The organism is Halomonas colorata, from assembly GCF_014897985.1.
In the GTDB taxonomy this organism is placed as follows: Bacteria; Pseudomonadota; Gammaproteobacteria; order Pseudomonadales; family Halomonadaceae; genus Vreelandella; species Vreelandella colorata.
On record NZ_JABUZA010000024.1, the window covers coordinates 1 to 57,671 of the forward strand.

Consider the following 57,671-nt stretch of genomic DNA (forward strand, 5'->3'; position numbering starts at 1 on the left):
GTGGCGGGGAAGAACTCAGCCACGCTGTCCCAGACGAAGTCCTCCATGGCCAGCGTCAGCACCGTATCGTCGATGGTTTCAATCGAGATGGGCTCGGCATTTGCCATCAGCGCCTTGGCGTCGCGCAGGGCTGCCATAAAGCTTGGGTAGCGCACGTTGACCAGCGTGGCGTACTTGGGAATCGGCAGTACGTTGAGGACGGCTTCATTCAGAAGCCCCAGCGAGCCTTCCGAACCGCACAGCAGGCTATTGAGATTAAGCTGGCCGGCGGCGTCGCGTAAGTGGGCCAGGTCGTAGCCGGTCAGGCAGCGGTTCAGCGGCGGGAAGGTCGCCTCAATCAGCGCGCGCTGTTGGTCAATAATGGCCGTGGCCGTCTGGTGAACACGACCGACGATGCCCGCCTGCTGGCAGGCGTGTTGCTCATCCTCGGCACTCAGCGCGCGGCTATGTAGATGCTGGCCACCGAGCAGCACCGTGTCGAGTTCCAGCACGTGATTGCGGGTTTTACCATAGGCACAGCTGCCCTGGCCGCTGGCATCGGTGGAGATCATGCCGCCGAGGGTGGCGCGGTTGGAGGTGGAGAGCTCGGGGGCAAAGAACAGGCCATGGGGTTTTAGCGCGGCGTTCAGCTGGTCTTTCACGACCCCGGCCTGTACCCGCACCCGGCGGGCCGCCACATCAATCTCCAGTACCTGATTCATATGCCGGGAAACATCCACCACGATACCGTCGGTCAGCGATTGGCCGTTGGTGCCGGTGCCGCCGCCGCGTGGGGTAAGTACTACTTCGCGGTAAGGCATCTCGGCCGCCAGCTTGGCAAGACGCTCCAGGTCCTCAGCATGACGAGGAAAGACCACCGCCTGGGGCAAGCGCTGGTAAATCGAATTATCCGTTGCCAGTACCGTGCGCTGGGCGTAATCAGGGGCAATCTCGCCGTCAAAGCCGCGGGTCTTTAGGGCTTCCAGAAAGCGCAGGTAATGGGTGCCTAAGCGTTTAAACGGGGCGGTACGAGAGTCCAGAGATGCAATCATAATCGTTCAAGCCGTCAGTGCCAGGGCATAAAAAAGAAAGAGCGCTACTTTACCGCAGCGTTTGTTTAGCTGCACTCTTGTGAGAGGTGCTTAGCTTAAGGCCTCTTTGACCAGCGCGGCAGAGCTAGCCGACATGGGCAGGCCAAGCGCTAGTTCATGTGCTTGCGGAGACATTTTGCGCCAGGTTTTTTGAATAATCCGCAGCATGTGGTCGTGCTCGACCTTGCGTGAAAAGTCGGCAAAGTAGTTCTCTAAAAATACCAGGCAGGCACAGTCTTCAAGAGCCTGTACGTCTGGATCACGGCCTAACCCTTTCTTGTTGATAATAGTAGCAACCCGCGCGGCATCTTCGGCAGAGTAGCCTGCTTCACTCATCAGCAGTGCGGTAGTCTCGCCAGCACGTATACCCTGGTCACGTCGCCAGGTTAAATACCCCACGCGGCCTTCAGGGTACTCTTCGCGCGTTACTTGCCAGCGTTGTAAGTGTTGGGCTCGCACAGAGATTTGCAGGCACTCCCCAGGGGATTGGGTAAGCGTGGTAAGCCATGCGCTCATGCGCTGTGCATAAAGCAGTTCGGCCGCCACCGACTCGCCATCAACGTTAACCGCTTGCGGGTCTTCGCTGTGGAGTTGATCCAACGCGTTTATTACCTGTTCAAGGCGATTAGTCATTGTGCGTTCCTTGGGCTAGTGAGTTTCTGCAACCTGGGCAGGTTGCAGAAACTCTTGGCTTGCTTTGTCGTGGTCTAGGTCTTGGCTACGCCAGTTACGCTTTATTATCGGCGTTATAGATATCAAGGTTCAATTCACCCTCGCTTTTGCCTACCAGGGTCGTGACCATAATGTCGCCCGCCACGTTCACACTGGTACGCGCCATATCGAGGATCCGATCAATACCCGCTACCACAGCAATCGCTTCAAGCGGCAGACCGATTTGCGCCATTACAATCGATAGCATAATCAGGCCCGCGCCGGGTACGCCGGCCGTGCCGATAGAGGCGAGGGTGCCGGTTGCCACAATCATGCCGTAGTCGACCAGGCTTAGCTCAATACCTAACATCTGGGCAATAAACAGGACGACGACGCCCTGATAAAGCGCCGTGCCGTCCATATTGATAGTCGCCCCGACGGGAAGTACAAAGCCGGAGACACCTTCAGAAACACCCAGGTTCTGTTGTGCGCAGCGAATCGATACGGGCAGCGAGCCTGCTGATGAGGCCGAGGAGAATGCCACCATCATGGCATCCAGGCTACCTTGAAGATAACGAGCCGGATTAAGCCTTCCCAACAGGCTGATAAAGCCTGAATAAACCACCAGAACATGCAGCGCACTGGCGAGGTACACCACGCCAATTAGCTTGGCGAGGGGCAGAAGGATTTCTAACCCGTATTGGCCGGACACATGGGCGATAAGGCCAAAGACGCCAAAAGGCGCAAACGCCATAACAATACCGGTGAGTTTGTACATCGCTTCGGCAAAGCTATCGAACACAACGACCAGCGGCTCACCTTTCTTACCAATCAGTGTGAGCGAAATACCCAGGCCGATGGCAAACACGATAATCTGCAGAATATTGCCATTGGCCAGCGCATCAATAGGATTACGGGGAACCAGATCAATTAAAATAGACGCGAGTGTCGGCGCCTCGCTTGCATCGACACTACCATCAAAACTTATATTAACGCCCGCGCCGGGCTGAAGCAGAGTAGAAAGTAACAGGCCGATGCTGATCGCAAACGCCGTAGTGAGAAGATAAAGCCCAATAGTGCGCGCGCCGATGCGCCCCATTTTTTGCGGGTCGCGCATTGAGGTTATGCCCACGATCAGCGTGGAAAACACCAGGGGCACGATCAACATCATTATCGCATTGATGAAAATATCGCCCAGTGGTTTAAAGAGGCTGGCATTTTCACCCAGTAACGCGCCAGCCAATATCCCCAGTGCTAGGCCTGCGAGAATTTTTTTCCATAGGGCAATGCCTCGCCACCATCCGAATGCGCCTTGTGATGTGCTCACGGGCATATCCTCCTTGCTGTGCTTTAAAAGTTGATCGAAAAAGAAGCGCTGGATAACGATTCGGCGCGCACTTTACCACTTTTCACGCGAGGGGCGGGGATGTCGGTAGGCGGCGCTATAAGCAAAACGGATCGCAAAAGGGCTGAGATGCTCAAGCTTGAGCGCGAGGTAGGAAACCCCCATAGCCCCATGCCACGCTTTTGCCTACAATAGGTGGCTTTGATGCAGGCGTTTGGCGTCGTGTTTAACTGAATTCAGGCTAAGGGATAACTTATGCTCGATCCGAAACTGCTGCGCGGTGATCTGGACGCGGCTGCGCAACAACTAGCTCGTCGCGGCTTCATGCTGGATAAAGAGGGACTGCAGTCGCTGGAGTCGCGCCGCCGTGAATTGCAAACCCAGACCGAGCAGTTGCAGAGCGAGCGCAACACGCGTTCCAAAGCCATTGGCAAGGCCAAAGCGAATGGGGAAGATATCCAGCCGCTGTTAGATAGCGTGAGCGACCTGGGCGAACGTTTGGATAGCGCAAAACGCGAGCTTGCTGAGGTGCAGGCCGAGTGGGACGATGCCGTCAGCGGAATTCCTAACCTGCCCCATGAAAGCGTGCCGGAAGGCAAAAACGAAGATGATAACGTAGAGCTACACCGCTGGGGCACGCCCCGCGCGTTTGATTTTGAAGTGCTCGACCACGTTGATCTGGGCAAGAAATCCGGGTACCTGGATTTTGAGTTGGCGGCTAAGCTAACCGGTGCGCGATTCGCCGTAATGCGTGGGCCGATTGCCCGGCTGCACCGTGCACTGGCTCAGTTTATGTTGGACACCCAAACCGAGCAGCACGGTTATGAAGAGTGCTACGTGCCGTATATGGTCAACAGCGACTCGCTGATGGCAACTGGTCAGTTGCCTAAGTTTGGCGAAGATCTGTTTAAGCTTGATGATGAGCGCGAGTACTACCTGATTCCCACGTCAGAAGTGCCGCTCACCAATTTTGTACGCGATGAAATTGTCGATCAGGCGGCGTTACCGATGAAGCTCACCGCGCACACACCATGTTTTCGCAGCGAAGCCGGTTCGCACGGACGCGATACTCGCGGCATGATTCGCCAGCATCAGTTTGATAAAGTGGAAATGGTGCAAATCGTTGAACCTGAGAAGAGCTACGCGGCCCTTGAAGAAATGCGTGGTCACGCTGAGGCGATTTTGCAGGCTTTGGAGCTTCCGTATCGGGTCGTTACCCTATGCACCGGTGATATGGGCTTTGGCGCAGCGAAAACCTACGATCTGGAAGTTTGGCTGCCTAGCCAGGAAACCTATCGGGAAATTTCATCGGTTTCTAACTGCGAGGACTTTCAGGCGCGGCGCATGCAGGCGCGTTTTCGCGATCCGGAGTTGAAAAAGCCTCGGCTTCTGCATACGTTGAATGGTTCAGGCTTGGCTGTAGGCCGCTGCCTGCTGGCGGTTCTTGAAAACCACCAGCAGGCGGATGGCTCGGTGATTATTCCTGAGCCGCTACGTCCGTATCTGCGTGGTCAGGAGCGTCTGGCCCTTTAAGGGTCCACTCCACGTTTACCCCGGCATCAATACGAATGGTGCCGGGGCTGTAGTCGCTTTGCGCACCGCTACTGGCGGCGTCGCTTTCAGCACGCATCGCCATCATGCGGGGCTGAAAAATCGGCGACTGTGTCTCTTCAATACGCTGAACATGACCCAGCTCGGCTTCCAGAGTACTCGCCATCAGGTCAGCTTTGTGGCGGGCCTTATCAAGCGCTTTTACCAGGGCTTCATCGGTCGCTGCGTCTCTATCCTGCAAATCGAACTGCACGCCGTCTAACGCGTTAACGCCTACTCCGATAAGCGCGTTGAGGACTTCACCCAGTTGATCAAGGTCGGTTAGCTCTACGCTGAACGGACGCTCAAGACGCGTGCGCTGGAGCATTTCCTGATCACCGTTTTCGCTGCGCGGTGCCGCCACATGGTCAGGGTAAACATTTAAAGAACCCGCATTAATCGCACGCCGCTCAATACCTAATGCTTCGATGGCAGAGATCAGTTCACTGGCACGGCTTTCAAGGCGCTCACGAGCTTCACCTAGCGCTTCGCTGTCAGTATCTTCCATTGACGAGACGGCGGGCGTGTTTTCCCACAGTCTGGCGGTGAGCGTAGCTTGGTCTGGTTCAACTTCGACCCAGGACTGGGCCTGGACGCTCAGGCTTGGTGGAGTGGGTGGCGCGGCAAAGGCAAGCGGTGTGCTGAGTAACGCCAACAGCGCGCCACTTAATAGGCCATAGCGAAAACGCGGTAAACGTGCCGGTGTTGGGTTCATGGAATTTCCTTAATGAATAGCAAAGTAGAGTGGTGTCATCACAGTGTAGACGTTGCTTGGAATAGTAGGAGAAGCGAAAGTTCCTGTTTAAAGAGGTGACGTAAAACAGTTGCTTATTACTTGCACGGTTTGTGCAATGTCCTGATTGCAGCCATTATGTACGGATAACTAGCTAAGGATGAAGCTATGCCACAATTGTCGGATGAGGATTACCGAAGTATTCCCTTGCATGCCACATTGGCGCTCGCCGCGCTGGTGATCATTATTGCGGGAATGAAAATGGGCGCTGATCTTTTAGTGCCTTTACTGCTGGCGGTGTTTATCGCCGTGGTGTGCACCTCTCCCGTGCAGTGGCTGCATCGTTGGGGCCTGAGCATGCGGATGTCAGCCTTTTTAACCCTACTGGTTTTATTGGTCTTTCTATCGCTGATTGGCGTGCTGGTGGTGAATAGCTTCAGCACCTTTGTGGCAGCGCTGCCTGATATAGAAGAGCGGCTATACGAACACTATTGGGATTTGCTCAACACCCTGGCAATGCATGGCTTTGCGGTTGACCCTGATCAGCTTAGCGCCGTTTTTCAAATGGACGAAGAAGGCTCGTGGATCGCTACCCTGCTGGGCGAACTGGGCAACTTGATCATGCAAAGCATCATTGTAGGGCTGCTGGTCATTTTCATGTTGTTTGAGACGCTTAATTTTCGCCAAAAAGTTTCCCGGGCCCTTGAGAACCCGGCGCCCAGCTTAAAACGTTTTAGCGAGTTTAGTTTAACGCTAAAGCGTTACCTGGCGGTAAAGACGGTCATCAGCCTGGCGACCGGGGTGTTGGTATGGCTCTCCTGCCTTATCGTCGGGGTTGATTTCCCTTTGCTGTGGGGTGTGTTGGCATTTGGACTTAACTTCATTCCCAATATCGGCTCGGCACTGGCGGCGATTCCACCGGTTCTGCTCTTGCTGGTTGCCCAAGATGGCGGGGTATTTCAGGCGCTGTTGCTGGCCTCCGCCTATTTGGTCATTAATTTTGTATTGGGAAATCTGATTGAGCCTCGCGTCATGGGTCAAGCGCTGGGGCTTTCAACGTTTGTGGCGTTTCTGTCACTGGTGGTATGGGGGTGGATTTTTGGTGCGGCGGGGATGCTGCTTTCGGTGGTATTGACCATGACGCTCAAGATTGCCCTGGATAGCCATCCGCAGACACGCTGGATTGCGCACTTTCTAGGTCCAGGAAAGCATCGTACCGGCCGCTATCTGAGCCAGCGGGATGCAGGTCGTGCGCCTTGGAAACGTAAAAATAATGATCAGCACGAAGAACATCTGAAAGAAGGGGAGAGCTAGATAAAGGCGGGCAGCTAATTCAAGAAAGTAAGCCTGGTCAAGCAAGGCTCGTGCATAGCCACCGCCGGTGATAACGGCGGTGGCTAATTTCATCAAGCGTTTTGGTCGATGAATTGCGTTAGTTGAGACTTGGATTGAGCGCCAACCAGCGAAGCGACTTTAGTGCCAGACTTGAACAGCATAACGGTGGGAACACCGCGCACGCCTTGCTCAGCGGCAATTTCCGGCGCATCGTCAACGTTGACACTGACAACCTTTAAGTTGTCGCCACGCTCAGCAGCTACTTCATCTACAACCGGTGCCATAACTTTACATGGGCCACACCAGGGCGCCCAGAATTTAAGCAGGACAGGCTGTTCGGCATTGAGGACTTCTTGCTCAAAGTTGGCATTGGTGACATCAACATTATTAGCCATTTGCTTCTCCCGTTTGCGTTGCTCTTTCAGTTTCGTTGCCTCAAATGGAGCAACGGTCATTACGCGATAACCTGCTCACTTTTATCGCGCCAAGTCGGCAAATGGTAGCGGGCGTGGCGATTGCTGGCAAATATACTCGACTGATTTGTTAGTAATGTAAGAAATTAATAGATGCTAATAGACGCTTTCTTTTATAATATAAGTGAATTATAAGATTTTTTTTTATTCTAAATAGTGCTTTATGGCGAGCGGGAGAGGCGGTATCTGCGTAAGAAAACCTGCCTGCGATCGGTATAGAAAATGAGGTGACGATATGAAGCTACAACAACTTCGTTATATTTGGGAAGTTAACCGACATAATTTAAATGTTTCGGCCACCGCACAAAGCTTGTTTACCTCGCAGCCCGGTATTTCAAAGCAGATACGGTTGCTAGAGGATGAGCTCGGTGTGGAGATTTTTGCGCGTAGCGGAAAGCACTTAACCCGTGTAACGCCCGCGGGCCAATCGATCATTGATCTGGCGGGGCAGGTGCTTAAGCTCGCTGAAAATATTAAGCAGGTAGCCCAGGAGCATAGTGATGAGCGCCGCGGCAGTTTATCAATTGCCACGACCCATACTCAGGCACGCTATGCGTTACCGCCTATTATCAGTGAATTTACGCTGAAGTACCCGGAAGTTGCCTTGCATATGCAGCAGGGTACACCCAAGCAGATTGCCCAGATGGTGAGTGAGGGGCAGGCGGATTTCGCAATTGCCACCGAATCCTTGGAGCTATTTACGGATCTGGTGCTCTTGCCTTGCTACCGCTGGAACCGCTGCGCCCTGGTACCTAAAGATCATCCGCTCGCCTCTCTGAACGGACCTTTAACTCTGGAAGCATTGGCCGCGCATCCGCTAGTGACGTACGTGTTTGGTTTTACCGGTCGCTCGCAGCTTGATGATGCCTTCAAAGCGCAAGGGCTAACGCCCAACGTGGTGCTTACCGCCGCCGACGCCGACGTGATTAAAACCTACGTACGCCTCGGGATGGGCGTGGGCATCGTGGCGCATATGGCCGTCGACGATACGCTGGACGAGGATCTGGTTGCCTTGGACGCCAGTCATCTGTTTGCCAGCTCTACAACCAAGATCGGCATTCGACGGGGCACCTTTATGCGCGGCTATATGTACGACTTCCTAGCGCGATTTGCACCGCACCTTACCCGTGATCGGGTCGATGAAGCGTTAATCGCTGGGCCGCGTTTTGAGCAGTCACTGTTTGAAGGGATCGACCTCCCTGAGCACTGATTTATTGAATAAGCCCGATGAGTTAAAAGCTCACTTAGCCAGCGGCGCTTGCGTCTGCTCAATGGCCACAGACAGCCGATAGCTAAGTGAGCGGCTTATTCAGTGCTTAAATTAGCCGCTATAGCCTAGTGCTGAAGATTCGTAATGCAAATCAGTACTGCAACTTAGTATTAAAGCTCAGCATGAAGATTAGTGCTGTAAATGCAGCCCGCACTCGCGCTTCTCTTCCACTTTGGTGGGGTCAAAGTAATCAAAGTTATTGGGAAGATCGTGGGCTTGCAGGTATTGGTACATCTCTTTGGCCGACCAGTGAAGCAGCGGGGCCACCTTCACCAGACCATCGCTATTGCGGCTAATCGGTTGCATCTTGGCGCGCTCGGGCGTGTCTTCTGCACGTAGTGCCGTAAACCATATATCGGGGCGCATTTCACTCAACGCACGCTCAAACGGTTCGATTTTAACCTCTTGAGTAAAGGCCGCGTGGCGCGGGTCATCAATGCCAGGCATAGGGCCTTCCAACGCTTCGCGGTGGGCCCGAGTGCGTTTGGGCAGAAAATTCACCATGTTCAGGTTCAGGCGCTTAATTACTGCGTCGGCAAACTGATACGTAGCTTCGGTGTTATAGCCACTGTCCATCCACACAATCGGCATATCTGGGCGCACTTGAGTCACCATATGCAGAATAACCGCTTCAAACGGACGAAAGTTGGTCGTGCAAATGGGGCGTTCACCTTGGGCCAGCGCCCACTCAATAAGGGCTTGTGGATTGTTGCCGAAGTCGCGGTTGATCGCTTCAAGCGATGAAGTCATGTCGCCTCCTTGTCATGTTGATGAACCATGCTGTTAGGCTATCAAACTGCAAGCATATTCCCCCAATACCGTTTGGTTTGGCTTTTATATTCCTTTTTGATTTAAAAAAAACCTATGGCTTAGGTTAATGACTTTATAAGGTGGCGGATTTTATCTAGTGTCTCGACATACTCTTCATCCAGTGTTGAGTCAGCCACCAGGCCGCCGCCGCCCCACACGTGTAGTGTTCCGGCATCAGCCACTAAGGTGCGAATGGTAATAGAGGTGTCCATGCTGCCACGTATATCAACGTATCCCATGCTTCCGCAGTACACGCTGCGCTGACACGGCTCAAGCTCGGCGATAATTTGCATGGCGCGCACTTTCGGCGCGCCGGTAATCGAACCGCCGGGAAAAGCCGCCGCCAGTAAGGCAAGCGGTGAGGCGCCGGGCGCTAGCTGCCCACGCACTACGCTCACCAGATGATGTACATTAGGGTAGCTTTCTAACTTGCACAGCTGGGGAACATTAATGCTGCCCGGCATGCATACGCGGCCTAGATCATTGCGCAGTAAATCAACGATCATCACATTTTCAGCGCGATCTTTAAGGCTGCTCGTTAGCGCATTTGCCAGGGCAAGATCCTCATCGACCGTTGCGCCGCGCGGCCGGGTTCCTTTTATAGGACGAGCTTCGACCGCTCCATTTTTACTTTGAATAAAGCGTTCAGGTGAAAGGGAAAGGACGGCCTGTTGGCCCCAAGCCATGAAGCCCGAGAACGGTGTGGGCGTGGCTTTGCGTAAACGCAAATAGGCCTGCCATTCATCGCCCTGATAAGTGGCAGAAAATCGCTGGGCAAGATTAATCTGATAGCAGTCGCCCGCCAGAATGTAGCGCTGAACGGCTTTAAAGCGCTCAGCGTAATCGCTGTAGCTCAACCCTGCTTGAAAGGGGGCAGTTAAGGTAAATGGAGCCCGTTTGGGCGGTTCCTGGCTTAACCACTCTACTACCTGATCTCGGCGCTGCGGGGTGGCTATTAGCCAAGCCTGCTGAGCCACGTGATCAAGAGTAATGCACCAATCATAAAGGCCCAGACGCGCCTGAGGAAGGTCGGTAATCCTGGGTTGGTAGTGGGTTGCCTGTGAACGCCCCAAGTCATAGCCCCAGTAGCCGATCAGTCCGCCCATAAAGGGCAGCTCGTTGTGTATAGCGCTTTGATTCGCCTGAGTGGCCTGGGAGGGTAACTTGTTTAACAGCCACTGCTGGTGGGTAAAGCAATCGCCGGAGGGCAGGTTCGTTATATCAAGCTGATCGCTCGCCAGTACCGACTTTCCCCTAGCGTCTATTTCTAGTGTCGCTAAGGGGTCGCTACTCAGAATATCGTAGCGGCCCTGAGCAACGGGGCGACCACTATCCAAAAGTACCGCACCTGGACGCTGGCGAAGCGCATCAAACAGCGCTAGCGGGTCAGAAGAGTAGGGCAGCGTAAAAATCGACAATGCCGTGGTCATGTAGCAAGCGCCTCGCCGGTAAAAGGCTGCTTATATTAAAGGGCGTTGAACACCGACACCAGAGGTGTGATTGGCAAACTTCTTACGGCTACCGCTAGATTGTTGACACTGATGGATGCAATAGACTTTTTGCGTACAACCAAAGATGCATTAAATCGCCAGTATTCTATGGTTGACGCTAGTCAGGCGCACAGCTAAAGTTTGGATACTTTTTCTAATTGTCGACAATTACCCATGAGCTCACCCATTAGTGCCCCTTATTCTGTTGATTCGCCGCTTGAAATGGCACCGCCTGAAGTGCGAACGCTAGCCGAACGGGTATTTCATCAGTTGCAGAGCGATATTGTGCGTGGCGTTTTGGCGCCGGGGAGCAAAATTACCGAACCGGGGCTTTCGAAAACCTACGGTATTTCTCGCGGCCCGCTACGTGAAGCGATGCGACGTTTAGAGTCCCACCGGCTAATTGAGCGTGTACCGCACGTTGGCGCGCGCGTAGTTAAGCTATCAATGAAAGAGTTAATTGAGCTGTTTGACGTCCGTGAAGCGTTGGAAAGCATGGCGGCAAGGTTGGCCGCGGAACATATGTCTGCAGAAGAAATACAGGGCCTGCGCGATGTGCTGGCCCTGCATGAAGGTCAGGCCGATTTAAAACGCGGCGAGGCTTACTATCAGCGTGAAGGCGATCTCGATTTTCATTATCGCATTGTGCAAGGCAGCCATAACAAGATGTTGATGAGTCTGCTGTGTAACGACCTTTATTATCTAGTCCGCCTTTACCGCACGCAGTTTAGTGCCAGCGGTACGCGCCCCCAGCGCGCCTTTGTTGAGCACCATCGGATCGTGGATGCGATTGAAGCGGGTGATGCCGAGCTTGCCGAGCTATTGATGCGTCGCCACGTCAGTGCTTCGCGTGCCAACGTTGCTGACCGCTATGCCGCGATTCTCAAACAGCAATCTTCGGAATCATCAGATTTATCATCAGAGCCTGCTGAGTCATCCGGCATGCCATCCACTACCTGTCAGGAGTAAACGCTAATGTCGACCCGCACCCCCGGCGCCCGTTTTAAAGCCGCCCTGGAAGCTAATCGTCCGCTTGCCATACTGGGTACTATCAATGCTTACACAGCAATGATGGCAGAACGTGTGGGCCACCAGGCGATCTATCTTTCCGGCGGCGGGGTCGCAAATGCCTCCTTCGGCCTACCTGATCTAGGCATGACCACCATGAACGATGTGGTGGAGGATGCGCACCGGATTTGTGGTGCCACCGACTTGCCGCTGCTGGTGGATATCGATACTGGATGGGGTGGGGCGTTTAATATTTCGCGTGCTGTCAAAGAGATGCAGCGTGCTGGTGTTGCAGCCGTTCATCTAGAAGACCAGGTTGCGCAAAAGCGCTGCGGCCACCGGCCCAATAAAGCGATCGTTTCCCAAGGCGAGATGGTTGATCGTATCAAAGCCGCCGCAGATGCTCGCTTGGATCCTGACTTTTACCTGATTGCCCGCACCGATGCGTTTCAGAAAGAGGGGCTTGATGCCGCTATTGAGCGCGCCAATGCATGTGTCGACGCGGGGGCTGATGCCATCTTTGCCGAGGCCGTGCATACCCTTGCAGATTATCAGGCGTTTTGTGATCGAGTCGATGCGCCCATTTTGGCCAATATTACCGAGTTTGGCGCAACGCCACTGTTCACTCAGGCAGAGCTTGGCGATGTCGGCTGCCGCATGGTGCTTTACCCGCTCTCCGCGTTTAGGGCCATGAATGCAGCAGCGCTAAACGTTTACCAGAGCATACTGGATAACGGTCATCAAAAAGACGTAGTCAGTACCATGCAAACACGCGATGAACTTTACGATTTTCTTAACTACCACGATTTCGAGCAGAAGCTGGACGCTTTGTTTGCCGAGCGAGGCAGCGACCAGTAACCAAACTGCTATTTGATTACAGACGTTAATACATACTTAAAATAAAAGTAGCGACAGGAGACACACCATGGCTGATAAACCCGTGACAGGTGCAGGACTGCGTGGCCAAAGCGCCGGTACCACCGCGCTATGTACAGTAGGTAAAACCGGTTCAGGTTTGACTTACCGTGGATTTGATATCAAAGAGCTTGCCGAAAAGGCTAAATTTGAAGAAGTCGCCTACCTGCTCTTAAAAGGAAAGCTGCCCAATCAGTCAGAGCTGGATCATTACATCCGCAAGCTAAAAAGCCTGCGTGGGCTGCCTGAGGCACTCAAAACTGTGCTGGAGCAGATCCCTAAAGACGCCCACCCGATGGATGTCATGCGGACTGGCACGTCCATGCTGGGCAATCTTGAAACCGAAGAGAGTTTTGACGAGCAGCAGGACGTTGCCGATCGTCTTTTGGCCGTCTTGCCGTCGATTATCTGCTACTGGTACCGTTTCTCTCACGACGGCGTGCGTATCGATACTCAAACCGACGATAACTCGGTAGGTGGTCATTTCCTTAACATGCTGCGCGGCGAGCCGGCCTCCGAACTGCATGCACGGGTCATGAACGTTTCGCTTATTCTGTATGCCGAGCATGAGTTTAACGCCTCTACCTTTACCGCCCGGGTGTGTGCCTCCACGCTTTCGGATATGCATTCGTGCGTTACCGGGGCTATCGGCTCTTTGCGCGGGCCATTGCATGGTGGCGCGAACGAAGCGGCAATGGCGATGATCGAGGATTGGCAATCGCCTGAAGAAGCCGAGAGCAAGATCATGGGTATGCTTGAGCGCAAAGACAAAATCATGGGCTTTGGCCACGCGATCTATCGCGAGTCTGATCCGCGTAATGAGATTATCAAGCACTGGTCTAAAAAGCTGGCCGACGATGTAGGCGATACGGTGCTTTATCCCGTATCTGAAAAGGTCGAAGAAGTGATGTGGCGCGAGAAAAAGCTGTTCTGCAACGCAGACTTTTTCCATGCCAGCGCCTATTACTTTATGGATATCCCCACCAAGCTGTTCACGCCGATTTTCGTAATGTCTCGGCTCACCGGGTGGGCTGCCCATGTGTTTGAGCAGCGGGCCAATAATCGGATTATCCGTCCCAGCGCCGACTACATCGGTCCTGAAAAAAGCGAATGGGTCCCCATTGAGGCGCGTGATTAATCAGCGTGCAGCCCGGCAGCTTGCGTGCCGGGCGTTTTTTTAGCTCCCTTTTCATGAGTTTGCTTGCTATGAATAGCCAATATCGTCAACCACTGCCAGGCACCGAGCTTGATTACTTTAATGCGCGCCAAGCCGTTGAGGATATTCAGCCAGGGGCCTACGCCACACTCCCTTACACGTCACGCGTGCTGGCAGAGCAATTGGTACGCCGCTGTGATCCTGCGCTGCTGACGGACGCGCTTAAGCAGCTTATCGAGCGCCGGCGCGATCTTGATTTTCCGTGGTACCCGGCACGCGTGGTATGCCACGATATTCTAGGCCAGACGGCACTGGTTGATTTGGCCGGGCTGCGCGATGCCATCGCCGAAAAGGGCGGTGACCCGGCCAAGGTTAACCCCGTTGTGCCCACTCAGCTGATTGTCGATCATTCGTTGGCAGTAGAGCATCCGGGCTTTGAAGAGGGGGCCTTTGAGAAAAACCGCGCCATTGAAGACCGGCGCAATGATGACCGCTTCCACTTTATTAACTGGACCAAAACGGCTTTTGAAAACGTTGATGTTATCCCGCCTGGCAATGGCATCATGCACCAGATCAATCTGGAGAAAATGTCGCCGGTAGTGCAGAACCGGGACGGCATTGCTTATCCTGATACCTGCGTGGGCACCGATAGCCATACCCCCATGGTGGACGCGCTCGGGGTTATTTCAGTCGGCGTGGGTGGCCTGGAGGCTGAGAGCGTCATGCTTGGGCGCGCTTCCATGATGCGCTTGCCGGATATCGTCGGTGTAGAGCTGACCGGCAAGCTGCAGCCGGGTATCACGGGTACCGATATGGTGCTGGCGATCACCGAGTTTCTGCGTAAAGAGCGCGTGGTCGGTGCCTATCTGGAATTTTATGGCGAAGGCGCCGATGCGCTGACGGTCGGCGACCGTGCCACGATTTCAAACATGACGCCCGAGTACGGTGCCACGGCGGCGATGTTCTATATCGACAGTCAAACCATCGATTACCTGAAGCTTACCGGTCGTGAAGATGAGCAGGTGGCGCTGGTCGAAACCTATGCCAAGCACACCGGCCTTTGGGCGGACAGCCTGACGCAGGTTGAGTATGAGCGGGTGCTGAGCTTTGATCTTTCATCGGTTGCGCGGACGTTGGCAGGGCCTTCCAACCCACATGCGCACCTGCCGACCTCCGAGCTGGCTCAGCGCGGTATTGCGGTAGGGCTTGAGGCTGCTCGCGAAGAAGAGAAAGCCGGTAAAATGCCTGATGGTGCGGTTATTATCGCCGCCATCACGAGCTGCACCAATACCTCTAACCCGCGTAATATGGTGGCGGCTGGGTTAATCGCGCGCAACGCCAACCGGCTCGGCCTGTTGCGTAAACCCTGGGTAAAGTCATCCCTGGCGCCCGGTTCGAAAACGGTCAAGATGTACCTGGAAGAAGCCGGCTTGATGAATGAGCTGGAGAACCTGGGATTTGGCGTAGTGGCCTATGCCTGCACCACCTGTAACGGCATGTCTGGCGCGCTGGACCCTGTTATTCAGCAGGAAATCATTGACCGAGACCTTTACGCCACGGCGGTGCTTTCCGGTAACCGCAACTTTGACGGGCGGATTCACCCCTATGCCCAGCAGGCCTTTTTGGCTTCGCCGCCTTTAGTGGTTGCTTACGCCATTGCAGGCACTATCCGCTTTGATATTGAAAAAGACGTGCTGGGCATCGACCAGGCGGGAAATCCCGTTACCTTGAAAGATATCTGGCCAGCGGATGAAGAGATCGACGCCATTGTAAAAGCATCGGTGAAGCCCGAGCAGTTCCGCCAGACCTATATCCCCATGTTCGATATTGATAAAAGCGCGCGTGCTCAGGTTAATCCGCTATACGACTGGCGCCCCCAGAGTACCTACATTCGTCGCCCACCTTACTGGGAGGGCAATATGGCGAAAGAGCGTACCTTGAAAGGCATGCGGCCGCTGGCAATCTTGCCGGACAATATCACCACCGATCACCTATCGCCTTCCAACGCCATTCAGCTTAATAGCGCGGCGGGTGAGTACCTGGCGAAAATGGGCCTGCCGGAGGAGGACTTCAACTCCTACGCGACTCACCGCGGGGACCATCTCACCGCTCAGCGCGCGACCTTCGCCAATCCCAAGCTGTTTAACGAAATGGTTCGCGATGCCGATGGCAATGTAAAACAGGGGTCTCTGGCACGGGTCGAGCCTGAAGGTGAAGTGACCCGCATGTGGGAAGCTATCGAAACCTACATGGCGCGTAAGCAGCCGCTAATCATTATTGCTGGCGCCGATTATGGTCAGGGGTCCTCGCGGGACTGGGCTGCCAAAGGCGTGGCGCTTGCTGGTGTGGAAGCCATTGCGGCGGAAGGTTTTGAGCGCATTCATCGCACTAACTTGATTGGCATGGGCGTAATGCCGCTGGAGTTTGAGCCGGGAACCACGCGCACGACACTAGGCTTGGATGGCACCGAAACCTTTGATGTTGAGGGGGCTGTCTCGCCGGGCGCGATGCTGACGCTGGTGATCCATCGCCAAAGCGGGGGCAGTGAGCGCGTAGCGGTCAAGTGCCGCCTGGATACCGCTGAGGAAGTATCAATTTACGCCGCCGGTGGTGTGCTGCAGCGCTTTGCTCAGGACTTTCTCGAGTCAACGGCTGCCTAAGTGCCGGGTTATTTTTTGGAGTAAACAGGATGACCGATGTAGTCAACGTACGCCATGTGCCGCAAATAAAAATTCCCGCTACCTATATGCGTGGCGGCACCAGCAAAGGCGTGTTTTTTAAATTAAGCGATTTACCCCAGGCCGCTCAGATGCCGGGCGAGGCGCGAGACAAGCTGCTGCAGCGTGTGATTGGAAGCCCCGACCCTTACGAAAAACAGATTGACGGTATGGGCGGCGCGACCTCAAGCACCAGTAAAACGGTCATTCTTTCCAAAAGCCACTCGCCTGATCACGATGTGGACTATGTGTTTGGCCAAGTGTCTATCGATAAGCCCTACGTGGATTGGAGCGGCAACTGCGGCAATCTTTCGGCGGCGGTGGGCCCATTTGCCATAGCGAATGGCTTGGTTGATCCGGCACGCGTGCCTGAAAACGGTGTGGTCGAGGTGAGAATCTGGCAGGTAAATATCCAGAAAACCATCGTATCGCAGGTGCCTATCGTGAATGGGGAGGTTCAGGAGACTGGTGATTTCGAGCTGGATGGCGTGACCTTTCCCGCCGCCGAAATTCCTGTGGCCTTTATGGACCCGGCTGACGGCGAGGGGGCGATTTTCCCCACCGGCAACCTGATGGATGACCTCGATGTGCCGGGCGTGGGTATTCTGAAAGCGACGCTTATCAATGCTGGTATCCCCACGGTATTTATTAATGCCGCCGATATTGGTTATCGCGGTACCGAGCTACAGGAAGCCATCAATGGCGACAGCCAAGCACTAAGCATGTTTGAGACGATTCGTGTCCATGGCGCTGTGCGTATGGGGCTGATCAGTGATATCAGCGAAGCCGCCAGCCGCCAGCATACGCCCAAGGTAGCGTTTGTTGGGCCGCCGGTTGATTACGTCGCATCGAGCGGTCAGGCCGTTAACGCTGACGATATCGATCTGGTGGTGCGGGCGCTTTCCATGGGTAAATTGCATCACGCCATGATGGGCACCGCCGCCGTAGCCATTGCCGCCGCCGCGGCCATTGAAGGCACGCTGGTTAACTTGACGGCCGGGGGCGGCAAGCGTCAGTCGGTCACGTTTGGCCATCCTTCGGGCAGCTTGCGTGTGGGCGCTGAGGCCAATCTGATTGACGGGCGTTGGCAGATTGATCAGGCCATTATGAGCCGCAGCGCACGTGTACTGATGGAGGGTACGGTGCGCGTGCCGGGCGACAGCTTCTAATCCAATGCATTGATCGGGAGGCGACTCCATGAACGTCACAGCAGAGATAAACGAGCGGCCAGAATACGATGATGAGCTACAGCTAATCGCTGACTATGTGCTGAGCTTTGATACGCCCTCGCAGGCGGCACTGTCCACGGCCCGCTACTGCCTGATGGATACGCTGGGCTGCGGACTTCTAGCCCTGCGTTTTCCAGAATGCACCAAACATATCGGCCCGCTGGTGGAAGGCACCCAGGTGCCATTTGGGGCGCGTGTGCCGGGCACTTCACTACGCCTTGACCCGGTAAAAGCCGCCTGGGATATCGGCGCAACTGTCCGCTGGCTGGATTATAACGATACCTGGCTTGCCGCCGAATGGGGGCACCCTTCTGACAACCTGGGCGGTATTTTGGCGGTTGCCGATCATCTGTCGCAAAAGCGGGTTGCCCAAGGGGACGTCCCTCTGACGATGCGTGAGGTGTTGAACGCCATGATCATGGCGCATGAAATTCAGGGGGTGCTGGCCCTGGAAAACAGCTTCAACAGGGTAGGGCTGGATCATGTGCTGTTGGTGAAAGTGGCTTCAACGGCGGTAGTTGCCAAGCTAATGGGCGCCACGCGTGAGCAGCTGCTGGCCGCGCTTTCCCATGCGTGGGTAGACGGACAGAGCCTGCGCACCTACCGGCATGCGCCGAATGCCGGGTCACGCAAAAGCTGGGCGGCTGGCGATGCCACTTCCCGGGCCGTTCGCCTGGCGGATATGGCGTTGCGCGGTGAGATGGGCATCCCCAGCGCGCTCAGCGCCCCGCAATGGGGGTTTTACGATGTGTCCTTTAGTCATAGCAATAAAGACCTGAGCCTTAAACCTGAAGCAGAGCGGCACCTGCGTTTTCAGCGTGAGTTTGGGTGCTATGTGATGGAAAATATTTTATTCAAAATCGCTTTCCCGGCCGAGTTTCATGCCCAAACTGCCTGCGAAGCGGCCGTGCTTTTACACGCTCAGGTAAAAGACCGCTTGGCTGAAATTGAGCGCATCGTGGTTACCACGCATGACTCAGCGCTTCGGATAATTTCCAAAACCGGGCCGTTGGCTAACCCCGCTGACCGCGATCACTGCCTGCAGTACATGACGGCCGTACCACTTATTTTCGGTACGCTGACCGCTGAACATTATGAAGACAGCTTTCATGCGGCTCATCCGCTAATTGATGTACTGCGCGACAAAATGGTGGTCGGGGAGGATAGCGACTATTCAGCGGCTTACCACGACCCGCAAAAGCGCTCTATCGCGAATGCCGTACAGGTATTTTTCAGTAATGGCAGCGCCACCGACAAGGTCGCAGTGGAGTATCCGATAGGGCATCAGCGCCGTCGTGAAGAAGGAATGCCACTCTTGGTCGAGAAATTTGAGCGGCATTTAGCCACACGATTCCCAGCCTCTCTCTGCGAAAAAATCAGTCGTCTGTGTGACGATCAGGAGGCGCTTGAAGCGACGTCGGTGGATCGGTTTATGACACTTTGGATGATTTAAAGCGCCACGTGGCGGATGATCCATCATAAAAAAACACCCGGTGCGGCTAAGCGCTACCGGGCTGTTCTGGTCACTCGGATTTATTATTCGTCTAAAGTGATTTGGTCACGCATTCGGTCTACTGTGGCTTCACCGAGGCCGCTAACCCGGGTGAGGTCATCAATACTTTCAAACTCACCGTTCGCCTCACGCTCTTTAATGATTGCTTCGGCCCTGCTTGGGCCAATGCCGGGAAGCTCTGCGAGCAGTTCGGCATTAGCGGAATTAACGTTAATGGGCGCAACTGACTGAGCCAGTGCTGTACCCGCGAAACTTAAACTCAGGCTAAGTGCTGCGGCGGTTAACAGGCTTTTCAATGTCATATTCATTAAGTGAAATGTCCCTTGATTTATATAAGATGTATAGCAAAGCCGAACATTGTTTTTAGCGATGTTTTAGCGATGCGCCTTCACTAACCTATCGCGTTAGGGGGTGTCTTGATGTAAGCAATGTACGACACTGTTTGTAAGATTTTGACTAGCCTAAATGTAGTAAATAGCTTACAAGCAGCGTTTGTGTGGCTGGTATAATGTAAGAAAATGTGTCTGGAGTAATGTTGTGTCTGAGTCCCCGTTGATTATCGCGCTTGATTATCCCTCCCTGGATGCCGCCCTTTGTATGGCCGACCAGCTTGACCCCAAGCGGTGCCGCTTGAAAGTCGGCAAAGAACTATTCACCCGCAGCGGCCCGGCGGTACTTGAGGCGCTGCATGGGCGTGGCTTCGACGTGTTTCTGGATCTTAAATTTCACGATATTCCCAATACCGTGGCGGGTGCGGTTCAGGCCGCGGCAGAGCAGGGTGTCTGGATGGTTAACGTGCATGCCAGCGGCGGTCGGAAAATGATGGAGGCCGCGGCAGAACGGCTTACTCAGCATGGTTTTAAAACCCATCTTATTGCGGTTACCGTGTTGACCAGCCAGCAAGAGAGTGATTTACAGGAGATCGGCTTAAGCGGTTCACCGGCAGCGCAGGTTGAGCGCTTGGCGCGTTTGACACAGCAAAGTGGTTTGCAGGGAGTAGTGTGCTCAGCACAGGAGGCTTCGCGCCTGAAGGAGCTTTGCGGGGAATCATTTTTGAAAGTCACGCCAGGCATTCGGCCAAGCTTTGCCGCAGCCAACGATCAGCAGCGCATCATGACGCCCAGTGAAGCCATGCAGGCAGGCAGCACGCACTTAGTTATTGGACGCCCAGTCACCCAGGCATCTGACCCAATGGCAGCCCTGGCGGCTATAGAAGCCGAGCTTCAGTAGCCCTTACTCGCCTTCAACACCGGTAATCGGCTTGATAGTGCCCCAGCGACGGCAGCTGGGGCACTGCCAGGAAAGCGCGTCGCTGGCAAAGCCACAGCGCCTGCATTGATGGCGCGGACGATCTTTTAGCAGGGCGTCCGTGTGATATTTAAGCAGCAGCAGACGCGAGTCAGGTGAGGTTCTTCCGCTTAGCCGCTGGCTTTCAAGGTAAAGATCTAACAAGTAATCCAGCCCACCTAAGCTTGGCGCATCACGCAGCCATTCGCCGGTCCGCTCGATGGCGCTGTCCACGCCGTCGCGTTGATGGATAAGTTCACCCAGCATGATTATGACGCTGGTGTAGGGGGCTTGACCCAGCAGACGGTATAAGTGTTTTTCAAGGCCGGCGATATCATCGTTGCGGACATACGCCCGCTGAAGAGCAGGCAGCATGGTCGGAATATGGGCAGCGTCTTGCTGAGGAATATGGTCCAGACGCTCTATTGCACGCCCATAATGGCCGTTATCCATCTCAAGGTCTGCTAGGAGTAGCGTGGCACGAATGCAGCGCTCATCAAGCAGTAACGCTTTTTTGAGATGTTTTTTGGCTAACGCGCGGCTGGACTGCTCAATTTCTTCCTGTGCAAGTTCGCAAAGCCAGTGTGATGCAGGACGCCGCATGCCCGGGTGCTGCTTTAGAATGGGCTGGATCACATCAAAAGCGTTTTGCCACTCCTTTTCGCGCTCCAGCAAATCGACCAGAAGCTGTTTAGCCGCATAGCGATAAGTGTCATCTGATGACTGCTCAAGCAATGAGCGCAGCAGGCGCTGGGCACGGTCATGCACGCCCAAGGCAATAAAGTCACGGGCAAGTTCAAGTTGAATATGCTCATTAGTGCTGCGAGATAGTGCCGGACGGGCCAATAGGTTTTGGTGAATACTGACCGCTTTGTCGGCCTCTCCGCGGGTACGGAAAAGCTTGCCCAGCGCAATATGCGTATCCACGGTATCGCTATTAACGTCGAGAGCGTTGATAAACGTATTGATGGCTTCATCAGGCTGCTCGTTAAGCAGGTAGTTTAAACCGACAAAATATTCGCGTGATAGGTTCGAGGAGGGGGCTGCTGGCGTTTGATGGCGGCGGCGGGTGGTGTGGCGAATGCCCAGCCCAAAACCGATAGCAATCGCTGCCAACAGCAACCCCAGCAGCATGAAATCATGCATTTACGCTATTTCCTTGAACTCCTGAGTGCGTAAACGATCAAGCTCTTTGCGCTGCTGTTTGTTGTGACGCTCACTACGTGCAAGCTTGGCTTTTAGCCGTACGTACACGCCCATCATGGCTAACATGCCGATGATCACACCAAACGTTAAGGTTGCAAGCAACCACACAGAGAGCGAGACGGGCGGTAATTCAACCCAGATTAGATTCAAGGCAGTCGTTTGCTGGTTGTTGACGGCAAACAAAATGCCTACCAGTAGCACCACCAGCAAAATAATGGCAAGAATCAGCCCTTTAATCCAACGCATGAGAGTTTCCTAGTCAGTGACGTTCGCAGAATAGCCCTATTGTGTATGAGTCTTGGCGCGACGTCATCCCACAGACACAGATTGTCTTTTCATGGGCAGTCCATGCTTCGCGTTAGTAACCTAATGCCCGGCTGGCATCCACCTGCTCACGTAGCTCTTTGCCTGGCTTGAAGTGGGGTACATATTTGCCGTCTAGATCAACTGGATCACCGGTTTTAGGGTTACGGCCGGTGCGTGGCTCGCGGAAATGGAGTGAGAAACTCCCAAAGCCACGTATCTCTACACGTCCGCCACTTGAAAGCGCATCGGTCATGTCATCCAGGATGATTCTGACCGCCGTTTCTACCTCTTTGGCGGATAGCTCCGGTTGACGCATCGCGATTTGTTCGATTAGTTCAGATTTTGTCATCGGTTGGCTCCCTGCAAACGGTGAAGGCTGTAGATGGCTACTAACCTCGATAACCTCAGATTCAGCATACTGTGCAAATCGATATTAAACAATTCAGATAAAACAAGGTACTAGATTGAATAACAGCATAGGCGAAGCTTGGCGCTGGCGCGACCCTTTAGCTTAGGTATACTGGCGTTTCATTTATACCAATCAAAGAGGCTGACCTTGAACGACGATGCATCCCCAGCAGCCATAACGCGCAAACGGCTATACTGGCATTCACGCCGCGGCATGTGGGAACTGGATCTCTTATTGATCCCGTTTTTAGAAAAATGCTTTGATACACTTAGCGAAGATGATCGGCTTACCTATGAGCGGCTAATCGCAGAAGAAGATCAAGATCTGTTTGTTTGGCTAATGCACCGTGAATGGCCGGAAGACCCAGCTTTACGGCGCCTTGTGAAAATGATCGTTGAACATGCAGAAAACACCGATAACTCTGCCTATCGCACCCTCTAAAATTGCCGCGTTACTCCAGTTTGGCCTGGCGCTTGGGCTCTGTGTGCTCTGTTACTGTGCGTTGAGGGGATGGTGGCTGGGTGTATGGATAAGCAGTAGCGTTACCCTTCTGGCGGGCTTTTTACTTTGGCGCGCATTTTATGCTCAGGCAAGCGGTATGCTTTATCTGGCCAGGCGTGATGATCACTTATACGGCCACTGGCAGCGGCCTTATGGCGAGTTAAGTGAGGAGCTGGTAGTGCGCTGCGATTACCTTGGGCCTTGGCTGATCGGCTTATGGGTTGGCCCTGAGCGAGTTTGGCTGTGGCCGGATAGTTTGCCGCGCCACAGTCATCGAATGCTTCGCCGTTTATGCCACCGTGCGGGTCGCTAAGTCCGCCAGAGTCAAACGTGAGGGCGTAGGGGTAGGGTGCTGCGCCGGCCAGTCGGTTGAGTAGTGCAGACCGCGTGATTCATGCCGTCTTAGAGCAGCGATCACGGTTAGTTGTGCCAGCGTAAGGGCGTGGCGCAGCGATACACATTCCGCTCGTCTCGGCCGCTGTCCCTTCTCAAGGTTTTCCAGCCGCATCGATAGCAAGGTGAGCTGCTCGTGGGCAGTGCTTAATCCGGCATTGCTGCGTACAATCGAGACGTACTGGCTCATCGTGGCACGTAGCTCGTGACGCCATTGAGTTAAAAGGCGCTGTTCCTCAGCGGTTAGCGGGCGAGTAGGCGGTTCTGCAGGGGCAAAAGCCGGTGCTTGCCATGTATCAAAGCTTAGTTGCCGCAGAGCGCCTGCACAGCTGCGTGCATATACCAAGCATTCTAGCAGTGAGTTGCTCGCCATACGGTTTGCGCCATGCAGGCCGGTGCAGGCAATTTCTCCCACGGCGTAAAGCCCCGATACGCTGGTTGCCCCATCGCAATTCGTTACCACTCCTCCGCAGCTATAGTGTGCGGCGGGTACTACCGGAATCGGTTGCTGCGTGATATCAATGCCTCGTGAGGCGCAGTGGGCAAGAATGGTAGGAAAGTGATGAAGGATGGCTTTTTCTCCCAGATGGCGAATATCCAACCATACATGACCTTGAGTGCCTTGCTGAATCTGGGTGTCGATCGCGCGCGCGACCACATCGCGAGGGGCCAGCTCTGCGCGCTCATCTAAAGCAGGCATAAATCGTTCGCCAGCTTCATTGATTAAGTAACCGCCTTCACCGCGTACCGCTTCGCTGATCAAAAAAGCCGGACCATCTGGGTCGTAAAGGCTTGTCGGATGAAACTGCTGAAACTCTAGATTCATCAGGTCGGCGCCAAGTTCGGCCGCCATTACCATGCCTTCGCCGCTACTGGGGGTGGGTGTCGTAGTATGCCGGTAAAGCCCACTGGCACCGCCGGTGGCTAGCACCGTGTAATGCGCCGTTAGCGTTTGATACTGATGATGGTCATCAACCCCGTAGGCACCTACGCAGTGCCCCTGATTATTTTGTAATAACCCTAAAATAGTCACATCGCGGCGCTGGGTAATATTGGGGTGTGCTATGGTTTTTTGTAGTAGCGTATCCACCACCGCGCGTCCGGTAGCGTCATTGGCATGAATAATACGCCGTGCGTTATGGCCGCCTTCACGGGTCAGGTGATACGGGTAGCGAGCATTGGGGTCAGGGTCTGGCGTAAACGGTACGCCGCCATTAATCAGCCATTGGATAGCGGCAGGGCCATGGGTAACGGTAAAGCGAACGGCCTGTTCATCGCATAGGCCATCACCGGCTACCAGTGTATCGTGTATATGCGCTTGTACGTCATCATCGGGCGAGAGTACTGCGGCAATGCCACCTTGAGCCCAGCGGCTTGCACCTTTATCGCCGTGGGCTGGGTTTACCAAGGTGACTGATAAGTGATTGGCGACTTCCAGGGCGAGGGTTAATCCTGCGACACCGCCGCCAATAATTAATACATTGGTTGTTGGCGTGCTCATGCGGCCCGCTCCTTATTCTTTATCTAATGCTGTGCAGCATAAAGGCAGGCATCATAGCGTGGCCATTAGCCGTTGACGATGTATAGACGCAAAAAAATCCGCGCCGATCTAAGTGATCTCGCAGACAATAAATTCATTGGGGATATATAAGCAATGGTGCCCGGAGCCGGACTTGAACCGGCACGGAGTTACCTCCGAGAGATTTTAAGTCTCTTGCGTCTACCAATTTCGCCATCCGGGCAGTGCAGTGGGTGCATCTTGCACTTAACACAAAAGTGGAGGCTGGAGTCGGAATCGAACCGGCGTACACGGAGTTGCAGTCCGCTGCATAACCACTCTGCCATCCAGCCTAAAAAGTCGATGGAGTGGGAAAAGAGATTTGACCGGGCTGGCGCTCCATCGGACTGACGCCTCAGCTTTCGACCCTACCTGCTTACCGCACTATCCAAGTTGGAGCGGGAAAAGAGATTCGAACTCTCGACCCTCGCCTTGGCAAGGCGATGCTCTACCACTGAGCTATTCCCGCTCGACTCGAGGGCGAATTATACGCATCGTTGCGAGCTTGTCAATCAACAATGTCTTAAACATCACGCCCGAGTAATCAACTGCTTACATGGAGCGGCTAAGATGAGGCCAGGCAGCTTTGAGATATTGAATCATTGACCAAAGCGTCATGGCCGCAGCGACGTACAGCACTACTACACCCAGCAGGGCGATTTCATGCGCGGGTGGCAGCGCCAGAAGAATCAGCAGGGCCACCATCTGTAGCGTGGTTTTAAGCTTGCCGACCCAGGAAACCGCCACTAGGCCGCGCTTACCCATTTCTGCCATCCACTCGCGTAGGGCGGATATAACGATTTCACGGCCAATGATGACGAGCGCAGGTAAGGTCAGGATGAGTGTATCGTAGCGTTCAATCAGGAGCGCAAGCGCCACCACCACCATCAATTTATCGGCCACTGGGTCTAGAAAAGCCCCAAAGGGCGTTGACTGATTCCAGCGACGGGCCAGGTAGCCGTCCAGCCAGTCGGTCACTGAAGCCGCTGCAAACAGGCCCGCAGCAAGTGGCATACTCCAGTTGTACGGCAGGTAGAACAGCACCACTAAGAGTGGAATAAAGGCAACTCTTGCCAGTGTAAGTATGTTGGGAATATTCATCGCGGGCGGCGATCCTTACCGGAGAGTCATTAAATTCGAAATGTAGGGTAGGGACATTCTATCCCCCTTGGCGAGCAGCATCTATGCCCAAAGCGGGTTTATCCGTTAAGGGCCAGATAAATACTCTCTGCCAGCGCGGCGCTGATCCCTGGAACACGCGATAGCTCGGCACGGCTGGCCTTCTGGACGCCCTGTAACCCGCCGAAGAAGCGCAGCAGTTCACGGCGCCGTTTAGGGCCGATGCCGGGAATGTCCTGCAGGGTAGAAGTACGCCTGGCTTTATCGCGCTGGGCGCGGTGTCCTGCAATGGCGAAACGGTGTGATTCATCGCGAATATGCTGAATGAGGTGCAGGGCTGGGGATGCGGGATCCAGCGGCAGAGGGTTATCCGATGTTTCCAGAAACAGTGTTTCAAGTCCCGCTTTACGCGTTGTGCCTTTGGCCACGCCTAACAAAATAATATTGCTGATAGCGAGCTCATTAAGTACCTCGCGAGCCATGTTGAGCTGACCTTTACCACCATCGACAATTAAAATATCCGGGGCTATGGCTTCGCCGCTCTGAACACGTTTCAAGCGGCGGGTAAGCGCCTGTTGCATGGCGGCATAATCATCGCCAGCCGCCACCCCTTCAATACGAAAATGGCGATAGTCGCTCTTGCGCGGGCCCTGATGATCGAACACCACGCAGGAGGCCACGGTGGCTTCGCCCTGACTATGGCTGATATCGAAGCACTCAAGTCGCTCGGGCATTGATTCAAGCTTCAAGGCTTTTTGAAGGGCAGCAAAGCGCTGGGTCAGTTGGGTGTGGTTTGCCAACTGAGATGCCAGTTGCTGTTCGGCATTGGTCATGGCGAGCTGCTGCCATTGGGCGCGATGTCCGCGCACCTGGCTTGTAACGCGAATACGTTTGCCTGCCTGTTCGGTCAAAGCGTCAGCAATCAGCTCGCTATCGTCCAGGGTGTGGCTGGTAATGACTTCACTGGGAACATTATGCGGCTGGCCAAAATAGTACTGGCTGACGACGTCGGTCAGTAGGGCTTCCGGGGTAAGATCCAGACCATTCTTAGGTGCATGGTGACGAGCACCCAGCATGCGGCCATCTCGAACGCTTAATACGGAAACGCCCATGGCGCCAGGGCGTTGGGCAAGGGCGAAAATGTCCGCATCGCCGCTCTCATTATCGACAAACTGGCGCTGCTGTAGCTGACGCAACTGCTGTATCTGGTCGCGAAAACGGGCCGCCTCTTCAAAATCCAGCGCTTGGCTGGCCGCTTCCATCGCCTGGGTGAGCGCTTGGGTGACATGCTCGCTTTTGCCTTCCAGGCACATGATGGCATGCTCGACATCGCGCCGGTAATCCTCTTCGGCGATATAGTCGACACAGGGAGCGCTACAGCGCTGAATCTGGTGCTGCAAACACGGCCGTGAGCGGTGCGCAAACACGCTATCTTCGCAGTTGCGGATACGGAAGATTTTTTGCATTAGCGAAAGGCTTTCGCGCACCGCGCCACTGCTGGGGTATGGCCCCAGGTAGCGACCATCATCGCGACGCTGGCGTGCGCGTTTATATTCAAGCTTGGGGTAGGCGTGGCGGTCGGTCACGAAAACAAATGGGTAGGATTTGTCGTCCCGCAATAAAATATTGTAGGGCGGGCGCAGCTCCTTGATAAGCGTTTGCTCAAGCAGCAGGGCCTCGGTTTCGCTGCGGGTTACGGTGATCTGTACATCCGCAATCCGCGCGACCATTGCCTGTGTCTTGGTGTTTAACTGGCCACGAAAATAGCTGGCAAGGCGTGCTTTTAAGCGTTTCGCTTTGCCTACATAAAGAGTGTTGCCGCTTTCATCAAGCATTCGGTAAACGCCGGGCGAGGTGCTTACCGAGCTTAAAAACTGCTTTGCGTTAAATGTCATTGCACCGTATCGAGCGCCGAGAAGTGGCTAAGGATGTTAGGTTTATCCCTGGCTGCCGTCAAAGCCTTCCACTAAACCGTGGCGCAGTGCTAAATGGGTTAGCTCCACATCAGTGGCTACCTGTAGTTTATCAAACAACCGGTAGCGATACGTATTAACCGTCTTAGGGCTTAAATGCAGGCGATCAGAAATGTCCTGCACACGCTGACAGTTGACGATCATCAAGGCAATTTGCAGCTCACGATGCGACAGATGACTAAACGGATTGTCTTCGTTGGTAAAGTGCGCCAGTGCCAGGCGTTGAGCAATTTCCTGGCTGACGTAGCGACGGCCATGGAAAACCTGGCGGATCGCATCAGTCATTTCCGCTGCATCAGCGCCCTTGCTCAAGAAGCCTGAAGCACCGGCTTCAAGCATGCGTCGTAGCACGCTATCTTCCATATGCGCGGTTAAGATCAGTACCTTGACATCTTCCATTGTGCGATGAATGCGGCGCGTGGCTTCAAGTCCCCCTATTCCGGGCATGCGTATATCCATTAGCACTATGTCCGGTTTCAAATGGCGGCACTGAGTGACTGCGCTTTCGCCATCGTCGACCTCGCCTATAATTTTAATATCACTTTCTTCGTTTAGCAGGTGAGCAATACTGGTTCTCACCAGGTGGTGATCATCGGCTATTAGAACGTTGATCAAGGGGCTAGCTCCTGCATGAAAACATAGTGGGCTCAGGCGATGGCCTTTGACGCTGCCCCATAGAGTGCCACAGCTAAGTATAAAGGAGAATTAGTAAGGACTTAATTGAACGGAGGATTGACCTCGATCTAATTTCATAATAGTATTCGCTCGCTGTCCGCCAGGATGGTTGAAGGGGCCTTAGCTCAGCTGGGAGAGCGCAACACTGGCAGTGTTGAGGTCAGCGGTTCGATCCCGCTAGGCTCCACCAAGATACAATCAAAAAGCCTCGCTATTCATAGCGAGGCTTTTTGTATATGCCCAATTAATGACATGAATTTATAAGTTCATGCCATAAGTCGTTTTGATTAGCCGCTAGCATAGTGTGTGCAGCGGCTAGCCAATAAAAAGACTTAGCTGTCGATGCGGCCCAGCAGTAGAAACTCGATCAGCGCTTTTTGAGCATGTAGGCGGTTTCCAGCTTCTTGCCATACTACGGCGCGCGGGTCTTCAAGCAGCGTTTGACTGATTTCTTCACCGCGGTGAGCAGGCAGGCAGTGTAAGAAAAGCGCATCGCTTTTCGCCTGATCCAGCATGGCTTCCGTTACTTGGAAGCCAGTGAAGTCTGCTTCGCGCTTGGCTTGCTCTTCTTCCTGACCCATGGAAGCCCACACATCCGTGGTAACCAGGTCAACGTCCTGAACGGCAGCCTGTGGGTCGTGCGTCAGCGTGACGTGATCTCCGGCCGCTTGCATAATGTCTGCGCGTGGTTCATAGCCTTTCGGACAGCAAACGCGCAGCTTAAAATCAAACTGGCGGGCCGCGTTAATCCATGAGTGGCACATATTGTTGCCATCGCCAATCCAGACAGCCGTGCGGCCTTTTACGCTGCCGCGCAGTTCGGTCCAGGTCATTACGTCGGCGAGCAGCTGGCAGGGGTGGTAATCATCGCTTAATGCGTTGATAACGGGAACGTTGCTGGCGCTGGCGTATGTTTCGAGCCCAGCGTGAGAGAAGGTGCGAATCATGACGGCATCGACCATCTCAGAAAGTACCCGCGCGGTATCTTCGATAGGTTCGCCGCGACCCAACTGAGTATCACGCGGAGACAGAAACAGCGCGTGTCCGCCAAATTGCGCCATGCCGGTTTCAAACGAGACGCGTGTGCGCGTGGATGACTTCTCAAAAATCATCGCCAGCGTACGGTTAGGCAGTGGAGTGTAAACCGGTCCGTTAGCTTTAAGGTCGGTTTTAATTTTAATAGCACGCTGAATCAGATAATCCAGTTCACCGGGCGTCAAATCCAGTAGGGTAAGGAAATGGCGTGTCGCCATGGTTGCTTCTCTCCGCGCAAAAACACCATCCTAGCGAGGCAGCGGGGGATGCGCAACGCGAACGGCACGCGTAGAATGGCGTCCAAAGATTAAAGCCGAGTGTCGCACTCGGGTATTAAGGTAGGTGACAGACGCCTGAATGAACTGCGTTTTATTTCTTGCGTATACTTACCTGCGTCGCGCTAGTTCTTTACTTAAGGAGTATCCACATGAGCACAACAGCCGAAAATATTCAGCGCCAAATTAGCGAAAATCCCATTTTGATTTATATGAAAGGCTCGCCCCAACTGCCGCAGTGTGGGTTTTCAGCTCAGACCGTTCAGGCGCTAATGAACTGCGGTGAGCGCTTTGCCTTCGTTAATATCTTAGATAACCCCGATATTCGAGCAGAGCTGCCCAAAATTGCCAATTGGCCTACTTTTCCGCAGCTATGGGTAGAAGGCGAGCTAGTGGGAGGATGCGATATCGTGATGGAAATGCACCAAAGCGGTGAGCTGGAAACGCTGGTTAAAGCCGCCGCGCAGCGTGCTAACGTCGAAGGCGGCGAGCAGAACGCCTGATGACGATGCCCGGGTTACCTGCTCGGGCGGTTGGCGGGCTGAGGCGTAGCCGCTAGAATGGCGTTTTATCACGCATTGTGGCACCTGCTGTATTGAACTAATGCACCATCAGGACAGCCCGCCGAAGGAAACATTGCTCAATGAGCTATCAGGTTCTGGCCCGTAAGTGGCGGCCACGTACATTCCACGAGCTCGTGGGTCAGGCCCATGTTCAGCGTGCCTTGGTCAATGCGCTTGACCAAGGCCGTCTTCATCACGCCTATTTATTTACTGGCACCCGTGGGGTGGGTAAAACCACCTTGGCCCGTATATTGGCAAAGTGTTTGAACTGCACGGCCAAAGGGCGTGGTGATGAAGGCATTACTTCAACGCCTTGCGGTCAATGCGATAGCTGCCAAGCGATTGATGAAGGGCGCTTTGTCGACCTGATCGAAGTCGATGCAGCTTCACGCACCAAGGTTGAAGATACGCGTGAGCTGCTGGATAACGTCCAGTACGCGCCTACCCAAGGGCGTTATAAGGTGTACCTGATTGATGAGGTGCACATGCTCTCCACCAGTAGTTTCAATGCGCTGTTGAAAACGCTGGAAGAGCCACCGCCTCACGTTAAATTTTTATTAGCAACTACCGACCCCCAAAAGCTCCCGGCAACGGTGCTTTCACGCTGCCTGCAGTTCACGCTTAAACATATGCCCCCCGAGCGCGTTGTCGAGCACTTAACCTATGTGCTGGGTGAAGAGGGCGTGGCGTTTGATGAAAGCGCGCTATGGCTATTAGGCAAGGCGGCTGAAGGCTCCATGCGTGATGCCATGAGCTTGACCGACCAGGCGATTGCGTTTGGTCAGGGCGCCGTGCGCCATGTCGATGTGGCGGCCATGCTGGGTACGCTCGACCACCGGCATATTTTAGCCTTGGTGGGGGCGCTGGCCGATGTGGACGTACAGCAGCTCTTGGCCGAAGTCGCCCAGCTTGCTGAGCAGGGCCCTGACTTTGCCGCCGTGCTGGACGAGCTTTCGGCCATTTTGCACCGGCTTGCTGTCGCCCAAATGGTGCCGGACGCTGTTGATAACAGCCACGGCGACCGGGAAGCAATTTTACAGCTGGCCAGCCGCTTTACCGCTGAGGATATTCAGCTTTACTACCAGATTGGCATTCAGGGGCGAGGCGATATGGTGCACGCCCCCGATTTGCGCAGCGCGCTGGAAATGACTCTGTTGCGCATGCTGGCGTTTCGGCCCCAAGGCGTTCCCAAGCCGCCGCGCACGCCGCTACCGCTGCGCGCTGAGCCGACAAGTTCTGGTTCTGCACCAGCGAGTACGCCTGCCCAATCGTCTGCTCCGTTGCCCGCTAGTAATAACGTTCAAGCGGAGCATAAAGCTGAAACTGAAACGCCGGTTAAGCCGGATGTAAAGGCGGCACCTGATGCAGGCAACTTCGGCAACACCGACGCTGCCAGTGCCAGCCCAGCCTCGGCTGATATCGAAAAAAAACATACTCAACAGCCGGGCTCTGATGAAGGCGCCGACTTGAAAGAGAGCTTGAAAGAAAGCTTGAAAGAGACAAGCGCTGAGCCTGAGAGCCGCATCGAGCCGCCCGATCTTGCGGCGTCTAACGCTGACAATCAAATGCCGCCGCCCTGGTCACTTGATGACGTCGCCCAGGCGGCAGCCATGGAGCAGGAATCTGCGTTTGAGCCTGACGCTGTTCCAGCTCCAGCTCCAGCTCCAGCTCCAGCTCCAGCTCCTGAGCCTAAGCCTAAGCCTAAGCCTGAGCCCGTATCACAAGCGATGGTAGCGCCGCAGCCTGAAGAAGCCGCGTCGGAGTCTGTCGACGCACCAGCCGTGTCTGCGTCAGAAGTAAAAGCCCCTGCGCCGACAGAAGAGCAGACCCTGTCGATTGCAGACGTAGCGGATCAGTTACTTGATCATGCGAAATGGCTGCTATGCTTTGATTCTCTGGGGTTGGGCGGATTAACGCGTAGCCTTGCCGCCAACTGCCTTTTAGAGAGCGACGATGGTAAAACCCTGACGCTGCGCCTGGATCCAAGCCAGGAAGCCATGCAGGCAGAGGTTCATCAGACGCGTATTGAGCGGGCATTGAGCGAACAGGGAATGCCGCGTCGGATAGTGTTTGTGGTCGCGGAGCTTTCCACGCAAAGCGAAACGCCTCGTCAGCGTGAGGGTCGGCTTAATCAAGAGCGGCATGTGCAGGCCGTTGATCTCTTGAACCACGACCCCAATATACAGAAATTACAGCAGGCGTTTGGCGCAACGCTCATTGAATCGACCGTCAAGCCAGCGACTGCAAAGCGTTAGCATTTAATCCAATACCTGTTTTAACAGGTCAGTATTTAACCCGCTAGGAGAGCGCGCCATGTTTAAAGGTGGAATGGGCAACTTGATGAAGCAAGCCCAAGAAATGCAGGACAAAATGCAGCGCGTCCAGGAAGAGGTTGCCCAGTCAGAAGTACACGGCGAGGCAGGCGCAGGCATGGTCAAAATTATCATGAACGGTCGTCATGACGTAAGCCAGGTGACGATTGACCCAAGCGTCATGGAAGAAGATAAAGAGCTGCTGGAAGATCTGCTGGCAGCCGCTGTCAACGATGCGGTACGTAAAGTCGAAGCAAACTCTAAAGCGAAAATGGAAGAAGCCACGGCAGGCCTGAACCTACCGCCTGGTTTTAAGATGCCGTTCTAAAGAATGAGATTCTCTCCTCTTATTGAACAGCTGATGGATGCGTTTCGTGTGTTGCCTGGCGTTGGGCCTAAAACGGCCCAGCGCATGGCAATGCATCTGCTTGAGCGTGAACGGGCAGGTGGTCAGCGGCTTTCATCGATCATCCAAAAGGCTATCGATGAAGTCGGTTATTGCCAACGCTGCCGTACGCTGACGGAAGCGGATATTTGCGCCATATGCGAAACGCCGCGTCGCGATGATGCACTGCTTTGTGTGGTTGAGTCGCCAGCAGACCAGTTGGCGATCGAAGAAGCGGGTGGTTTTCAGGGGCGTTATTTTGTGCTGCATGGTCATCTATCGCCGCTGGATGGTATCGGCCCCGACGCCATTGGCCTTGAGCAGTTGGAAGCGCGGGTGGCGGAAGGCCATATCGAAGAAATCGTTCTGGCGACCAACCCGACTGTTGAAGGCGAGGCTACGGCGCACTATATCGCCGCCCAGCTGTCTGACTACGGTGTGCGGTTTTCACGTTTGGCCTATGGTGTTCCCATGGGGGGAGAGCTTGAATACGTCGACGGCGGTACGCTAAGCCGAGCGTTTAATGGGCGTCAGCCTTTTACCAGTGATTAACCCCACCCCACATTGCAAGCGCAATCGCGGTTGTAGCAACCTGGAAGTATGCTTTGTCTTCTCTAGCCTCCCCCTTATACCAATGGATTGACAGCCCCGAGGCGCTTGATGCGGCTTGCGAGCAAGTGGCCAATGCCACTGTTATCGCCCTGGATACCGAGTTTTTCCGTGAAAATACGTTTTTCCCGGTACCGGCATTGATCCAGTTTGCGGCCGGTGAGCTTGCGTATTTGATTGATCCGCTGGCGACGCCCTGCACGCCTGCTTTTCGTAAGCTCCTGCAAAACAGTGCGATCAAGCTGCTGCATGCCTGTAGTGAAGATCTGGAAGTATTCCAGCACTGGGCAGGTGTATTGCCCACGCCGCTGATCGACACCCAGGTAGCTCAAGGATTTCTCGGCGAAATGCCTTCAATGGGGTACCAGAAGCTGGTTGAATTCTGGATGGGCGAAACTTTGCCCAAGGAGGAGACGCGTTCAAACTGGTTGGAGCGGCCTTTAACGCCTGCACAGTGCGAGTACGCGGCGCTGGACGTTATCTACCTGCTTCAAGTCTGGGCGCTTCAGGCTGAGCGATTGGAAGAGTTAGGGCGCTACCGCTGGTTGAGTGAAGAGTGTACTGGCTTGATAGATCAGGCGGGGCGCAGCGTCGAGGCTGATGGTCAGTGGTATATGCGTAACCGTCAGCTGTGGCGGCTGAATGCACGTCAGGTGGAAGCTTACCGCCTAATGACCATCTGGCGTGAAGGAGAGACACGACGCCGTAACTTACCGCGCAATTGGCTGATCAGTGACAAGCTCCTGTTCGCGACTGCTGAAGCGATGCCTAAAAGCCGTTATGACCTGGCCAACGTGGAAGGCTTTAAGCCGATGCTGGTCAAGAAAGAGGGCGATACGCTGTTAGGGCTGGTTAAACAGGCGCAGCACGGCGAAGAGAGTGACTTGCCAGAACGTTGGCCTGACCCGATGCAGCCGGCGTTTAAGCAGCGCTTCAAAGCGCTCAAAAGTGTTATTAACGCCAAGGCGGGCGAGCTGGGAATGGCTTCAGAAATGCTGATGCGTCGGCGTGATATCGAAGCGCTGGTAATGCAGGATATGGCTGGGCAGCCACTGCTGCTACCCGAAGGGTGGCGGGGAGAGTGTCTGGCGGATGCGTTGGGCCAAGCGCTTGAGGAGTTGTCAAAATGAGTGACAAGCTGCTTTGCGAGATTTTCAAAAGCTCGCGTAAAGAAGAGATGTACCTATACGTTGATAAGCGCCAGGGGGTAAAGCCCGTACCTGAAGCGTTAATGGCAACGTTCGGTAAGCCAATTGCGGTATTAACGATGATTTTAACGGCGGATAAAAAGCTTGCACGCGTTAACACCGAAGACGTGATCAGCGCGATTGAGACCCAGGGGTTCTATCTGCAGATGCCGCCCGCTAAAGAGGACTATCTACTCGACGTGCATCGGGCGCAGCAGAGCGCGCGCGGCTCGGCGCAGTAGCGGTTTGCCGTGAATTTTCTTGCCCATGCGTGGTTGGCATCAAGCGGCAACGATGATTTCCTGTACGGAAATCTTGTTGCCGACGGCGTCAAAGGCAGTGATCTAAGCGCCTGGACGTCTGACGTGGCATACGGTATTCGTCATCACCGCAAGGTTGATGCCTGGGTGGATCAGCACCCCAGCGTGCTGGGTGCCAAACAGCGGGCGCCCCAAGGCAAGCGCCGCTATGCGGGCATTGCCCTGGATATCGTTTGGGATCATTTTTTGGCACGCGATAAAGCTGGGCGTGACGAGCAGCAAAAGCTTGTGACTCGCTGTTATGACCTGCTGTCGGCAAGGTCTGCGCCCAATCGCCTTGAGGCCATGGTGCCCTATTTGGTCGAACACGACTGGTTAAGAAACTACGCTGATTTTGAGTTTACCTGTAATGCGGTAGCGGGGCTTGGTCGGCGGCTTTCAGGCCCTAACCGGTTGGCAGAGCTCATCCCATGGTTGCACCGCGACTACGCTTTATTGGAAGCAGATTTTCAGAGCTTATGGCCAGCGCTAAGTGCCACGTTAAGTAGTTCAGGGCGTAATGCCCAGTGCGATAAGTCGCAAAGAGAGGAGTCATGATGGAAACCACAATGCGCGAGCGCTTTTGGGAGCGTTACACGCTGGAAGAGCTAACCCCACAAGAGTGGGAGGCGCTGTGCGATGGCTGTGGCCAGTGCTGCCTGTTAAAGCTGCACGATGATGAAACCCAGGAGCTTGCGGTATTAAACGTTGCCTGTCGGCTTTTGGATATTCAAAGCTGCCAGTGCAGTGATTACGAGAATCGCTTTAAAAGCGTACCGGACTGCACCCAATTAACCCCCGCGCTGGTTAAAGAGTTTACCTGGCTGCCTGCCTCGTGCGCTTATCGGCGGGTTGAAGAGGGCAGAAAGCTCGCCGGTTGGCACCCGCTGTTGAGCAACGATGCAGAGCGCGTACACCGTAAAGGGGTTAGCGTGCGTGGCTTTGCCGTTTCTCAGGATGACGTGCCCGAACGGGCGCTGGAGTCTCACATTATCGCCGTACTGCCGATGTAGGCAGGCACTTGATCAATGTCTTAAATAACGCCCTCCCTGGCCTGACAGTTAGGCAGCTGACTTACGCTTAGCGCTATTCCAGATCGTTAAAAATACGTCCTTAAACGATGCGGGAGGCTGAGCGGCTGTGTTTTTAGCTGGTTTGGCTTGCTTAAGCGGCGTATCCCAAATGGTGGGGAAGTTTTCCTGATGCTTCATGCTCTACTCCAGTGCTAGACATAAGTTTATGCGACTAATGTTTTGTACGACTAATGTTTTATGCTACTAAGGTATAGTATGGCGCAGGATTATTTTTATGGAAAGTATTTTCAAAGAATAAAAAGCAGCGCAAGGGCTGCCTAAAGCGATTGTTCTTTTGATAGGCGGCTCAACTCCCTGAGCCGCAACGTGTTTGAATGCTTACGCCTTGAAGCTTGTGCTTAGAGAGCGCCTAAGCCCAATGCCCAAAGAATAAACGCGTCTTGGCGGGCGGTGTCGCGCCACGCTTTAAATCGGCCGGACGCCCCGCCGTGGCCGCTGCTCATATCGGTATGCAGCAGAATGGGCGCACTGCCTTGCTGGTGTTGCGTTACCTGCGCGTAATATTTGGCCGGCTCCCAGTAGCTCACCCGTGTGTCAAACCAGCTGCCTTCGATCCATAGGGCCGGGTAGTGCTGGGCGGTGATATTGTCCATCGGTGAGTAGCGTTGGATGCGCTCGGCCACCTCGGGCTCTTCTGGATTGCCCCACTCGCTGTATTCTGCGGTGGTCAGCGGAAGGTCAGGGTTTTGCATGGTGCGCAAAACATCCAGAAAGGGTACATCCAGCAAAGCCGCACAAAAGGCCTTAGGTGCTCGGTTAATGCAGGTGCCCACTAGCAAACCGCCTGCACTGGCGCCATAGGCTGCTATCCGGTCAGGATCGCTAATACCGGTTTCCACCAGCGCATCCCGGGCCGCTAAAAAGTCATTAAAGCTGTTCTCTTTATGGGCCATTTTACCCTGCAGGTACCAGGGCTCACCCCGTTCGCCACCCCCGCGCACGTGGGCCACGGCAAAGGCCGCGCCACGCTCCAGTAATTCAAGGCGGGCAATCGAGAACCACGGGTCAAGTGCCTCCCCATAGGCGCCATAGCCATATAGCAGGGTGGGCAGCGGCTGATCAGCCAGGTCCGCGCGCATTACAATGGATACCGGCACCTGTTCGCCATCAGAGCTGGTTGCCCAGATTCGACGGCTTACCAGCTGTTCAGGTGTCAGGGCGCCATAAACCGGTGCGCGCTTTAGAAGCGTCCGTTCGCCGCTGGTAAGGTCCAGTGCAAACCAGCTGGGCGGTTGCGTAAACGACTCCTCACGCAGGCGCAGTATCTGGGTATCAAAATGCGGCGCATCTTCGAGTAGCTGGGAGCAGGGCTGTTCGGGAAGGTCCAAATACTCATCAAGCAAGCGATGCTGGTGCGCATCCAGCACCCAGCGGCGCAGCACGACCTGTGCCTGAGCATGATCGCGCTCAGCGATCATAAGCCCCCAGGAGAAGGCATCGATGCCTTCCAGGGTCACGTCGTCACGCGGTTCGATAAGCGGCTGCCACTGCGCTTTGGTGTCGCCCAGCGCGGATTCAGGCAGATAATCAAGCTGAAAATGTGTGCTTGCCTGGTTATGTACCCGGTAAAAGGCGCCGGGGCGATGGTCAATGCTGTACTCAACGCCTGCCTGGCGGGGCTGAACGCAGAGCGGCACCGCCGTAGGCTGTTGGGCCGGCAGGGCGTAGACTTCGCTGGTATCTTTGGAGCCGCTTTCAATTAACAGCCACTGACGTGAGCGTGTTTTACCGATGCCGAGCCAAAATTCAGTATCGTCTTCACGCAGGACAAGCGCGGGCTCGGCGTGCTTTTCAGGCGCCTCAAAAGGCAGTGATACCCGCCATATGCTGTCGGGGCGCTGGGTTGCGTCAAAGCGAGTAAAAAACAGCGTGGCCGAGGCAGCAGTTTGATCCTCACCCCAGCACAGACCGGCGCCTATATCGCTGATCAGTGCCTGCGGTTGGCCATTCGGCAGCGATTTGATCCACAGCGTATAGCGTTCGTCGCCCTGGGTATCTTCTGTCCAGGCGAGCCACTGCTCATCCGGCGAAAGGGCCATATCGCCCATTTCATAAAACTCTTCATCGACGGCGCGAGCCTGAACGTCAAAAAAGCATTCACGCTGCTCTGGGTGCCCATTGAGGTAACGCCACCAGCGAGGGTAGTCGTCTTCAGAACCGGTTTCGCTCCAGAACGTATAGTGGTCAAGCGGTGTCTCAAGGCTTGTGACGGAAAGCTCGCGACGCGCCAGGTGGCCTTTGTATAATGCCTCGGCCAACGGCGCTAGTGGGGCAAACCATTTTTCCTGCTGCTGATTAGCGCTTTCCAAAAAAGCGCTGACATCAGGCGTCTCGCGTGCTTCCAGCCAGTGCCATTTGGGGTCATTAGCGCGATAATAGCGCGCGACGGGAGAACCTGAGAGCGTGTCTGGCTGTGCTTTCATAAATTGATAGGTACCATAGCGGGAAATCAACGTCGGGTGCGTACACCCATATGAGAGGTATTATGCTGCTTGTAAATTCAATGTCACTGTTGTGGCTAAGTTATTACGGTATTTCGCTGCTGGTGTTAGTGGCTGTCTATTTTGCCCTGGCGTTCCTACCGCGTTTGCCACGTTTAGTGATCACATGGGGTGTGGGGGGAGCCATGTGGGCGCCAGCGTTTTTCCGCTTGCCCCTCATAGAAGAAGGTGAATTCTATACCGGGTGGGCGCCAGCGGCGATGGTTGCCGCGGTAGGTTTTTTAGAGCATAACGCCAGCGCAATCACCGGTGGCCTGCTCTGCCTGATCGTCGGCGTGGCAATTGGTGCGGTGATCGGCATTGCTCTCTGGTGGTGGCGCAGGCCGGCCAGCACGCCGCCCGCCAAGCGCGTCAAGCAGGATGTGGAAGATGATCCTCAGCCCACGCGTCGGCGCGAACCGGTTATCGGTTAATGTTGATGGTCACCGAGAAGGAGCGTTGCTATGTGTGAGCTGCTGGGGATGAGCGCCAACGTTCCGACCGATATCTGTTTTAGCTTTTCAGGCTTTTTGCATCGTGGTGGCGGTACCGGTCCGCACCGCGATGGCTGGGGTATCGCCTTCTATGAAGAGGGCGGATACCGGGAGTTTCGCGATCCCCACCCGTCGGTTGATTCCCCTATCGCCCGCTTGATCTGCGACTATCCGATTAAGTCCAACGTAGTGATTAGCCATATCCGACAGGCTAACGTCGGTGGCGTGCGTCTGGCCAATACACATCCTTTCACCCGTGAAATGTGGGGACGCCCCTGGTGCTATGCGCATAACGGCCAGCTAAGCGACTGGCAGGGTTTGCCTCTGGGGGTATATACGCCGGTTGGCAATACCGACAGCGAGCATGCCTTTTGCTGGTTGATGGGCCAATTGCGTGATGCTTTTCCGACCCCGCCAGCATCCCTCAATGCCTTATGGACAACGCTGCATGGCCTTTGCGAGCAGCTACGAGCATTGGGGGTGTTTAATTTACTGCTCTCCGATGGTCAATATCTCTACACCTACTGCTCCACGAAGCTTGCGCATATCACCCGGCGAGCCCCGTTTGGTGATGCCGAACTCTCTGATGCGGAAATAACGGTTAACTTTGCCGAGCATACAACGCCCAACGACGTGGTGTCAGTGATTGCCACCGAACCGTTAACCCATAATGAAGCGTGGGGGCGAATGGTTCCCGGCGAGCTATTAGTCTGGCATGAAGGAGAAATTAAGGCGCAATACTGTCCTTAAGGCCAATAGTCGCTACATTACTAAGTAGACATTGAGAGGGTGGCGTACGACTCGATCACTATGGCTAAAGTTTAAACACAAGTTTCAAGCGATCGTTTTACAGCATGCTGCGCGTCGTATATCGTTGGCTCTCTCACCTTACGACAATAACAAGGTCGGTAATATCATCGACATGGATAGCGGAGATTGCCCATGAGCGAACACGCCACAGCTCCTATATTACGCGGCCCTGAGCTTGAAGGGTTGGATCAGTACGACTCCATTACGGACGTTTTTAATGCTGCTGTCAGCCGTCATAAGGAACGGCCTGCGTTTAGTTGCATGGGCAAAACGCTAACCTTTGCCGACCTTGATCGTCTATCCGCCGACTTTGCGGCCTGGCTTCAGCACGAGACTGACCTTAAGCCTGGCGATCGAATAGCCATCCAGCTGCCTAACGTTTTACAGTTCCCGGTTGCTGTATTCGGAGCTATGCGCGCAGGTTTGGTAGTGGTAAATACCAACCCGCTTTACACCGAGCGGGAAATGACCCACCAGTTTAAGGACTCAGGTGCCAAGGCCGTGCTGATTTTAGCCAATATGGCTAAAAAGCTTGAAAACGTGGTTGATAAGACCGACATCAAACATGTGCTGGTGACCGAGCTTGGTGATCTTCACGGCTTACCCAAACGGTGGTTAATTAACGCTGTGGTCAAGCACGTGAAAAAAATGGTACCGGCTTACTCGTTGCCTAAAGCGATCAGTTTCCGCGATGCCATGAACAAGGGCGCCTCCTTAAAGTATACCGAGGTAAGCCGAAGCCAGGATGATCTGGCTGCACTGCAGTACACCGGCGGCACTACCGGCTTGCCCAAAGGGGCGATGCTCACGCACTGCAACCTGATTGCTAATATGCTGCAAGCACGGCTGGCGATCGGTACGCACTTAAAAGAAGGTCAGGAGCTGGTGGTTGCGCCGCTACCGGTTTATCACATCTATACGTTTACGGTTAACTGCCTGTTCTTGATGGAATCGGGCAATCACTCGCTGCTGATTACCAACCCGCGTGATCTCGATGGGTTTATTAAAGAACTCAAAAAAGTTAAGTTCACCGCGTTTATCGGTTTGAACACGCTGTTTAACGCGCTATGCAACCGGGATGATTTCAAACAGCTCGACTTTTCCCAGCTTAAACTGACGATTTCCGGTGGGATGGCTTTAACAAAGACGTCAGCTCAGCGCTGGGAGGAAACCACCGGCTGCCCGATTGCGGAAGGGTATGGATTGACAGAAACCTCGCCCATTGTGAGCTTTAATCCAACCGATGCCATTCAGCTTGGCACCATCGGCAAGCCCGTCGCGGGCACCGCTGTGAAAGTCATTGATGCTGAAGGTAATGACGTAGCACTAGGCGAGCCGGGTGAGCTCTGCGTACAGGGCCCTCAGGTAATGAAGGGCTACTGGCAGCGTGAAGATGAAACTCGTAAGTCCATTGATAGCGATGGCTGGTTTTTCACCGGCGATATTGCGGTACTTCAGGACGATGGCTACATCCGCATTGTGGATCGCAAGAAAGACATGATCTTGGTGTCCGGGTTTAACGTTTATCCCAATGAAGTCGAAGATATCGTCGCCTCTCACCCAGATATTATTGAAGCAGCGGTGGTTGGCGTGCCGGATGAAGATGCCGGAGAAGTCATCAAGCTGTTTGTCGTGTCCAAAAATAGCCAGCTAGATGCTGCAACGCTGCGTAGCTGGTGTAAAGAGCAGTTAACGGGCTATAAAGTGCCCAAGTACATTGAGTTTCGTGACGAACTGCCCAAAACGAATGTCGGCAAGGTATTACGCCGCGAACTACGCGATGAAAATACGCGATGAAAAAAAGCCAGCGTCTAGCGACAGCCATTAACGCCCCCAGCCCCGGTTAGGCGTCACGTTGATGGAAGCGTTACAATATCCGGCCCGCTCACTAAAGCGGGCCGGATATTTATTTGCCCTGTCGCTACACGGCTGGCAATCCCGCTTTTGAGTAACGAATGGAAACTGAGCCTAACGTGACCACCGATATGCCCTCCGATTTAACCGATACCCAACGCCTTGCTGTGCTCAAAAAAGCCATAAGCAACGTTATGCTGCGTGATGCACAGCGCCTGGAGCGCCGTGTAGCAGGGTTGGCGCGGCGTGTACGTGATAATAAGCCAATCGATCATGGTTTGAACGAGGTGCAGCGCGAGATTGAGCGGTCACAGCAATTACTCAACCAGCGTGAGGCGCTGAACGTAGCCTTTAACTACCCCGCTGAGCTGCCGGTCGTCGAGCGTCGGGACGATATTTTAAACGCCATTCGCGACCATCAGGTGGTGGTGGTCGCTGGAGAAACCGGGTCGGGTAAAACCACCCAGCTACCCAAAATGTGCCTGGAACTAGGCCGTGGGCGGAGAGGACTAATTGGCCATACTCAGCCGCGCCGGTTAGCGGCGCGAAGCGTGGCTGGGCGGTTGGCGGAAGAGATTGAAGTGCCGCTGGGCGAGCAGGTGGGTTACCAGGTGCGCTTCACCGACCAAAGTAGCCCTACAACGTTGGTTAAGCTGATGACCGACGGTATCTTGCTGGCTGAAACCCAGCACGACCCCTTACTCATGCGTTACGACACCATCATTATTGATGAAGCGCATGAGCGCAGCCTGAATATCGACTTTCTGCTTGGTTACCTGAAAAGGCTGTTGCCCAAACGTCCCGATCTTAAAGTTATCATCACCTCGGCCACTATTGATGTAGACCGCTTCTCGGCCCATTTCGGTACACCTGATGCGCCCGCGCCGGTGATTGAGGTATCGGGGCGTACGTACCCGGTCGATGTGCACTACCGCCCTTTGGCACGTGATGAAGAGGACGAAGAAGACCGCACGCTCCAGGAGGGTATTTTGCATGCGGTCAACGAAATCGAAACCATGGAGCGTGAAAAGGGCTGGCTACATGGCCCGCGGGATGTGCTGGTGTTTCTGCCCGGCGAGCGGGAAATTCGCGAAACGGCCGATACTCTGCGGCGTGCCGATTTAAAGGGCACGGAAATTCTGCCGCTCTATGCACGCCTTTCCAATGAAGAGCAGAATCGGGTGTTTTCGGCGCATCGTGGTCGGCGGATTGTGCTCTCCACCAACGTTGCGGAAACCTCGCTCACGGTGCCGGGCATTCGCTATGTGATTGACCCTGGGTTGGTGCGCATTAGCCGCTATAGCTACCGGGCAAAAATTCAGCGCCTGCCGATCGAACCGGTAAGCCAGGCCAGCGCCAATCAGCGTAAGGGGCGTTGTGGTCGGGTAGCGGAAGGCGTGTGTATTCGTCTTTATGATGAAGAGGACTTTCTTTCCCGCCCGGCGTTTACTGACCCGGAAATTCAGCGCACCAATCTGGCCTCGGTAATCCTTTCCATGCTGGCGCTGAAGCTGGGTGATATCGAAGCGTTTCCGTTTGTGGATCCACCCGATAGCCGGTTCGTCAAAGATGGCTTCCGGCTGCTCTTTGAATTGGGCGCGGTCGATGAAGGTCAGCGTTTAAGTCCGTTGGGTCGCAAGCTGGCCAAGCTCCCCATTGACCCGCGGCTGGCACGTATGGTGCTGGCGGGTGCCGAGCGCGGCAGCTTGCGCGATGTGCTGGTCGTGGTATCCGCACTGGCCATTCAGGACCCGCGTGACCGCCCGGCCGATAAGCGCCAGGCCGCCGACCAGGCGCATCAGCGGTGGCATGACCCGGATTCCGATTTCGTGGCCCTGCTCAACCTTTGGCACGGCATTGAAAATGCTCGTGAGGCCTTGTCGGGTAATCAGCTGCGCCGCTGGTGCCGCGAACACTATATTAACTACCTGCGTATGCGCGAATGGCACGATACGTTCCGCCAGCTCCGGCAGCTGCTGCGTGATATGCAGATCGAGGTGCCCGCACCGCTACGGCTGGATGAAGATGAGAGCGAAGAGCAGGCCCGTCAGGCGCGGCGCAAAACATCGGGCAAGCTACACCAGGCTCTTCTATCCGGCTTATTGTCGAACCTGGGCACGCTGCTCGAAAATCGTGAATACCTGGGCGCACGTAACCGTAAGTTCATGATTCACCCAGGCTCGGGACTTGCCAAGAAGTCGCCTAAATGGGTTATGGCGTTTGAGCTGATTGAAACCACCAAGCTCTATGCGCGTACCGTGGCCAAAATTGATCCTCAATGGATCGAGCCGCAGGCCGAACATCTGGTCAAACGCAGCTATAGTGAACCGCACTGGGAGCAAAAGCGCGCTCAGGTTGTGGCGTTTGAGCAAGTGACGCTGTTTGGGTTGCCGATTGTGGCGCGCCGTCGCGTGCATTACGGGCCAATTGACCCTGAAGAGTCACGAAAGCTGTTTATTCGTCGCGCGCTGGTAGAGGGTGAATTCAATACGAAAGGTGCGTTTTTCCCCCATAACCGTGGGTTGATTGATGAAGTCGAGGCGCTCGAAGATCGTGCCCGTCGGCGGGATATTCTCGTCGATGAAGATACGCTGTTTGCGTTTTACGATGAGCGTGTTCCTGATGACGTTATCAACGGCAAAGGCTTCGAGCACTGGCGTAAAGAGGCGGAACGTCAGACACCCAAGCTGCTGCACTTTGATATTGAGGCGTTAAAAGCCCGTGACGCAGCCGATGTCACTCAGGCGCAGTATCCTGACCATTTAACGCTTGGCGGGGTGGCCTACCCGGTTAGCTATCATTTTGAACCCCATGCCGAGGATGACGGCGTTACCCTGACGGTGCCGGCTGCCATGCTGCCGCAACTGCCGGTACATGCCCTGGAGTGGCTGGTGCCGGGGTTATTGCGTGAGAAGTGCATTGCGCTCTTGAAATCGCTGCCCAAAAGCATTCGTCGCCAGGTGGTGCCTATTCCTGATTGGGTAGACGCTGCTTTGGAGACGCTGGTACCTGACCAACGTCCGCTAACGGAAGCGCTGGGTGAGTTTATCCGCCGCCGCACAGGCACACGGGTGCATACGGATGATTGGCGGTTGGATCTGCTTGAGCCGCATCTGATGATGAATGTTCGTGTGGTCGATCATGCGGGAAAACAGCTGGGGCAAGGGCGCAACGTAAGGGCGCTTGAGCAGCGCTTTGAGGCGGCTGCCAGTGCCGGTGCTCAGGCATTAGCCGAGCAGGCAAGCCAGGCACCCGCACTTGAGGGATTGCCTGACGAGCCGTTACCCGAGTCACGCGTTACCACACAGGCGGGTATTCGTGTTGAAGCTTATCCCGCGCTAGTCGCTGAGGCCGGTGAGTTTAGAGTTGCGCTGTTTGATCATCCGGCAAAAGCGCAAGCCGCGCATCAGGAAGGCGTTGCCCGTCTGGCCATTGCCCGTCAGCCTGACCAGGTTAAGGCCATCAAACGCTTACCTGATGTTGAAAAATGCGCGCTGCTGTTTGCCAAGGTAGGCAGCAAGCAGGCATTAGTGGACGATCTCTTGCTGGCGGTATTTACCCAGGTAGTTGCTCAGCATCCTCTGCCGCGCTCATCTGCTGAGTTGGTCGCGCGCCTGGACACCACTAAAGCAGAGCTTGTTGAGCATGCCGCCACGTTACTCAAACAGGTTGAAGCCGCATTGAAAGGCCATTTGGCGGTGACTAAAGTGCTTAAAGGTAAGCTCAATTTTGCACTGGCTTTGACCTACAGCGATATCAGCGCACAGATGCAGCGCTTGGTCTATCCTGGCTTCATTCGTGATGCGGACCAGTGGCTTACCGAATATCCGCGCTATACGGAAGCGGCGCTTATTCGCCTTGAAAAAGCGGCTCGTGAGCGTGGTCGTGATCATATGATGATGCACGATATTCAAGCCCTGGAAACACGCTTTGATGCCCGGCGTAAAAGCGAGCGGCGTGGGCAGGTTGAAGACCCTGAGTTAGTGGCATTTGGCTGGTGGATACAGGAGCTTCGCGTGTCACTTTTTGCTCAGCAGTTGGGAACGCTAATACCGGTATCGGGCAAACGGCTTGAAAAACGCTGGCAAGAGATAATTAGCGTTTAGAGGATGACTGGTAAAACCGGCCAATAACGCACACAGTAATGTTAAGCGCGAGCCATAGGCCTACGCCAATGATGGATGGCAAACCGCTTAGAGGAGAACAGGCATGACAAATGTGGTGATTACCGGTACGGGGCTTTATACGCCGGAACACGCCATTGATAATGCGGCTCTGGTGAGCGCATTTAATACGTGGGTCGACAATGAGAATGCGCGCTTTGCTGAAGAGATACTGCGCGGTGAGCGCGTGCCGTTAGCGCACTCCAGCAGTGAGTTCATTGAAAAAGCCTCGGGTATCAAGAGTCGTTACGTATTGAATGCCGCGGGCATTCTCGATCCTGAACGTATGCGGCCTCAGCTTCCCGTGCGGCTAAATGATGAGCCGTCCATTCAGTGTGATATGGCAACCGCGGCCGCCCGGCAGGCGCTGGAAAATGCCCAGGTAGCGCCAGAAGATATTGAACTCGTGATTGTGGCGTGTTCAAACCTGGAACGTGCCTATCCGGCCGTGGCGGTTGAAGTACAGCAAGCTCTGGGCGCAGGCGGCTATGGGTTTGATATGAACGTTGCCTGCAGTTCCGCGACGTTTGCTCTGGAAACCGCCGCGAATGCCATTGCATCGGGTAGCGTAAAGCGTGCCTTGGTGATTAATCCGGAAATATGCTCAGCACATTTAAATTTCCAAGACCGTGACAGCCACTTTATTTTCGGCGATGCTTGTACGGCTGTGGTATTAGAAAATAGTGCGGTGGCCATTGCTTGTGAGCGCTTTGAGATATTGGGCACGCGACTGGTTACTCAGTTTTCCAATGCGATTCGTAATAACGCGGGTTTTTTGAACCGTGTGACGGATAGTGATCCGCTGGCAATTGATAAACTGTTTGTGCAGGAAGGGCGGCGGGTTTTCAAGGAAGTATGCCCGCTGGTAGCTAAGCTCATTTCTGAGCATTTAGCGTCGCTTGAGCTATCGGGTAGCGATCTTAAAAAAATGTGGCTGCATCAAGCCAATCGCCATATGAATGATCTTATCGCCCGTAAGGTACTAGGTTTTGAGCCCAGCGAAACGCAGGCGCCTATCATTTTGGACCGTTACGCCAATACCAGCTCAGCAGGCTCCATTATTGCTTTTCACCTGCATCGTGATGGTTTGGAAGAGGGCGATATTGGGGTGATCTGCTCGTTTGGAGCGGGCTATAGCGCGGGTAGCGTTGTGGTGCGGCGTCAGTAATAGCATTTAAGTTTTACAAGAGGAAAGACCATGCTGCGGTTTTTAGCCAAACGGAATTCCGCCATATCCCTGCGTAATGCGGCGCTGCCTATAGTGCTGTTTGCCACGTTTGCGGTAGGCGGATGCGCCAGCACCAGTACTCAAATGACTGCCGAAGCGCACCCGGAAGACCCTTGGGAAGGCTTTAACCGCCGCGTTTTTGTGTTTAACGATGTGCTTGATCGTTATGCGTTAAAACCGGTAGCAACGGGGTACCGCACGGTCACGCCAGACCCTGTGCAAACAGGGGTGGGTAATTTTTTCTCCAACCTGGGAGAAATACGCACGGCCATTAACAGCTTGCTTCAAGGCAAGCCGGCCAATGCTGGTTTGGCAACGTCACGTTTTTTGATCAACTCAACCGTGGGTATCGGTGGACTGCTTGATTACGCGACATTGATGGAAATTAACGCAAGTGACGAGGATTTTGGACAGACCCTGGCCGTTTGGGGATGGGAAGACTCGCGCTATTTAGTGTTACCGCTTTTAGGCCCCAGCACTTTACGTGATACAACAGGGTTACCGGCGGATATGGCGGCGTATCCAACCACCTATGTGGAAGATGATGCGACTAGATTAGGTCTTCGCGCGCTTAATATTGTCGATATTCGCGCTGGATTGCTCGACCAGGAAAAACTGATTAGCGGTGATCGTTATCGGTTTATACGCGATGCTTTTCTACAGCGCCGCCAGTTTGAAATTAATGATGGCGAGTTAGGCGATGATCCTTTTGCAATGGATGACTTTGATTTCCAGGACAGCGATTTCCAGGACAGCGATTTCCAAGACAGTGATTTCGACGACAGCGACATTAGTGACGACGATTTCGCCGATTGAGGCTTAACATGGATCATTCCAAACAGCTGATTGCGGTGATCGACGAGCCGGGTCCTGACCGCAACGCGCTGGCAGAAGCGATCACCTGCGACGGCATGTGGGTGTACGCAGCAGCTGATATCGATCATCTCCCGGCAGAGACAGCGCTTATTGTGGCCCATGCGCATTCTGTTCCGCGCCAGCAGTGGTCGCAGCTAACCCGCCGCCTGCCCACCCTGGTCGTCAGCGATTCACGCGAGGATGCCGACCTTATCAAGGCCGTTGATGTAGGTCTTGTTGATTACATTGTGCACCCGCTGCGCCATGCTGAGCTGCTGCGCCGAATGATTCGTAAGGCGATTGAGTTGCATGCCCTGGCCATCGAGCGCGACCGCGATCGTGAGCGCCTGGCGGAGCTTAACGAGAGTCTCGAAACGCACCTGGCTCTTTTACGTATGGATCAGCAGAGCGGCGGTCATATACAGCGAAGGCTGCTTCCGCCCCGGCCTAAGGTGATCAACAGTATCTATTACGACTACTGGTTTGCGCCTTCGCTGTATCTGTCCGGCGACTTTCTCGATTACCAGCGTTATAACGAGCGCTACAGCGCGTTCTACTTCGCCGATGTCTCTGGCCATGGGGCCTCATCGGCGTTTGTAACTGTACTTTTGAAGTATTTGTGCAATCGATGGCTCAATGAGTGGGATGGTCTGCAGCCAGAACGCCTGCCACCGGACTGGCTGGCGGCCATGAATCGGGAGTTGCAGGGCACCGATATCGGTAAACATGCCACCTTGTTCGTCGGGGTTATTGACCATTGCTCGCATACCCTTCACTATTCGCTCGGCGCTCAGCTGCCGATGCCTTTATTGGTCGCTGATGGCCAGCTCGTTCGGCTTGAAGGAGAGGGAATGCCGGTAGGTCTTTTCCCCGATATAGAGTATCCTTCGCTGAGCTGTACTTTGCCGGCTGAATTTCGTTTATGGCTGTGTTCAGACGGTGTATTGGAATGCTTGCCGGGTAAAACGCTCGACACGCGGCTCAAGGAACTTGAGCAATTAATAAGCGAAAGTGTCACGCTTGAGCAGTTGCGCGACCGGCTAGCCCAAACAAATGCACTCCTTGCAGAAGGCGATGCAATTGATGAGGCAAACCCAGACCGCGATGCTTTACCCGATGATCTAACAATCATGATGGTGAGCGGATTTGGTCATGCTGATTGATGAAGGCCGTATTAAGGCGGCGTTCGACTCCGGTGTTTTTGTATTAAAACTCTGTGGCGATGTGCGTTTAACGCTTTGTGCCACGCTTGATAGCCAAGCACAGCGCCTTGCTGAAACGCCAGGCTTACAGACCGTAATGATAGACTTACGCGAAGCAACGAATGTTGATTCGACGGCGTTGGGCTTTTTAGCAAAAGTGGCGATGGCGGTGAAAGGGCGCCTGGCGCACCCGCCTACCATTATTGCCGATAATCCTGATGTTCGAAAAATGCTCGACGTAATGGGGTTTGCGCGTTTTTTTACGCTGATGGAAGCGCCGCTTCAGCAGGCGTCCGTGCTTAATAGTGCGCTGATTGATCTGCCTGAAGAACCCGCGGATGAAGAGGGGCTGCGCGAGCGTATTCTTGAGGCACACCGTATTTTGATGCACATGAATGAGCATAACCGGGAACAGTTTCAGCCGCTGGTTGATATGCTGGAAGCACAAAATACCGAAGCTCAGCACTAAAAAAAGCCTCCGCTCGGAGGCTTTTAATTACCTGAACGTTACGCTTTACGCAGATCGCCTAATAGCGTTTCCAGTTTGCGCTGGTCAGCCATAAACTTGCGGATACCTTCGGCTAACTTATCCGAGGCCATTTCGTCTTCGTTCATTGCCCAGCGGAATTCACTCTGGGTGAGCGCCTCATCTGCCGAGCTGCTTGCTCCCAGTGGGGTTAATTGACGTGTTAGTTCGCCTTGCTGCTCGTCTAGCTCGTTAAGCAGCGCGGGGGAGATCGTCAGTCGATCACAACCGGCCAATGAAACAATTTCATCTATATTGCGAAAGCTTGCGCCCATTACAATGGTGGCGTAGCCGTGGCCTTTAAAGTAATTGTAAATCTGCTTAACCGACTGCACGCCAGGGTCATTCTGGCCGCTGAAATCGGCATCGGGCTGATGGGCTTTATGCCAGTCAAGAATGCGCCCTACAAACGGCGATATCAGGGTAACCCCTGCATCCGCACACGCCTGGGCCTGAGCGAAACCAAATAGCAGGGTAAGGTTGGTGCGAATGCCTTCCCGTTCAAGCTGCTGGGCGGCCTGAATACCTTCCCAGGTTGATGCCATTTTAATCAGTATGCGATCTGCACCAACGCCTTTTTGGGCATAGCGCTCAATAAGCGAATGCGCTCGCGCAATCGTGGCATCGCGGTCAAACGAAAGCCTGGCGCTAACTTCAGTCGATACATAGCCGGGCACCAGTTCGCTAATTTCACTGCCGATTTCAACGGCAACGCGGTCTACCGCATCATCAATATCGGTACTTTCCTTGGCAATAACCGCAAGGCGTGCCCGACGCTGTTCCTGCTGTGCGGCCTGAAGTATCAGCGAAGGGTTCGTGGTCGCATCCTGAGGCGCAAAACGGCGAATAGCATCAAGATCGCCTGTATCGGCAACCACCGAGGTCATTTCTTTAAGTTGTGTCAGTAAGCTAGTGGCCATGCGTTGCTCCTTGCGTAGTAAGACCCTTACTGTAGCAAGGCTTGTGCTCGCTGAATATTATCCGATGGCGGTTCAGCCGATGTTGATGGTGCTGGCTGCCAAATAAACCCATCTTTGGGTATTTCGTCGGCGACTTTAAAGCGTGCTGCCTGTTCGCGCATACTTTGCGCTGCGGTTTCAAGCGACATGGCATTCTGCGCGGTGGTTTCAACCTGCTGGGCATTGGCCCGATTTACCTGGGTCTGTTCGTGCAGGGTCGAATTAAGGTGCTCTATATGGCGGTGCTGTTCGTTGGCGGCGTCAGCGATCTGGAGCATTATGCTATTGGCCTGTTCGGTAGACTCGACAATCGCTTGCATGCCTTGGCTCGCTTGGGTCGACAAGGTTTGGCCCTGGGCAATACTGCTACCCGACGCTGCCAGCAAGGCTTGAATTTGGCGCGCGGCCTCCGCACTTCTCGAGGCCAACAGGCGGACTTCGTCGGCCACAACGGCAAACCCCTTGCCTTGCTCACCCGCACGGGCAGCTTCTACCGACGCGTTCAAGGCCAGGATATTGGTTTGAAAGGCGATGGAGTCGATCACGTTGACGATCTCATCCACTTTCTTGGAGCGGGCATGGATTTCCTGCATGGTGGTAAGAAATTCAGCCATTATCTTGCTGCCATCCTGGGTTTGGGCCGCCGCCGTTGCGGTAAGCTGGGTGGCATCAGCAGCGTAACCGGCGGTGGTGGCCACGTTCTCTGTCAGTTCGTCAAGATTGGCCGCCGTGGTCTCGTGAAACGAGTTTTGCTGGCGGGTTCGAATGGCCAGGTCCTCATTGCCTAACGCTAAACGTTGTGCACTATCGAAGATGTGATGGCTATTGTCATGCAGTTGGGAGACGGTATTGATCAACGCGCCCTGCATATGATCGAGCGCCTGATAGAGCTGACCAATCTCATTATTGCCTCGCTGAGGAACCCCTACGCTTAAATCGCCCTGCGCCATGGTTCGAAAATGGGTGATCAGGTGATTGATGGGTGATAACAAGTGGCGTTGGCCAATCCATGCCATTAAGCCCAGCAGCCCCAGAGCAAGGCCCATGCCTCCCAGCAGCAACTGCCCGATAAACTGGGCGCGGTGCCCGGCTGTGGTCATTAAATCGGTGCCTTGGCGGTCGGCAAGTTGATAAAAGGCGCGGGCTTGCTGGGTGAATGCCTGGCTATTGGATAAGGCAATGAGTGTCAGTTGGCGGTAATTGGCACGATCACCGGCTTGAACAGCGCTTAGCTGCTCCTGCATAGTGCTCATCAGTGCCGTGGCCTGCTGCTCAATAGCGTTGCGCAGCGCTTGATTAGACGTTTCTGCGCTTGCTTCCAGAAACGTTGCCAAGGCCAGAGACATTTCAGAAAGCTCATGTTCAACCGCCTGAAGCGCCTCTACTGGGTCCCCAAGTGAGGGGCGTAGCTGACGTTCCAGCGCTCGGTCCAGGCGGTGTAGCCCTTCAAGACCGGCTATATGCAGTCGGTTTAGCGATGACGACTGCTGAACATTCACTTGCTCAAGAACTGCCAGATCATGTTGGCTCTGTTGCATCACTTTCCACGTTAGTAGTGCAAACATAAGCACGCATAGCGCAACGAGAAATAGGCCTGCCAGGCTTAACCAGCGAAGGGAAATATTGCTTAACGCTTTAAGACTCATACTGTCCTCGATAGCTATCGTTAAAGACTTATGAATCAGAGGCTAGGGGTTTTATGTTTCAGTTTTAGGCGCCTTCGGTGCTTAATCTTCGCTGCCACTGTATTATTAGCGGCCTATCGTTCGGCTACTTTGCTTAATGATTCCCGAATAATTCAAGGAGTCCCATGGAACTGAATCCTCGCCGGGTCGCTATATTGGTGGCGGCCAATACGGCGTTAGCCCCGTTTGCGATTGATGCCTATCTGCCTGCGATCGGCATATTGGCCGACTCAATCGGTGCCAGCATTCACCATACGGAACTGTCCATTAGTGTGTTCTTGTTTGGTTTTGCGATTGGCCAGCTGTGTTTTGGTCCGCTTTCCGACCGGGTAGGGCGCAAGCCGGTATTGCTAGGTGGCTTAACGGTATTCATGTTGGCCAGTTTGATGATTACTACTGCCGATAGTTTAACCACGCTTTTACTTTGGCGGTTTGTACAAGCGTTGGGCGGCGGTGCCTGTGTGGTGAACTCGGCCGCGATAGTGCGCGACTGCTTTAGCGGGCGTGAGGCGGCGAAGGTAATGTCGACCATGGCCATGATTATGATGTTGGCGCCTTTGGCGGCTCCTGCAGTGGGCAGCCTGCTACTGCATATTGCGGGCTGGTGGCTGATTTTCGTTTTTCTGGCTGCTTATGCAGGTTTTTTACTCTGGCTGTTAGGCACCCGGCTCCCCGAAACCCGGGATATGACGCTGCCGGCGGCATCGCCTCGCCAAGTAATCAGAAACTACGCAAGCGTATTGCGCCACCGAGAAGGCATGGGATATATCTGCGCTGTTGCTGCCTCGTTTGCAGGGCTTTTCGCGTTTGTTACCGCATCCCCGTTTGTCTACCTTGATTACTTCGAGCTATCGCCCGGTATCTATCCGGTAGTATTTGGGGTGAATGTCGTGGTCATTGCGCTCTCCAATCGCGTCAATATCCATTTATTGCGCAAGCGCACGCCGCAACAAAATCTACGCCTGGGGTTAACGGTACAGCTTGTGGCGGCGCTGGCACTCGTGTTGGTGACGGCGCTGAATATGGCATCGCTTTATACCGTTGTGCCGTTGATTATGCTCTTTACGGGAATGATCGGTCTGATTACCCCCAATGCGATTTCGTCCCTGCTGGATCACTTTGGGCATATCAGCGCAACGGCCACCGCCCTATTGGGAGGCATTCAGTTTAGCTGTGGGGCGCTGGCAGGCTTTCTGGTCGGGGCATTTGAAGTGGCGCACCTGTGGCCAATGGTGCTGACCATGCTGGGTGCTTCCTTGCTTGGGAATGTGGGCGTGCGACTGCTAACGGTTAAACCTGCCCGTTATGTCTAGCTTTGTTTGGCAACCTGACGCCGACAAGATTACCCATCGCCTTGATAGGCGCCTGCTTCAATACGCTTCCTTTGCGCTATGTACAGCAGCAGCCGGGCTGTTGCTGTAGATCGTTCGGCCTCTTTGCCAAGATTTTTTTGACTGTCATATTTCTGCAATCGTTTGTGTGCAAACTCCTCTTTGTGAAAGGCCAGAAGGCCAATTTTTCGGTAAGCAGTGGCTGACCGGATATTAAAACCAAAGGGGAGCTCGACGTGAAAAAGCAGATGCTAAGTGTTGCAGTAGTAGCCGGTCTAGCCGCCAGTGTCTCAACCGCCGCCATGGCACGTGACACTATCCAGATTGCGGGTTCTTCTACCGTGCTGCCGTTTGCAAGTATCGTAGCGGAAGAGTTCGGTAATACTTACTCTGAGTTCAACACGCCGGTCGTTGGTTCTGGTGGTTCTAGCGGCGGTCTGCGCCAGTTCTGCCAAGGCGTTGGCGAAAACACTATTGATATCGCTAATGCTTCACGTCCAATCCGCAGCGGCGAAATCGAAAGCTGTGGCGAGAACGGCGTTAACGAAATTCTTGAAATCAAATTTGGCTATGACGGCATTGTATTCGCCTCGCGTCTTGACCGCGCCGAGTTTGCCTTGACGCCTGAGCACGTATTCAAAGCAGCCGCTGCACAGTTGCCGCAAGATGGCGAACTGGTTGATAACCCCTACACCCGCTGGTCTGAAATTGACTCAAGCCTCCCGGATCAGGAAATCGTTCTGGTAATTCCTGCCTCCAACCATGGCACCCGCGAAGTATTCGAAGAGAAAGTAGTGCACCCAGGCTGCGATACTGTGGCTGAAGTGGAAGACGACGCCTGTAACAACCTGCGTGGCGATGGCCGTATCGTAGAAATCGCTGGCGACTACACTGAAACGCTGGCCCGCCTGGATGCTCAGGAAGACGCGGTAGGTGTTTTCGGTCTGAGCTTCTATGACCAAAACCGTGACCGTCTACAGGTTGCAACCGTTGACGGCGTAACGCCGAGCCTGGAAACCATCGGTTCTGGCGAGTACCCAGTTTCACGTCCGCTGTTCTTTTACGTGAAGGGCGAGCACCTGGACGTGATTCCTGGCCTGGCTGAATACACTGAGTTCTTCCTGAATGAAATGATCTCTGGCTACGGCAGCCCGCTGGAAGACGCTGGCTTGATTCCTATGGATGAAGAAGAGCGCGCCGAAGCGCTAGAACAGTTTCAGTCACGCACGGTAGCCACTGCCGAGTAAGCTGAACGGTTCAGGTTTTCAAGTTAATTAGGTCTGTTTTACGCCAGCATCGAAGCGTTGATGCTGGCGTTTAAACGTAGGAAGTCAAAGGCGGAGAAATAATGAGCAACCTTGCCTTGATAGCCACGCTGCTGGTAATGATGGCCTTGGCATACCACTTGGGCTTGACTCGCAGTCGCGCGGTTGCGGCAGAGCACGATGTACGGATGCATTCTCGGCCCGGTTATTATGGTGTGCTGGTAGCCCTTTGGTGTGGACTACCCGCACTGGCCATCTTCTTGTTGTGGTCTTTTTTGGCGCCACAGTTAATCGATATGCTAGTCACTCAGCAGTTGCCAGTCGACTTGGTGGCAGGGCTTAGTGATCGTGAGTTACAAACCCTGTTGCGTCGTGTGACCGCATTGGCCAACGGACAGGGTGTGTCTGGTGGGGGAAGCTCTGAAGAGCTAGCCGCCGCGGCACATATGGCAAGGCTGCAAACTATTGAGAACTTTAGTTTGGTCGCCTTGATGGCCGTACTGGTCGTGGTCGGCCTGATTGTTGCCCGGCGGCGCATCTCGCCTAGCTGGCGCGCCCGTAATCAGGTAGAGCGCGTTATCATGTTTGCTTTGGCGGCAAGCTCTGCCGTGGCCATCTTTACCACTATTGGCATTGTGCTTTCCATGCTGGGTGAGGCGCTGCGGTTTTTTAGCTTCATCAGCCCCGCAGAGTTCTTTTTTGGCACGGTCTGGAACCCCCGGTTCAGCACGGCGGGTACTTCAAGTCAGGGCGATTTTGGTTTACTGCCGCTTTTATGGGGAACGATGATGGTCAGTACCATCGCGCTCCTGGTCGCCATTCCTGTGGGCCTGATGACCGCTATTTACATGGCGGAATATGCACCCCCTTGGCTGCGTAACGTAGCCAAGCCAGTGATCGAAATTCTGGCGGGTATTCCGACCATTGTTTACGGCTTCTTTGCATTGATCGTAGTGGGGCCGTTCCTGTCCAGCGTCGGTGACCTGATCGGTATCAATATTCGCACGACCAGCGCGCTGACGGCGGGCCTGGTAATGGGGATCATGATTATTCCGTTCGTTTCCTCGCTTTCTGACGACATTATTACCCAGGTGCCTAAATCACTGCGCGATGGCGCGCTGGGCCTGGGGGCAACCAAATCAGAAACGATTCGTCAGGTGGTGCTACCTGCCGCACTTCCAGGCATTGTGGGCGCATTTTTGCTGGCGGCGAGCCGGGCGATTGGTGAAACCATGATCGTGGTATTGGCTGCGGGTAATAACCCCGTGCTGCATGCCAATCCTTTTGAGGCCGTTTCGACCATTACCGTCACGATCGTCAATCAGTTGACCGGGGATATGGACTTCGCAAGCCCGCAGTCGCTTGTCGCGTTCGCCTTGGGTCTTACCCTCTTCGTTATCACGCTGGGGTTAAACGTCATCGCACTGGTTGTCGTGCGTAAATACCGCCAGCAATACGAGTAAGTGACTATGTCCATATCGATTGAGCAGCGTCGTCAGCACCGGCTTATGACGATTGAAAAATCGCTGGCGAAGCGTCACCGCAAGGAGAACGTATTCCGGCGCCTGGGTCTGATGGCGGTAATTACCGGCATGACGCTGGTGGCTATCCTGTTTGCCAGTATTCTTATGCGCGGTGTGCCCGCCTTTTGGCAGGCAACGTTTTATGTAGACGTATATTTTGACCCTGAAGTGATTGAGCTTGAGCCAAAACCTGAACGTGAAAGCGGTGAAAGCCAGTTTGCGTTTGATGAGCGTTACACGCAGTGGATGACTAGAGCTGGCCTGGTGAACTGGCAAGCGATTATTGATCGCGCCGTTGAAGACGCGCTGGGTGAAGAGGTTGAGCCACGTCAGCTAAGAGATTTGCGGGCCCTGGTCACCTCCGGCGAGCGTTATGCACTGCGTGACCGGTTTGTGGAAGACCCATCGCTGCTCGGCCAGACCGTTGAACTTAAGATGTTGGCAAGCGCAAACGTGGATGTGTGGATCAAAGGCAATATTGATCGTGACCTGCCCGATGCCCGTCAGCAGCTAAGTGCTCAAACCCGTGCCTGGGCCGACCAGCTTGATGAACAGGGCGTTATTCGTAATTCGTTTAGCACCTCGCTGTTTTTAAATACCGATTCCCGCAGTTCGCTGGCTTCGGCAGGCTTGGCTGGCGCCTTTATGGGCTCGCTATTTATGATGATGGTCGTCATTGCGTTGTCAGTGCCGCTGGGGGTCTCAAGCGCGATTTATCTGGAAGAGTTTGCGCCTAAAAATCGCCTGACCGACCTGATTGAAATCAACATCAATAACCTGGCGGCAGTGCCTTCTATCGTATTTG

The 57,671-nt window shown here is 54.4% G+C and carries 52 protein-coding genes and 4 tRNA genes (1 of these 56 running past the window's edge); 33 read left to right on the top strand and 23 right to left on the bottom strand.

All coding sequences use genetic code 11. The features are described from left to right. From INT33_RS12570 to INT33_RS12580, 3 genes are all read right to left on the bottom strand, one after another. Positions 1-1,031 (bottom strand): FAD-binding oxidoreductase (locus tag INT33_RS12570; protein WP_193092021.1); only part of this gene is annotated, 1,031 nt, incomplete at its 3' end. Between the two features lie 90 nt (positions 1,032-1,121). Further along, on the bottom strand, positions 1,122-1,703 hold the full coding sequence (locus INT33_RS12575) for a DUF4202 domain-containing protein (RefSeq protein WP_193092022.1): 582 nt from the start codon (positions 1,701-1,703) through the stop codon (positions 1,122-1,124). 94 nt (positions 1,704-1,797) lie between these two features. Further along, a complete protein-coding gene (locus INT33_RS12580; protein WP_192539420.1) occupies positions 1,798-3,054 on the bottom strand; it encodes a dicarboxylate/amino acid:cation symporter in 1,257 nt (418 codons plus the stop codon). Positions 3,055-3,321: 267 nt separating this feature from the next. Between INT33_RS12580 and serS the strand changes: the two genes are divergently transcribed. Next, positions 3,322-4,599, top strand: a complete 1,278-nt coding sequence (gene serS / locus INT33_RS12585) for a serine--tRNA ligase (RefSeq protein WP_193092023.1) — start codon at positions 3,322-3,324, stop codon at positions 4,597-4,599. On the opposite strand, the gene INT33_RS12590 is transcribed toward serS, so the two are convergent. Next, positions 4,544-5,371: an SIMPL domain-containing protein gene (locus INT33_RS12590; RefSeq protein ID WP_193092024.1), complete on the bottom strand. Its 828-nt coding sequence runs from the start codon at positions 5,369-5,371 to the stop codon at positions 4,544-4,546. The genes serS and INT33_RS12590 overlap by 56 nt on opposite strands. A gap of 186 nt (positions 5,372-5,557) precedes the next feature. Between INT33_RS12590 and INT33_RS12595 the strand changes: the two genes are divergently transcribed. After that, on the top strand, positions 5,558-6,703 hold the full coding sequence (locus tag INT33_RS12595) for an AI-2E family transporter (protein WP_192539417.1): 1,146 nt from the start codon (positions 5,558-5,560) through the stop codon (positions 6,701-6,703). Positions 6,704-6,795: 92 nt separating this feature from the next. Here INT33_RS12595 and trxA read toward each other — a convergent pair whose 3' ends face one another. After that, positions 6,796-7,179, bottom strand: a complete 384-nt coding sequence (gene trxA / locus INT33_RS12600) for a thioredoxin (RefSeq protein WP_193092025.1) — start codon at positions 7,177-7,179, stop codon at positions 6,796-6,798. A 253-nt stretch (positions 7,180-7,432) separates the two neighbouring features. Between trxA and cysB the strand changes: the two genes are divergently transcribed. Beyond that, the gene (gene cysB / locus INT33_RS12605; protein ID WP_192539415.1) at positions 7,433-8,407 is read left to right on the top strand and encodes an HTH-type transcriptional regulator CysB; all 975 of its coding nucleotides are present in this window, start codon (positions 7,433-7,435) and stop codon (positions 8,405-8,407) included. Between the two features lie 189 nt (positions 8,408-8,596). Here the strand turns inward: cysB and INT33_RS12610 are convergent, their stop codons facing one another. Both INT33_RS12610 and pabB read right to left on the bottom strand, forming a co-directional pair. Continuing rightward, positions 8,597-9,217: a phosphoadenosine phosphosulfate reductase domain-containing protein gene (locus tag INT33_RS12610; protein WP_193092026.1), complete on the bottom strand. Its 621-nt coding sequence runs from the start codon at positions 9,215-9,217 to the stop codon at positions 8,597-8,599. A gap of 119 nt (positions 9,218-9,336) precedes the next feature. After that, positions 9,337-10,707 (bottom strand): aminodeoxychorismate synthase component I, encoded by a 1,371-nt coding sequence (pabB, locus tag INT33_RS12615; protein ID WP_192539413.1) that lies wholly within the window; start codon positions 10,705-10,707, stop codon positions 9,337-9,339. Positions 10,708-10,941: 234 nt separating this feature from the next. Between pabB and INT33_RS12620 the strand changes: the two genes are divergently transcribed. The 6 genes from INT33_RS12620 (at position 10,942) to prpD (ending at position 19,245) form a co-directional block, all read left to right on the top strand. Continuing rightward, positions 10,942-11,736, top strand: a complete 795-nt coding sequence (locus INT33_RS12620; protein ID WP_192539412.1) for a GntR family transcriptional regulator — start codon at positions 10,942-10,944, stop codon at positions 11,734-11,736. Between the two features lie 6 nt (positions 11,737-11,742). Further along, entirely contained in the window at positions 11,743-12,633 is an 891-nt protein-coding gene (gene prpB / locus INT33_RS12625; protein ID WP_193092027.1) for a methylisocitrate lyase, read from the top strand. 67 nt (positions 12,634-12,700) lie between these two features. Continuing rightward, positions 12,701-13,828, top strand: coding sequence for a bifunctional 2-methylcitrate synthase/citrate synthase (prpC, locus tag INT33_RS12630; protein WP_192539410.1), 1,128 nt, complete (start codon positions 12,701-12,703; stop codon positions 13,826-13,828). 68 nt (positions 13,829-13,896) lie between these two features. Beyond that, complete coding sequence (gene acnD, locus INT33_RS12635) at positions 13,897-16,506, top strand: Fe/S-dependent 2-methylisocitrate dehydratase AcnD (protein WP_193092028.1); 2,610 nt, start codon at positions 13,897-13,899, stop codon at positions 16,504-16,506. Positions 16,507-16,535: 29 nt separating this feature from the next. After that, on the top strand, positions 16,536-17,732 hold the full coding sequence (gene prpF / locus INT33_RS12640) for a 2-methylaconitate cis-trans isomerase PrpF (RefSeq protein ID WP_193092029.1): 1,197 nt from the start codon (positions 16,536-16,538) through the stop codon (positions 17,730-17,732). 28 nt (positions 17,733-17,760) lie between these two features. After that, the gene (gene prpD / locus INT33_RS12645) at positions 17,761-19,245 is read left to right on the top strand and encodes a 2-methylcitrate dehydratase (RefSeq protein ID WP_193092030.1); all 1,485 of its coding nucleotides are present in this window, start codon (positions 17,761-17,763) and stop codon (positions 19,243-19,245) included. Positions 19,246-19,328: 83 nt separating this feature from the next. On the opposite strand, the gene INT33_RS12650 is transcribed toward prpD, so the two are convergent. Further along, entirely contained in the window at positions 19,329-19,613 is a 285-nt protein-coding gene (locus tag INT33_RS12650) for a ComEA family DNA-binding protein (RefSeq protein ID WP_192539406.1), read from the bottom strand. A 229-nt stretch (positions 19,614-19,842) separates the two neighbouring features. On the opposite strand from INT33_RS12650, the gene pyrF reads away from it, so the two are divergent. After that, a complete protein-coding gene (gene pyrF, locus INT33_RS12655) occupies positions 19,843-20,535 on the top strand; it encodes an orotidine-5'-phosphate decarboxylase (RefSeq protein ID WP_193092031.1) in 693 nt (230 codons plus the stop codon). A gap of 3 nt (positions 20,536-20,538) precedes the next feature. Here pyrF and lapB read toward each other — a convergent pair whose 3' ends face one another. The 3 genes from lapB to INT33_RS12670 all read right to left on the bottom strand — a co-directional run bounded on the left by lapB (position 20,539) and on the right by INT33_RS12670 (position 22,453). Further along, positions 20,539-21,738, bottom strand: coding sequence for a lipopolysaccharide assembly protein LapB (gene lapB, locus INT33_RS12660; protein ID WP_192539404.1), 1,200 nt, complete (start codon positions 21,736-21,738; stop codon positions 20,539-20,541). After that, the gene (locus INT33_RS12665) at positions 21,739-22,044 is read right to left on the bottom strand and encodes a lipopolysaccharide assembly protein LapA domain-containing protein (protein WP_192539403.1); all 306 of its coding nucleotides are present in this window, start codon (positions 22,042-22,044) and stop codon (positions 21,739-21,741) included. Between the two features lie 112 nt (positions 22,045-22,156). Continuing rightward, positions 22,157-22,453 (bottom strand): integration host factor subunit beta, encoded by a 297-nt coding sequence (locus INT33_RS12670; RefSeq protein WP_018916788.1) that lies wholly within the window; start codon positions 22,451-22,453, stop codon positions 22,157-22,159. Positions 22,454-22,660: 207 nt separating this feature from the next. Between INT33_RS12670 and INT33_RS12675 the strand changes: the two genes are divergently transcribed. Next, positions 22,661-22,954, top strand: coding sequence for an FAD assembly factor SdhE (locus tag INT33_RS12675; RefSeq protein ID WP_192539402.1), 294 nt, complete (start codon positions 22,661-22,663; stop codon positions 22,952-22,954). Then, positions 22,914-23,327, top strand: a complete 414-nt coding sequence (locus tag INT33_RS12680; protein WP_225736293.1) for a protein YgfX — start codon at positions 22,914-22,916, stop codon at positions 23,325-23,327. The genes INT33_RS12675 and INT33_RS12680 overlap by 41 nt, the downstream gene beginning before the upstream one ends. Here the strand turns inward: INT33_RS12680 and nadB are convergent. From nadB to uvrY, 7 genes are all read right to left on the bottom strand, one after another. Next, entirely contained in the window at positions 23,304-24,908 is a 1,605-nt protein-coding gene (gene nadB, locus INT33_RS12685; RefSeq protein ID WP_193092032.1) for an L-aspartate oxidase, read from the bottom strand. The two genes, INT33_RS12680 and nadB, sit on opposite strands and share 24 nt — an antisense overlap. Before the next feature lie 154 nt (positions 24,909-25,062). Continuing rightward, positions 25,063-25,149 (bottom strand) — tRNA-Leu (locus INT33_RS12690). Positions 25,150-25,184: 35 nt separating this feature from the next. Continuing rightward, positions 25,185-25,258 (bottom strand) — tRNA-Cys (locus INT33_RS12695). Positions 25,259-25,359: 101 nt separating this feature from the next. Further along, positions 25,360-25,434: transfer RNA gene (locus INT33_RS12700), tRNA-Gly, on the bottom strand. Between the two features lie 83 nt (positions 25,435-25,517). Next, positions 25,518-26,066, bottom strand: coding sequence for a CDP-diacylglycerol--glycerol-3-phosphate 3-phosphatidyltransferase (gene pgsA, locus INT33_RS12705; protein ID WP_192539739.1), 549 nt, complete (start codon positions 26,064-26,066; stop codon positions 25,518-25,520). 98 nt (positions 26,067-26,164) lie between these two features. Next, entirely contained in the window at positions 26,165-27,979 is a 1,815-nt protein-coding gene (gene uvrC / locus INT33_RS12710) for an excinuclease ABC subunit UvrC (protein WP_192539738.1), read from the bottom strand. A gap of 42 nt (positions 27,980-28,021) precedes the next feature. After that, entirely contained in the window at positions 28,022-28,672 is a 651-nt protein-coding gene (gene uvrY, locus INT33_RS12715) for a UvrY/SirA/GacA family response regulator transcription factor (RefSeq protein WP_192539737.1), read from the bottom strand. A gap of 174 nt (positions 28,673-28,846) precedes the next feature. On the opposite strand from uvrY, the gene INT33_RS12720 reads away from it, so the two are divergent. Continuing rightward, a tRNA-Ala gene (locus tag INT33_RS12720) sits at positions 28,847-28,922 on the top strand. Positions 28,923-29,064: 142 nt separating this feature from the next. On the opposite strand, the gene argF is transcribed toward INT33_RS12720, so the two are convergent. After that, positions 29,065-29,985 carry an ornithine carbamoyltransferase gene (gene argF / locus INT33_RS12725; RefSeq protein WP_193092033.1) on the bottom strand — a complete coding sequence of 307 codons (921 nt, stop codon included), beginning with the start codon at positions 29,983-29,985 and terminating at the stop codon, positions 29,065-29,067. A gap of 209 nt (positions 29,986-30,194) precedes the next feature. On the opposite strand from argF, the gene grxD reads away from it, so the two are divergent. From grxD to INT33_RS12765, 8 genes are all read left to right on the top strand, one after another. Beyond that, the gene (gene grxD, locus INT33_RS12730) at positions 30,195-30,545 is read left to right on the top strand and encodes a Grx4 family monothiol glutaredoxin (protein ID WP_192539735.1); all 351 of its coding nucleotides are present in this window, start codon (positions 30,195-30,197) and stop codon (positions 30,543-30,545) included. 140 nt (positions 30,546-30,685) lie between these two features. Continuing rightward, positions 30,686-32,860 (top strand): DNA polymerase III subunit gamma/tau, encoded by a 2,175-nt coding sequence (gene dnaX, locus INT33_RS12735; protein ID WP_193092034.1) that lies wholly within the window; start codon positions 30,686-30,688, stop codon positions 32,858-32,860. 58 nt (positions 32,861-32,918) lie between these two features. After that, entirely contained in the window at positions 32,919-33,245 is a 327-nt protein-coding gene (locus tag INT33_RS12740; RefSeq protein WP_192539733.1) for a YbaB/EbfC family nucleoid-associated protein, read from the top strand. A gap of 3 nt (positions 33,246-33,248) precedes the next feature. After that, entirely contained in the window at positions 33,249-33,854 is a 606-nt protein-coding gene (recR, locus tag INT33_RS12745; RefSeq protein ID WP_192539732.1) for a recombination mediator RecR, read from the top strand. Positions 33,855-33,907: 53 nt separating this feature from the next. Then, positions 33,908-35,041, top strand: a complete 1,134-nt coding sequence (gene rnd, locus INT33_RS12750) for a ribonuclease D (protein WP_193092035.1) — start codon at positions 33,908-33,910, stop codon at positions 35,039-35,041. After that, a complete protein-coding gene (locus INT33_RS12755) occupies positions 35,038-35,340 on the top strand; it encodes a YcgL domain-containing protein (RefSeq protein WP_018916801.1) in 303 nt (100 codons plus the stop codon). Before rnd ends, INT33_RS12755 begins: the two co-directional genes overlap by 4 nt. 9 nt (positions 35,341-35,349) lie before the next feature. Next, positions 35,350-35,955: an acyl carrier protein phosphodiesterase gene (locus tag INT33_RS12760; RefSeq protein ID WP_193092036.1), complete on the top strand. Its 606-nt coding sequence runs from the start codon at positions 35,350-35,352 to the stop codon at positions 35,953-35,955. Continuing rightward, the gene (locus tag INT33_RS12765) at positions 35,955-36,410 is read left to right on the top strand and encodes a YcgN family cysteine cluster protein (protein WP_018916803.1); all 456 of its coding nucleotides are present in this window, start codon (positions 35,955-35,957) and stop codon (positions 36,408-36,410) included. The genes INT33_RS12760 and INT33_RS12765 overlap by 1 nt, the downstream gene beginning before the upstream one ends. 48 nt (positions 36,411-36,458) lie before the next feature. On the opposite strand, the gene INT33_RS12770 is transcribed toward INT33_RS12765, so the two are convergent. Together INT33_RS12770 and INT33_RS12775 are read right to left on the bottom strand one after the other, a co-directional pair. After that, the gene (locus INT33_RS12770) at positions 36,459-36,608 is read right to left on the bottom strand and encodes a hypothetical protein (protein ID WP_193092037.1); all 150 of its coding nucleotides are present in this window, start codon (positions 36,606-36,608) and stop codon (positions 36,459-36,461) included. 221 nt (positions 36,609-36,829) lie between these two features. Beyond that, positions 36,830-38,914, bottom strand: coding sequence for a S9 family peptidase (locus INT33_RS12775; protein WP_193092038.1), 2,085 nt, complete (start codon positions 38,912-38,914; stop codon positions 36,830-36,832). A gap of 62 nt (positions 38,915-38,976) precedes the next feature. Between INT33_RS12775 and INT33_RS12780 the strand changes: the two genes are divergently transcribed. The 8 genes from INT33_RS12780 to INT33_RS12815 all read left to right on the top strand — a co-directional run bounded on the left by INT33_RS12780 (position 38,977) and on the right by INT33_RS12815 (position 50,046). Continuing rightward, positions 38,977-39,405 carry a hypothetical protein gene (locus tag INT33_RS12780; RefSeq protein WP_193092039.1) on the top strand — a complete coding sequence of 143 codons (429 nt, stop codon included), beginning with the start codon at positions 38,977-38,979 and terminating at the stop codon, positions 39,403-39,405. Between the two features lie 30 nt (positions 39,406-39,435). Further along, positions 39,436-40,215 carry a class II glutamine amidotransferase gene (locus INT33_RS12785; protein ID WP_193092040.1) on the top strand — a complete coding sequence of 260 codons (780 nt, stop codon included), beginning with the start codon at positions 39,436-39,438 and terminating at the stop codon, positions 40,213-40,215. A 192-nt stretch (positions 40,216-40,407) separates the two neighbouring features. Then, positions 40,408-42,072: an AMP-binding protein gene (locus INT33_RS12790; protein ID WP_193092041.1), complete on the top strand. Its 1,665-nt coding sequence runs from the start codon at positions 40,408-40,410 to the stop codon at positions 42,070-42,072. Between the two features lie 158 nt (positions 42,073-42,230). Further along, on the top strand, positions 42,231-46,235 hold the full coding sequence (hrpA, locus tag INT33_RS12795) for an ATP-dependent RNA helicase HrpA (protein WP_193092042.1): 4,005 nt from the start codon (positions 42,231-42,233) through the stop codon (positions 46,233-46,235). Between the two features lie 103 nt (positions 46,236-46,338). Next, positions 46,339-47,460, top strand: a complete 1,122-nt coding sequence (locus tag INT33_RS12800; RefSeq protein WP_193092043.1) for a beta-ketoacyl-ACP synthase III — start codon at positions 46,339-46,341, stop codon at positions 47,458-47,460. Between the two features lie 30 nt (positions 47,461-47,490). Then, complete coding sequence (locus INT33_RS12805; RefSeq protein ID WP_193092044.1) at positions 47,491-48,336, top strand: MlaA family lipoprotein; 846 nt, start codon at positions 47,491-47,493, stop codon at positions 48,334-48,336. 8 nt (positions 48,337-48,344) lie between these two features. Further along, positions 48,345-49,538, top strand: a complete 1,194-nt coding sequence (locus tag INT33_RS12810; protein ID WP_192539242.1) for a PP2C family protein-serine/threonine phosphatase — start codon at positions 48,345-48,347, stop codon at positions 49,536-49,538. Further along, the gene (locus INT33_RS12815; protein ID WP_193092045.1) at positions 49,528-50,046 is read left to right on the top strand and encodes an STAS domain-containing protein; all 519 of its coding nucleotides are present in this window, start codon (positions 49,528-49,530) and stop codon (positions 50,044-50,046) included. Before INT33_RS12810 ends, INT33_RS12815 begins: the two co-directional genes overlap by 11 nt. A 38-nt stretch (positions 50,047-50,084) precedes the next feature. Here INT33_RS12815 and tal read toward each other — a convergent pair whose 3' ends face one another. Continuing rightward, entirely contained in the window at positions 50,085-51,023 is a 939-nt protein-coding gene (gene tal, locus INT33_RS12820; RefSeq protein ID WP_193092046.1) for a transaldolase, read from the bottom strand. A 26-nt stretch (positions 51,024-51,049) separates the two neighbouring features. Beyond that, a complete protein-coding gene (locus INT33_RS12825) occupies positions 51,050-52,708 on the bottom strand; it encodes a methyl-accepting chemotaxis protein (protein WP_192539245.1) in 1,659 nt (552 codons plus the stop codon). 164 nt (positions 52,709-52,872) lie between these two features. Here INT33_RS12825 and INT33_RS12830 point away from each other — a divergent pair, with 164 nt between their 5' ends. The 4 genes from INT33_RS12830 to pstA all read left to right on the top strand — a co-directional run. Then, positions 52,873-54,060, top strand: coding sequence for a multidrug effflux MFS transporter (locus tag INT33_RS12830; RefSeq protein ID WP_193092047.1), 1,188 nt, complete (start codon positions 52,873-52,875; stop codon positions 54,058-54,060). A gap of 254 nt (positions 54,061-54,314) precedes the next feature. Further along, on the top strand, positions 54,315-55,325 hold the full coding sequence (locus INT33_RS12835; protein WP_318782777.1) for a substrate-binding domain-containing protein: 1,011 nt from the start codon (positions 54,315-54,317) through the stop codon (positions 55,323-55,325). Positions 55,326-55,426: 101 nt separating this feature from the next. Further along, a complete protein-coding gene (gene pstC, locus INT33_RS12840; protein ID WP_193092048.1) occupies positions 55,427-56,806 on the top strand; it encodes a phosphate ABC transporter permease subunit PstC in 1,380 nt (459 codons plus the stop codon). A 6-nt stretch (positions 56,807-56,812) separates the two neighbouring features. Beyond that, positions 56,813-57,671, top strand: the 5' portion of a protein-coding gene (gene pstA / locus INT33_RS12845) for a phosphate ABC transporter permease PstA (protein WP_192539248.1). The gene runs 500 nt beyond the window's last position; the window shows 859 of its 1,359 coding nt (coding positions 1-859); it begins with the start codon at positions 56,813-56,815; its stop codon lies off the right edge, out of view.

Bases quoted from the DNA above. Each gene is read 5' to 3' on its own strand.
- grxD (WP_192539735.1), top strand. From the start codon at position 30,195: ATGAGCACAACAGCCGAAAATATTCAGCGCCAAATTAGCGAAAATCCC.
- argF (WP_193092033.1), bottom strand. From the start codon at position 29,985: ATGGCGACACGCCATTTCCTTACCCTACTGGATTTGACGCCCGGTGAA.
- INT33_RS12770 (WP_193092037.1), bottom strand. From the start codon at position 36,608: ATGAAGCATCAGGAAAACTTCCCCACCATTTGGGATACGCCGCTTAAG.
- INT33_RS12580 (WP_192539420.1), bottom strand. From the start codon at position 3,054: ATGCCCGTGAGCACATCACAAGGCGCATTCGGATGGTGGCGAGGCATT.
- INT33_RS12595 (WP_192539417.1), top strand. From the start codon at position 5,558: ATGCCACAATTGTCGGATGAGGATTACCGAAGTATTCCCTTGCATGCC.
- INT33_RS12740 (WP_192539733.1), top strand. From the start codon at position 32,919: ATGTTTAAAGGTGGAATGGGCAACTTGATGAAGCAAGCCCAAGAAATG.
- tal (WP_193092046.1), bottom strand. From the start codon at position 51,023: ATGGCCACTAGCTTACTGACACAACTTAAAGAAATGACCTCGGTGGTT.
- INT33_RS12575 (WP_193092022.1), bottom strand. From the start codon at position 1,703: ATGACTAATCGCCTTGAACAGGTAATAAACGCGTTGGATCAACTCCAC.
- prpB (WP_193092027.1), top strand. From the start codon at position 11,743: ATGTCGACCCGCACCCCCGGCGCCCGTTTTAAAGCCGCCCTGGAAGCT.
- INT33_RS12830 (WP_193092047.1), top strand. From the start codon at position 52,873: ATGGAACTGAATCCTCGCCGGGTCGCTATATTGGTGGCGGCCAATACG.
- INT33_RS12800 (WP_193092043.1), top strand. From the start codon at position 46,339: ATGACAAATGTGGTGATTACCGGTACGGGGCTTTATACGCCGGAACAC.
- INT33_RS12790 (WP_193092041.1), top strand. From the start codon at position 40,408: ATGAGCGAACACGCCACAGCTCCTATATTACGCGGCCCTGAGCTTGAA.
- prpF (WP_193092029.1), top strand. From the start codon at position 16,536: ATGACCGATGTAGTCAACGTACGCCATGTGCCGCAAATAAAAATTCCC.
- INT33_RS12780 (WP_193092039.1), top strand. From the start codon at position 38,977: ATGCTGCTTGTAAATTCAATGTCACTGTTGTGGCTAAGTTATTACGGT.
- INT33_RS12810 (WP_192539242.1), top strand. From the start codon at position 48,345: ATGGATCATTCCAAACAGCTGATTGCGGTGATCGACGAGCCGGGTCCT.
- uvrC (WP_192539738.1), bottom strand. From the start codon at position 27,979: ATGACATTTAACGCAAAGCAGTTTTTAAGCTCGGTAAGCACCTCGCCC.
- INT33_RS12805 (WP_193092044.1), top strand. From the start codon at position 47,491: ATGCTGCGGTTTTTAGCCAAACGGAATTCCGCCATATCCCTGCGTAAT.
- hrpA (WP_193092042.1), top strand. From the start codon at position 42,231: ATGGAAACTGAGCCTAACGTGACCACCGATATGCCCTCCGATTTAACC.
- cysB (WP_192539415.1), top strand. From the start codon at position 7,433: ATGAAGCTACAACAACTTCGTTATATTTGGGAAGTTAACCGACATAAT.
- INT33_RS12680 (WP_225736293.1), top strand. From the start codon at position 22,914: ATGCAGAAAACACCGATAACTCTGCCTATCGCACCCTCTAAAATTGCC.
- prpD (WP_193092030.1), top strand. From the start codon at position 17,761: ATGAACGTCACAGCAGAGATAAACGAGCGGCCAGAATACGATGATGAG.
- INT33_RS12610 (WP_193092026.1), bottom strand. From the start codon at position 9,217: ATGACTTCATCGCTTGAAGCGATCAACCGCGACTTCGGCAACAATCCA.
- INT33_RS12755 (WP_018916801.1), top strand. From the start codon at position 35,038: ATGAGTGACAAGCTGCTTTGCGAGATTTTCAAAAGCTCGCGTAAAGAA.
- INT33_RS12590 (WP_193092024.1), bottom strand. From the start codon at position 5,371: ATGAACCCAACACCGGCACGTTTACCGCGTTTTCGCTATGGCCTATTA.
- INT33_RS12620 (WP_192539412.1), top strand. From the start codon at position 10,942: ATGAGCTCACCCATTAGTGCCCCTTATTCTGTTGATTCGCCGCTTGAA.
- trxA (WP_193092025.1), bottom strand. From the start codon at position 7,179: ATGACCGTTGCTCCATTTGAGGCAACGAAACTGAAAGAGCAACGCAAA.
- INT33_RS12665 (WP_192539403.1), bottom strand. From the start codon at position 22,044: ATGCGTTGGATTAAAGGGCTGATTCTTGCCATTATTTTGCTGGTGGTG.
- recR (WP_192539732.1), top strand. From the start codon at position 33,249: ATGAGATTCTCTCCTCTTATTGAACAGCTGATGGATGCGTTTCGTGTG.
- prpC (WP_192539410.1), top strand. From the start codon at position 12,701: ATGGCTGATAAACCCGTGACAGGTGCAGGACTGCGTGGCCAAAGCGCC.
- acnD (WP_193092028.1), top strand. From the start codon at position 13,897: ATGAATAGCCAATATCGTCAACCACTGCCAGGCACCGAGCTTGATTAC.
- nadB (WP_193092032.1), bottom strand. From the start codon at position 24,908: ATGAGCACGCCAACAACCAATGTATTAATTATTGGCGGCGGTGTCGCA.
- INT33_RS12765 (WP_018916803.1), top strand. From the start codon at position 35,955: ATGGAAACCACAATGCGCGAGCGCTTTTGGGAGCGTTACACGCTGGAA.
- INT33_RS12825 (WP_192539245.1), bottom strand. From the start codon at position 52,708: ATGAGTCTTAAAGCGTTAAGCAATATTTCCCTTCGCTGGTTAAGCCTG.
- pabB (WP_192539413.1), bottom strand. From the start codon at position 10,707: ATGACCACGGCATTGTCGATTTTTACGCTGCCCTACTCTTCTGACCCG.
- lapB (WP_192539404.1), bottom strand. From the start codon at position 21,738: ATGCATGATTTCATGCTGCTGGGGTTGCTGTTGGCAGCGATTGCTATC.
- INT33_RS12650 (WP_192539406.1), bottom strand. From the start codon at position 19,613: ATGAATATGACATTGAAAAGCCTGTTAACCGCCGCAGCACTTAGCCTG.
- INT33_RS12775 (WP_193092038.1), bottom strand. From the start codon at position 38,914: ATGAAAGCACAGCCAGACACGCTCTCAGGTTCTCCCGTCGCGCGCTAT.
- pgsA (WP_192539739.1), bottom strand. From the start codon at position 26,066: ATGAATATTCCCAACATACTTACACTGGCAAGAGTTGCCTTTATTCCA.
- INT33_RS12815 (WP_193092045.1), top strand. From the start codon at position 49,528: ATGCTGATTGATGAAGGCCGTATTAAGGCGGCGTTCGACTCCGGTGTT.
- INT33_RS12785 (WP_193092040.1), top strand. From the start codon at position 39,436: ATGTGTGAGCTGCTGGGGATGAGCGCCAACGTTCCGACCGATATCTGT.
- serS (WP_193092023.1), top strand. From the start codon at position 3,322: ATGCTCGATCCGAAACTGCTGCGCGGTGATCTGGACGCGGCTGCGCAA.
- INT33_RS12670 (WP_018916788.1), bottom strand. From the start codon at position 22,453: ATGACAAAATCTGAACTAATCGAACAAATCGCGATGCGTCAACCGGAG.
- dnaX (WP_193092034.1), top strand. From the start codon at position 30,686: ATGAGCTATCAGGTTCTGGCCCGTAAGTGGCGGCCACGTACATTCCAC.
- pstC (WP_193092048.1), top strand. From the start codon at position 55,427: ATGAGCAACCTTGCCTTGATAGCCACGCTGCTGGTAATGATGGCCTTG.